Below are 57,549 nucleotides of genomic sequence, written 5' to 3'. Positions count from 1 at the left end.
AGACATTGAGCCGACAATATGAAGTTAAAGTCATGACAGTTGGTCAACACAACGATAACAAGGTGAGGTCAGACTGTGTGAATGGTATCGATGTGCTCCGTTTACCTTACAATAATCGATATTGGATTGGAGATACCGGTAGGCGTTCAACGGTAACGAGTAAAATCATGTGGCGCGTTCAGGACATTTTTAACATAAAACAGTATCAGCACATTAAAGAGCACCTAGTCAATGAAAGGCCCGATTTGGTTCACACACATAATCTGCCAGGACTCAGTTTTGCTGTGTGGAGGGCGGCCTATGAATTGAACATTCCGCTTGTACACACGCTTCACGATTTCTCTTTAGTTGATCCAATTAAAGTCTCGGTATATTCGAGAATGTACAGAATTATCTCGAGAAGGTTCAGTCGATTGGCAGCGTCTGTGATTGGCGTTTCTAATCACATTCTTGGGACGCATACCTCGTTTGGACTGTTTGAGAATTCGAGCAAACATGTCGTTCATAATATCGTGGACCAAGATGAACAGGCCATAGAACTGTTTACACAGAAGAAAGTGAATACCAGAGATCCGTTAAATATAGGTTATTTTGGACAGCTCACTGAGGTGAAAGGGGTCCATTATTTGGTGGATGCAATGAAGATGCTGGATTCCAGCATTGTGGGTAAGCTTTGCATTTACGGTGACGGTCCCTTGTTGCATTCTTTGAAAGAATTGGCTGCCTCTGATCATCGCATCGAATTCAAAGGAAAGGTTTCCAAATCGGACGTTATGAAACAAATGGCTGCGATGGACCTTGTGATCGTTCCTTCAACGTGGGATGAACCGTTTGGAATGGTTGTTATCGAATCCTGTCAGGTGGGAACGCCGGTGTATGCCTCGCGAGTCGGAGGAATGGCGGAGATTCTGTTGGATTCGGAAGAGTTTTCGTTCCCTCCTTATGACTCAGAGGCCATTGCTCGTTCGATTATGCAGTATTTTCATATGAGTGAAGCTGAAAAAAAAGAGTTAAAACAGCGTTGCCACCAACACAGTCAAAGTTTTAATGAAGTCTATTTGCTTCAGAAACACAATGACATCTACGGCAAACTGATCGGGTATGGGGGTTAAAATGCAAACGATTGCCATGCATGCAGGCAAACCTGTATACGTTGAGACTCAAGCTGAAACAAAGCATACTTTGTTTAAAGTTCTGTTCCACATGTTGATGGTTTATTTGGCATTTTACGGTCTGGTCTCTGTTTATGTGGATAATATCGTTATTCGTTCACTAAAGGATGCAGGCATGCTCTTGTTGGCTACGTTTGCTTTGATTAAAGCGTACCGCAGTCAACACCGCTTTATTATTCTGTTCTTGTTCTTGTTTGCTTCCATTATGGCAATAGGATCCTTGAATCTGTTGCTTGGTGGAAGCCTCGTAACATGGGTTTACGGGGTAAAGATTACGTTTCTACCAATGATGATGTTGCTTGCTGGTATATACATTGCAGAGCTTAAGATAGTGGACCTATTTGCAAGAACGAATCTGATCATCTTGTTTCTATTAATTATTGGTTGGTTGGTTCAATATTCACTTGGGATCGACAAGTTGCTCTCGCTGGGATTCGTATATGGCGTAAATATTAAACATTATATGGCAGGTGTACCTCGGCTTAGTTCCATTACAGTTTCACCGGACGCCTATGCGTATGCTTTATTGATCGCAGGTATAATAGCAGAAAGAACACGATTGGCTACGAAAGTTCGGTTGTTCCGGATATTCATTCAATTACTGACCATCAGTTTTTTGCTGCTTTCAACCATTCGATCTGCAATTGTGTTCTGGATTGTTTATCAAGTGGTGATGTTCATTTTGCGCGTGCGCAAATACGATTCCAATAATATGTTGTTACTGGCTAGTGTTTTTCTGCTGCTCCCTGCAGTTGTTGTGTTCGGGGTTCAATTGATGGAAACGTACAACCTGCTCTCCATTAATTCCATGCTGGTACGATTTGAGAGCTGGGGCTCCTATCTAACATCGCCATTCTCAATGGCTGGATTTATAGGAAATGGGTTGGGGTCAGTAGGCGCCGCCAGTCTCCGAACACAGATTCTTGGTTTGCAGTCAAGTGCTTATCCTGTAGATAATCAGTATTTTTCATTTTATGCGCAGACAGGATGGCTGGGCATTATTTATTTGCTCATTTTATCTCTATGGATCACAGTCAGCCTTTTTAAACGAATGAAACAGCTGCCTGTGACAGATACGACAGGACTGCCGCAGATGGCCATTGCAATAGGGGCGGGAGTTGTCGTATCAAGCTTTACGACAAATGTGCTTGAACTGTTCCCGAGCAATGTATTCATATGGATTGCCATTGGCATTGCCCTGTATCAACAACAGGAAGCGGATGAAATACCATTACAAAGCAGGTGAGCATATTTATGAAGGTTTTGCATATAGGGGAATACGTTGTTGGTGGAGTGGCAACCTATTTGAACGAACTTGTTGCATATCAACGTCGATTTTTTGATGTATATTTAATGATGAGCGACTACAATTCGGCATCTGACTTCGATTTGGAGCCGGATCGCATTTTGCGTTATGAGTATAAACGCCATCCAAAGTACTTTCTTCAAGCCATGAAACATATTCGCCAAGCCATCAAAAAGATTCAACCGGATATTATCCATATTCATAGCTCGTTTGCGGGTATGCTCGCAAGGGGCTTATTTTTTGTTTTCCCCCAAAAAGCGAGCGTATTCTATTGCTCGCACGGCTGGTCCTTTTTAATGGATACCAAGCCAAGACTCAAAAGGGCCTATTTCATGATTGAAAAGATGCTGGAATTCAAGACAGACTTCATCATTAACATTTCAAGATACGAATTGGAACAGTCCGTTCAATTGGGAATGTCCCCTTCCAAATCTAGGTTCGTGTATAGCGGCTTGAGGGAGAAAAAGTCAAATCCATCGTTCGATGCGAATGTTCCAGCTGTATGGAGTAGCAGCGACGAAGAAGGAGTTATCCGTCTATTGTTCGTTGGAAGATATGATCGGCAGAAAGGACTGGACGTACTCCTGGATGTGCTTGCCAAACATCCTGAGCTTCAAGAGCTGCTCCGACTGTACGTCATTGGAGATAGTGTATTGGAAAACAACGAATGGCATTTTCCCGATAATGTCGTTCGGCTAGGTTGGGTAGATAACGCGGCGATTGACCGATACTACCAGCAATGTGATGCCGTGATCATGCCGTCTCGTTGGGAAGGGCTTCCTTTGGTAGCTATCGAAGCGATGAAGAATCGTAAAGCGGTCATTGCAAGCAATCGTGCCTCTTTGCCCGAGCTGGTTTCCCACGAACTGAACGGGTACATTTTTGATCTGGATCAGCCCAAAGAATTATTGGACATTCTGATTAAATTGGACAAAAAAACGCTGGCTGCCATGGGCGAAGTCGGTCGCGGCATATATTTGGAAAGGTTTAGCGCGGATCGTATGAATGAAGAATTCGTTAGTCTTTATTATGAGGCACGGGATGCGAATGTAATTTTCCATCATGGTCAAGTGAACACCCGTCCTGAAAATTTCGAATAGAAATGGAGAATCGCATGACTAGAATATATATTAATGCCCGTTTCTTGACTCAGACTGTTACGGGTGTTCAACGATATGCCATAGAACTTGTAAAGGAGATCGACAAACTGATTGAATCCGGAGAAGTGGATGGAACCAAATACGAATTTTGTTTGCTTTCCCCATCCAACGTCGTAACCCGGCTTGAACTAAAACATATTCGCCATCAAGTCGTTGGCAAACTTAAGGGGCACGCATGGGAACAGTTTGAATTGCCGTTCTACTCCAGAGGAGGATTACTAATTAATTTGTGTAATACGGGACCGGCTTTCAAACGAAATCAAATTGTAACAATCCATGATGCATCGGTCTTCAGTTATCCGAAGGCGTTTTCGTTTGCTTTCCGTTCATGGTATCAGTTTTTGACGGTTCGTTTGGGGAAAATTTCAAAAAGAGTAATTACTGTATCCAACTTCTCCAAGGGTGAATTAATCCAACATTGCAAGATTGCAGCACAGAAAGTATCTGTCACTCATTTGGGGATCGATCATATTCATGACAGGCAGGCGGCTCAAGGTGTTCTCGAAAAGTACGGAATCGAATCTCCGTATGTTCTGGCCGTAAGCACCATGAACCCTTATAAAAATTTTAAGATGATTTTCGAAATTTTACCTGAGGTGAAAGCCCACAATTTAAACGTGGTCATTGTTGGTTCTAAGAACAGCAAGGTATTTAGCAACCATAATCAAAACGAATCGGATGCTGTTCAGTGGGTTGGTTATGTGTCGGACGAGGAGTTAAAAAGCTTGTATGAGAATGCTGCCGGATTCATTTTCCCATCCTTATACGAAGGTTTCGGATTACCGCCACTGGAGGCGATGGCGTTGGGCTGCCCGGTAATCGTCTCTTCCCGTGGTTCCATTCCTGAAGTATGTGGAGATGCTGGATTATATTTTGATCCCCAGTACCCGCAAGAAGCCGCCTCGCGTTTGGTAGAGGTTGCATCTAATCCAGATTTAGTACAACAACTGTCTGCGAAAGGTAAGGAGCACTCATCCTATTTTTCATGGAACAAGTGCGCCAAAGATACGGTCAACATTATCATGAATGCGGTATAGTGGTCTGTCTTTCAAATCCACATCTCAAGACGTGTACAGGGTCAGTATAATATGATCATTGTCTTAACCCGTCGGTATGTGGAAGAAAACTGCAAGTTTGAGGTGAGAGGATGAGGGCTTCTGTAGCCATTTGTACACATAACCGGGGCGATGATACGATGCAGGCGATCGAGAGTTTGTTGCAAGGAGATACGGCGTACACAGCATATGAAATTATTATTATCGATAACTGTTCCACAGATCATACCAAAGAACGGTTTGAATCAATGAATTTTCCTGCACACGTGCGTTATATCTTTGAGCCACAATTGGGATTGTCTTACGCAAGAAATAGAGCTATTCAAGAAGCTCGAGGAGAGTTTGTATTGTTTTTGGACGATGATGCCTTGGCTTCTGCTTCATGGATTAGAGAAGTTGTGAGAATATTTGATATGGATTCCGAAATCGGCTGTGTTGGAGGTAAGATTGTTCCCATTTGGGAGGGAGGAAAACCCGAGTGGATTCCAGATGACTTTATAAGTCTATACTCCATCCTGGATTTTTCAAATGAGATTGTTGAGATGAAAGAGCCGTATATTCCGTTTGGAGCCAATGTGTCTTTCAGGAAAAGCATTTTTCAGGATATTCAGCCTTTTAGAACCGACTTGGGACGTATAGGGAACAATCTTCTATCAGGCGAAGAAAGTGATCTCATTGGCCGTATTCGAGCAAAATATAAGATTTATTACAATCCATACGCAGCAGTCGAGCACAAGATTTCAAAAAGCAGACTGAATAAACGCTGGTTGTTACGCCGGGTCTACTGGCAAGGAATTAGTGATGCGACCCAGCACCAGTCAAGCTCAGTCGGCATTCTTAAACATTTGTTCATTATCTTTCTGGCATCCATCTATATTATTGTTTCAATGACTAATGTCAAAAAAGTGACCAGAGGAATGGCCAAAATATACTATCGTAACGGCAGTATTGTAGGGTCTTTTCGTAAAAGCAAAGGAATGAATGCCTGATGAACATGGCCGTAGTCTCTTCGAACAAACAGCATAGTTTGGTACAAACCATTCTTATGACAAGTTTTGCCAATGTGCTCATTATGGCTGTAACGACGCTTACCTCTATTCTTACAGCTCGCATGTTTGGAGCGGCGGGAAGGGGAGAACTCGCAGCGGTGCTGTTCTGGCCATCGTTCCTGTCCGGACTTGCAGCCTTTGGGTTGCCAACTTCGCTAATCTTTAATGTGAAACGAAACCAACATCAATTATCGACCTACATTGGAATGAGCTTTGCAGTGCAAGTGCCGATCAGTGTAATCGTTGGAATGATTAGCTGGTGGGGCATTTCATTTTGGCTCACTGGATATTCGGAGTCTACCATTGATGTGGCTCGTTGGTATACAGTCCTTATGGTGCCGCTACTTCTTCTTATGGGTCTGCTCGCAGCATCTGCACAAGGGACCGAAAGATTTATCACGTATAACTTATCACGGCTGCTTGTACCTCTTTTAAACTTGGTGGGTTTACTCACACTTTGGGCTTCCGGTACCCTTACAGTCGAAAGGGCTATTATGACTAGCTTGATCTCCACGTTTCTCGTCTTGAGCACATTCATGTGCATAATGCGCAAAGACATCTTCGTATCAATCACTCAATGGATACATCAGTTTAAGGCATGTGTTCACTTATTTAGTTATGGAATTCGGGTGTATGGTGTAGAACTGATGGGAACGCTTTATACACAGTTTGACAAAATTATTATCATTACGTTGCTTACACCGCGAGATTTCGGATTGTATTCAGTCGTTTTTGCTTTATCAAGATTGTTCGACGTGGTACAGAATGCAATTACAAACGTTATATTTCCAAAAGTCGCTGGTAAAGATCAGAATCAGGTACTGTCCCTGGTGGGCAGGGCTTTTCGTATAAGCATGGTTCTAATGACGATTATCGTCATTCCAAGCATGTTGATTGGCCGATATTTTATTGGTCTTTTGTATGGCGAAGAATTTTTACAAGCCAGCCCCGTTTTTTATCTGCTTTCGTTTGAGTGCATCGTCGGCGGAGGTTCGTGGATTCTAGCTTCGGCGTTTAATGCACTCGGACGTCCCGGCGTGATCCTGATAAGACAGGTTTGTGCGCTGGTCGTGACGGTTTCGTTATTTTTTGTGCTCACTCCCGTATTTGGTTTGACGGGAATTGGTATCGCATTGCTGGCTGGTTCGTTGGTCCGCATTTTGATGTCCCTCATTTCCATATCCATTCTGTTCAAAATCCCTCTGCGCAACATGCTATATGATCGGGAAGATATCGCGTTCCTGAAGCAGGCATTCAGCGAAAAAAAACTTTTCAAAGGAGCTCGGGATTATGCCGAATAAGCAACAGGTTCATCCCATGGATGAATTAAAGGAGCGATTGAAACAAATTTTAGAAGTAGTCCCTCCACATTCCAGAATCTTCTATTTTGATTACCCCGTTTATAGCAATTGCGGTGATTTGCTAATCATGAAAGGAACCGAGGCTTTCTTTAAAGAGAACCAGATTCAGGTCGTCAAGCGTTTCAGTGTATATGAGTTCAGTGAACGGATGCAGATTCCGAAAGACCACATCATTGTTTTACAAGGGGGCGGGAATTTCGGCGATTTGTATGACATGCATCAAAATTTGCGGGAGAACATCGTGAGAAATTACCCTCAAAACCGAATTGTGCTATTGCCACAAACTATTTTTTATAAAAACGAAAATGCGGTACAGCGGACGGCTTCTATATTTAATGAACATGCCGACCTCCATCTATTTCTTAGAGACGAAAAATCGCTTCAATTAGCATCGGAACATTTCCATAACTGTAAGTTGAAGTTGATGCCTGATATGGCACACCAACTATGGCCTATTCAATTCAAGGATGCACCGCGAAAAGAACGCTTGAATTTTCTCCGTGTGGATATTGAAGTGAATGCGGAGCAGTATGCAGTTACTTCCAAAATACAGGGTGATACTCTGGATTGGGATACATTGTACACCAGGTACGAAAGAAAGCTGGTGCAGTGGGCAGGTGGTGGTATGCGTAGAATCAAAGGAAACGCGTTGCTGCAGCTAGGATGGAGGATATACAGTGATTATTTGGTCAATAAGGCCATCCGACGTTTTGCCAATTATGAAGTGATATATACTTCGAGATTGCATGGACATATTTTGTCCTGCCTGATGGCAAAGCCAAATATCTTGATAGATAATTCGTATGGAAAGAATTCAGGCTACTACCAGCTATGGACACATGAGGTGAACACGGCGAATATGGTCGGCTCTGCCAAAGGCAATATGTCCTTGGATCATGGATACAAAGAAACCGTCACGGTTTAAAAAAAGGGATAAAATAAGGAGTGAAGTGACTACGTTATGAGAATCGTACTTCTTTCCGGCGGGTCCGGCAAACGGTTATGGCCGTTGTCCAATGACACACGCTCCAAACAATTTCTGAAAGTGCTGGAAGGCCCCAATGGGCAGGCCGAATCGATGGTTCAGCGTGTATGGAGACAGCTGCAGCATACCGGGTTAAGCGAATCGGCCACCATTGCAACAAGCAAACCTCAGGTTGAGATTTTGCGCAGCCAATTGGGAGAGGAAGTGGACCTCGTTGTAGAACCGGAGCGCAGAGACACCTTCCCGGCTATTGCATTGGCAGCCGTGTATCTGTATTCGGTCAAGGGTGTCAGCCTGAATGAGACTGTGGCTGTACTTCCGGTAGACCCCTATGTGGAAGAGACCTTTTTTCATAAAGTGACCGAACTTGAGTGCATACTAAACCAATCCGAAGCGGAACTGGCTTTGATCGGCGTCAAACCGACATATCCTTCCGAAAAGTACGGGTATATCATTCCCGGCACCAAAGAAGTGGAGAATGAGCATGCTCCATATACGAAAGTATTGCGTTTCCAGGAGAAACCCCGCGAAGCCGAAGCGGCAGAGATGATTCAACAATCTGCGCTTTGGAATTCCGGGGTTTTTGCATTCAACCTGAATTACCTGATCAATCTCCTGATTTCCCTTGAACTACCCATCCAGTACGAGGAGATGCTTAAGCAATATGACAGGCTGGAAAAAATCAGCTTTGATTACCAGGTTGTCGAGAAATCCGGTCACATTGTGGTCACGCCGTACGAGGGGTATTGGAAGGACCTCGGCACATGGAACACACTGACGGACGAAATGAGCACCAACATTGTTGGGCCGGGCGTCATGAGTGGAAATTCGATCAACACTCATCTCATCAATGAATTGAATATCCCCGTATGCGTGCTTGGCGTGTCCAATCTTATAGTGGCAACGAGCCCGGATGGCATTCTTGTCAGCGAGAAAGAGGCCAGCCCCCAGGTCAAAGAGGTATTGAAAGACCGCAATGACCGGCCCATGTACGAGGAGCGCCGCTGGGGATGTTACCGAGTGCTGGACTATACGCGAAATGCGGACGGCGATGAGGTGCTGACGAAACGCATCGTGATCGGTGCCGGCAAAAATTTGTCCTATCAGTATCATTTGAAACGGAATGAAGTGTGGACAGTTGTGTCGGGTCAGGGAGAATTCATACTTGACGGCGACCTGATGAAAATTTCCCAGGGGGACAATATCGTCATCCCGTTAGGGTGCATGCATAGCGTAAAAGCTGTAACCGAGCTTGAAATCATTGAAGTGCAGATGGGCAGCGAATTGGTGGAAGAAGACATTGTCCGCATCGAGACGGAATGGGCTGAAATTATCCAAAATTGCGTGAACTGGGGGAGAAGAAGATGAACATAGCGGTGATTGGAACGGGATATGTCGGTCTTGTGTCAGGAGTATGCTTTTCGGAAATCGGCAACAAGGTCATCTGCGTGGACAACAATCAAGCCAAGGTTGATATGCTCAATGACGGCGGCGTGCCGATCTACGAGCCAGGTCTTCAAGAACTGATGCAATCCAACATGAAAGCAGGCCGATTATCCTTTACGTCGGATATTGCCGAAGCCATGGACCAATCCGATATCATTTTTATTGCGGTAGGCACGCCTCCCCTGCCAAATGGAGAAGCCAATCTGAGTTTTGTTGAGCAGGTGGCGCTGGAAATCGGAACCCACATGAAAAATTATAAAATCGTGGTGACCAAAAGCACCGTCCCCGTCGGCACGAATGATCGCGTGAAAGACTTGATCAGCAGCATCAGCGGTCAACCTTTTGACGTGGCTTCGGTCCCTGAGTTTTTGCGGGAGGGGTCGGCCGTAAAGGATACGCTGCATCCGGATCGCATCGTGATCGGAACGGATAGCGATCGGGTCATCAAAACGCTCAAAAAGCTTCATCGTCCGTTAACGGACAATATCATCATCACGGACATCCGCTCTGCCGAAATGATCAAATACGCATCCAATGCTTTCCTGGCAACCAAAATTTCGTTCATTAATGAAATTTCGAATATTTGCGAAAAAGTAGGCGCTGACGTCACTCGCGTGGCCGAAGGCATGGGGTATGACAAACGGATCGGATCCGCCTTCCTGAAGGCGGGAATCGGCTATGGTGGTTCATGCTTTCCCAAAGATACCCAAGCCCTGATCCAGATTGCGGACATGGTTGATTACGATTTCCGCTTGTTGAAGTCCGTCGTGCAAGTTAACCAGGACCAACGCTTTCAAGTCATTCGCAAACTGGAAGAGGCTGCCGGGTCGCTCCAAGGTAAAACGATTGGCATTTGGGGACTTGCATTCAAACCGGACACGGACGATGTGCGGGAGGCGCCGGCAATCGATATCATCAACTATCTTCATGATGCCGGGGCAGTCATCAAAGTGTATGATCCGATCGCGATGCCTAACTTCCGCAAAGAAGTCGATATTGCTTCGATTCAGTGGTGCGAAGATGCTTTGCAGGCAGCGAGGGATACGGATGCGTTGTGCGTGTTGACCGAATGGAAGGAATTTTCCAAAGTTGATTTGCAGGACCTGGTCCATGTGATGAAAGAACCCATTATGATTGATGGACGCAATCTGTATGGCCCGGAACAAATTCTGGTATCAGACCTGCAATATTATTCGGTTGGCCGTCCGGGGCTGGTCCGCATTCAAGGAAAAACAGCGGCAATCATTTAACGAGTTCATCCACAATCGAGTATGAGCGAGGGCAAACTTATGAAAAAGTGGCTAAAAATCACCATATGGACGTTTTCCCTATTGATTCTGGGCACGGCGGGGTATGGCATCTACCTGTATCAATCCGTTAAGTCCACCGCTGAGCAAATCTATGAACCGCGCAATCCGGTCAAGCCGGTATCCATTACAGATCAAGGTGGAGGCCTTCCGGTAGATCTAAACAGCAAGGAGCCGTTCAACGCGCTGATTCTTGGGGTAGATGAGAGACCCAATGATTCGGGACGATCCGATACAATCATTGTATTAAGCGTCAACCCGGCCAAACACAAGGCGCTTTTGTTCAATATTCCGAGAGACACCAGAACGGAGATTGTCGGACATGGCACAGAGGACAAAATCAATCATGCGTATGCGTTCGGTGGAGTGGACATGTCGATTCGAACCATCGAACAATTTTTGGGCATTCCGATCCATTATTACATGAAAGTGGATATGGAAGGGTTTGCTCGGATTATCGACCTGGTGGGTGGGGTCGACGTGAATAATCCATTTGCTTTTGATTATGACGGGATGCGCTATGAGAAGGGGAATATCCATTTGGACGGTTCGGCTGCCCTCGGTTACTCAAGAATGCGTTATGATGATCCAAAAGGAGACCTTGGGCGCAATGAAAGGCAGCGCGAAGTGTTGAAAAGCGTGTTTCAAAATTCGCTGCAGGTTTCAAGCGTCATGAATTTGCATTCGGTGCTCGAAGAGTTGGGAACCCATGTCAGAACCGACCTGACATTTGATGAAATGAAAGAGCTTTTGTTCGAATATCGCAGTGATTTGGGAACGATCGACACGGTTGAAATTCAAGGCAAGGGCGAAAAAATAGACGGCATTTATTACTATATCGTGGACCAGGCCGAACGGGACCGGATTCGTGGAATTCTTGAGGAATACGCAGAAAAATAACGTGCAGAGGGCTAATGAAAGTGGTGATACCCATCATTGCAGAGGAGGGTGCTCGCAAAAAAAGAAGGCGAGTCAAAAGCAACGGTTACAAGCGCCGGAGAACGTTCGGTTATATTCTGTGGTTATTGTTTATCCTGGGCTGGATCATGCTGATCTGGTCCTTCTCCATGCAAACCTATCAACAGCAGAGCATTCAGCCTTGGTTGCACAGCTGGGCAGAACATTTGCGGTTGAAAATATCGTTTCCGGACATTGCCTTCCATTACGGTGATCGTTCTTACTCTTTAAGGCAGCAGCCCTACGAATTTGTCGAATTTATGTTCCGGAAGACTGCGCATCTGTTCGTGTATGCTGTCCTGGGGATATTGGTCTATGCGAGCTTGCGTTACAGGAACGTGCATTGGGCCAAATGTGCAATGATCTCATTGATCGTCGTTGCAGCCATTGCAGGCACGGATGAGTACATACAGCAGTTTTCCAAGGATCGAACTTCATCTGTTCGCGATGTTGGAGTGGATCTTCTTGGGGGCGCAGCCGGCATTTTGATCTGGGCGGGGGGCAGGTCCCTTTTTAGGAAAAAGCGGCAATAGGCTTCGATCGTTTGTCCTGAAGCAACGATGATTTCCCAGGAAATGCGCACAATGTTCCTTCTACTTGTCCTTCATTCATCATAAGTATGAATGAAGTAGATAAGGGGGAGCCTGCATGCTGCGAAAAAGAAACCGGATGATGCTGCTTCAGAAGATCGGTTTTATTGCCGTTGTAGTCGTGTTGATCTGGCTGATCGGCCGAACGCTTCCAGCTCTTTTCAAGGCAGCTGCACCGGAAGAGGCAGCAGCTCTCGTTCAACAATTTTATGAATATGAACAGGCTGGAGATTTCGGCAGCTCGTGGGAGCTGTTTCATCCATTGATGAAGGAGCGTTTCTCCAAAAGCGCTTACTTGCAATCCAGAGCGCACATCTTTATGCAGCATTTTGGAGTGGAAACCTTCGATTTGGAGGTGGGGAAGCCTGAACGCCAGTTTGACGTTGTTATTGTCGGCGGAGCCGAACCTTTCGATGAAGCTTATCGGGTGAAGGTTACTATGAAGTATGAAGGGACTTTTGGCCAGTTCAGCATTGACCAGAATTGTTACGCAGTGAAAGACGGAGATGAGTGGACGATGCTTTGGTATTATCCGCAAAAAGAGGCTGAACGTGAGGGGAACGGATAATCGCTTGTTGTAAGGATGGATCATCTTCAAAAAAAGCAATTGATATGCATCTATATATTGCATCATAATGTAACATTTTTCTCTCCTGAAAGCTCCATAAATGCGAGACTTTGGTCGCATTTATGGAGCTTTTTTTGTGTTTTATTTGCCTTTTATGCCTGCAAGCCCTTGACAATAGTTCGTATGTCCAGTAAATTACGACTTAGATACAAAATGTATCAAATTTCTGCGCCTAACGACAAAAAACTGGGACGTTCATAAGCTCATGCGAGGGGAAGGAATTTCATTGATCGAATCGAGCCGCTTTTACTGTGTCAGCTGTGGGATCATTGTGTCGGTTGCTGGAGGCTTCGTCGAAATGAAAGAAAAAGGCTGCAGGAGGGATCAGGTTTTTCGCACCGGCTTCTACCGAAGTGAAATGCCGCTTGGATGCTGCGAAACCTGCTTGAATCACGGGAAAAGTCAAGGGATCAACCAATTCTCAGGACAATATGACAAAAATTATGATACACTGGATTCATATGAAAAGCGGGCTTGAGAGACCAAGCCCGTGAAATAGGGAGGTATGACATGCAGCAGGAGCCGGTAGTGCGCATACAGGGCGTCAGCAAAATCATCTCTTCCCGAACGTTGGTGAGCGACCTGACCTTGGATATTCCTCCAGGCCAGGTTTTTGGCTTTTTGGGCCCCAATGGTGCGGGGAAGACAACGACCATTCGCATGATGGTTGGATTGATGTCCATTAGCAAGGGAGATATTTTCATCTCCGGGCATAGCGTTAAGGATGAATTCGAGAAGGCTGTGGCCAACGTGGGAGCCATTGTGGAAAATCCGGAAATGTACAAGTTTCTGAGCGGATATCAGAACTTGGTGCATTTTGCGCGAATGTCCCCGGGAGTTACGAAAGAAAGAATTGATGAAGCCGTTGCGCGTGTAGGGCTCACTGCCCGCATCCACGACCGCGTCAAAACGTACTCCTTGGGCATGCGTCAGCGTCTTGGGGTTGCACAGGCCATCCTGCATAGACCCAAGCTGCTCATTCTGGACGAGCCGACCAACGGACTGGATCCGCAGGGAATTCGCGAATTAAGGGATTATTTGCGGCAGCTCAGCCGTGAAGAGGGTACGACCGTCTTTGTTTCCAGCCATTTGCTGTCCGAAATGGAGCTGATGTGTGACACGGTAGCCATTATTCAGAATGGCAAATTGGTCGACGTAAGAAACCTCAGAACAGAAGCGGAAGCCGACGCCATGGCGGAGATTGCGTTCGAGGTCGATGATGTGCAGCGGGCCGTCATGCTGGTGGACGGAGCTGTCGTTCAAGGACAGGCGCTCGTTGTCCGTCTGACACGGGAGCAGATCCCGGCCCTGAATGCGAAATTGGTCGGGGAAGGCATTCACGTTTACGGCATTCGTCATGTGGCGGCAACGCTTGAGGATCAATTTTTGCAAGTAACCGGAGGTGGGGGCATTGGGTAACTTCGGGAATCTGGTGATGAACGAAAACATGAAAATCTATCGCCGTGCCCGCACATGGATCATGCTGTCCATTCTGGCGGTATTGGCATTGTTCATGCCCGTCCTGTTCAAGGAAGGCATCGGCGCAGAGAACATGTCTGCCTTGGAAGCGGCGTTGACGACCGTTCAGTTGTTGTTTTTCCTGAATACGATCTTCTCGGTTGTGATCGCCGCGGAGACGGTTGCCGGTGAATTTACGTGGGGCACGATCAAACTGCTGCTCATTCGTCCATGGTCGCGAAGCAAGATTCTGGCATCCAAATACGTTAGCGTGATCGCGTTCAGCGTGCTCAGCACATTGATCCTGATTTTGCTGACGCTGGGCATGTCGTTCATTCTCTTTGGCGGCGGAGGCAATGTGACAGCGGGGGATGCTTGGGCGATGTGGGGATATCAATATGTGGACCTGTTCATTACTCTGGCCATCGCTTTCATGGTTTCTTCGGTATTCCGTTCCGGCGCGCTTGCGATCGGGCTATCGCTATTCATTATGTTCACGCAGGGCATTTTCTCGCTGATCTTTAGCCCGGAGCGTTACGGCTGGGCCAAGTACATTCTGTTCAACAATATGGACCTTAGCAGATACATGACGGATTCCTCGGAACTGAGCTTGTTTGGCGGCGGATCTTCAGGCATGACGCTCGGATTTTCCGTAACGGTCCTGGCTGTATATTACATCGTATTCATGGTTATATCGTGGGTCGTATTCACAAGAAGAGATGTGGCAGGCACATAAGCCTGCCTCTTTTTTTTTGCCTTTTTTTGCGATTTTGCCGACGGAAGCGGAACGCCTGCTATGTGGCATGGCCCGGATTTTGGGGTACATAGGTAGTACGCGTACATAAAAAAAGCGGATGACCGCCGATGGCCTCTCGGCGGGCAGCATATGGAGGGAGTGAACCCGTTGATCAATCACAAATTTTATCGGATTTGCTCGGCAATCCTGCTGCTGCTGCTCATCGTATATTTGGGGGATAAAGTAAGCTTCATCTTTCGTCCCCTGACGTCACTGCTGCACATCGTGATCGTACCGCTGCTCGTAGCGGGTTTTTTCTATTATTTGCTCCGTCCGCTGGTGGATTTCATGGAAAATCACAATATCAAGCGTTCCATCGCGGTGCTGCTCATTTATACCGCCATCGCCCTCGTATTGGGTGGTTTCAGCGTGCTCGTTTGGCCTTCGCTGAGGGAGCAGCTTTGGAATTTCGTTGAAGATACGCCTTCGCTGGTAACCTCGCTAAGCAACCAATTGGGGGAACTGAAGAACAACCGTTTCTTGTCCGCATACCTTCCCGACGACGGCGAAATATTGGCTAAAATTTCGGATTACCTCAGCGAGGGAATCACGCAAGTGTCTGATTACGTCTCGGGGTTGTTTACGGTAGTATCCAACGTGGTCATCGTGCTCGCGACGTTTCCGATCATGCTGTATTACATGTTGAAGGAAGGCAGCAAATTCGGGACGAACCTGACGATGCTGCTGCCAAGGGCCTATCGCAAGGACGGGGAAGAGGCCATTCATGAAATTGACGAGGCGCTGAGCGGTTATATCGTGGGCCGCGTTATCGTCAACGTGGCGTTAGGCATTCTGATGTACATCGGGTTTGTCATCATCGGCCTGCCCTATGCGCTGCTGTTGACCGTAGTATCCGTTATCCTGAACTTCATCCCGTATGTTGGGGCGCTGCTTGCAGCGGTGCCCGTTGTGATCGTAGGGTTCATCGAATCGCCTTCGATGGCGATCTGGTCGCTCGTGATCATCGTGGTCGCCCAGCAAATCCAGGATAATCTTATCTCGCCTTATGTCTATGGGAAACAGTTGGATATTCACCCGCTTACAACGGTCATTCTGTTACTGGTAGGCGCCGATCTGTGGAACATTCTGGGCATGATCATCATTATCCCGCTCTACATGATCCTCAAGATCATACTCAGGAAGCTGCAGCAGCGGGTGGTGGAAGAACGGGCGGAGCATCCCAGCTGAGGAAAGAAAGGCACAGCAAAAGAGCAATCCCTCAAGGGACTGCTCTTTTGCTTGCCCTGCAAGGGCATGGCGCGGATTATGCTTCCGCGTGTTCATCGTTGGTATATCCGGGAAGCGTGATCGCTTCTTTCGGAACAACCGCAACTTTATAGAAGCGATTTTTATCCTTTTCCAGCAGGACAAAGGTCAAATTCTCGAATTCGTATTCTTCCTGCTCGTCCATTTCCGGGCGATGACTGTAAAGCCAGCCGCCGATCGTGTCCCATTCATCGGCATCCAGGTTCGACATGAACATGTCATTGACCTTGGACAAGGACACCTTGCCGTCCAGGATCACATAGTTCTCGTTAATGATCTGAATATCCTCGACTTCATCCGCATCGAATTCGTCACGGATCTCGCCGACGATCTGTTCAAGCACGTCCTCAATCGTTACGATCCCCGAGGTGCCGCCATATTCGTCGACCAGGACGGCGATGTGCACGCCGTCTTTTTGCATTTTTTTCAACAGGTCCTTGACCGGTGTTGTTTCATGCACGGCCGACACGGGCTGAATCAGGGAAGACAGATCAACGGGGGCATCGTTGCCATACAATTCCAGGAAAAATTGCTTCGTATTGATGATCCCGATGATATCGTCCTTGCTCTCGTTCACGACGGGAAAACGTGTATATTGTTCCTGGCGAATGATATCCAGGTTTTCTTCGTTTGTTTTATTCAAATAAAGGCAGACCATGTCTGTTCGGGGTACCATGATTTCTTTGGCCAGCATTTCATCAAAAGCGAAGATCCGGCTGACATAACCAAACTCGCTTTGATTGATTTTGCCGCTTTCGAAGCTTTCGTTAATAATAATCTGCAATTCTTCCTCCGAGTGTGCTTCTTCATGCTCGGAAGCGGGTTTGATGCCGAATAGCTTGACCAGTTGATTCGCGGAGCCGTTCAACAGCCAGATAAAAGGATACATAATTCGGTTGAACCAGATGATAGGTCCCGAAGTCAGCAGCGCAACGGTTTCGGCTTTGCGGATGGCAATCGTTTTAGGAGCAAGCTCGCCTACCACGACATGCAGGTAAGTGATCGTTACGAACGCAATCACGAACGACAGAAATCCTGCAATGGCTTCAGGGATGCGCATCGCTTCGAACAATGGATGAAGGAGGCTTTCTACCGTCGGCTCACCCAGCCAACCGAGTCCCAGCGACGTAATCGTAATGCCGAGCTGGCACGCGGACAAGTAACCGTCCAGGTTGGCAACAGCCTGTTTGACGGCCATGGCTCGTTTGTTTCCTTCCGCAATCATTTGGTCGATCCGGCTTGAGCGGACGCGAACCAATGCAAATTCCACTGCGACGAAAAATGCCGAAAACCCTATCAAAATCGCAACCAATACTAAATTTAACGCATACCTCTCACTGTCCATTCACTACTCTTCTCCTTTGAAGTAATAAGTTTTAACGAATATTATATCGAATTGCGAGGCAAAAGACCACTTTTTGGGTCACATTTATATGTATGGGACAACACAGTCATAACAGACATCACGGCGTTTCCATTCCAGGGTGATGGTGCTGCGGGCGGTTTGGACCGCGGTTTTCTTGTCCAAAATGCTGTTATGGGTAAAACCGTTATGGGGTAACCATGATTACCTCGGGGAAATGTTGTCAAAGCTAGGGGAATTGAACGTTGGGCAGGCAGGATGCTCGTCGCCGAGGGGGAGGTTATATGTTCTGGTTGGTCATTATTTTACTCATATTCATATTTCAAGCTGCAACGATCTTGCTGCTGGAGTTTCGTAATCCGGCCAAGGCGGTCGCCTGGTTGTTCATTTTGTTTTGCGTGCCCTTGATCGGATTCATCGTGTATTATTTCGTGGCCCAGGATTACAGAAAACGCAAAAAACTGCGCAGGGGCGGCTCGCGCATTTTTCGGGCAATCCGGGGAAGGTTATGGACCCAGGCTGCCATCGTTGAAAGGATCGGCCAGATGCCTGAGGGCCGGTTTCAGAACCAGCAGCGGTTGTTCAATTTGTTGACCCGGCTCTCGGAAAGTCCGATTACCGGCTGCAACCGGAGCCGGGTGTTGACCAATGGGCAAGAGACGTATGCTGCCATGCTCAGCGAGATGGAAAAAGCGCGGCATCACTTGCACGTGGAGTTTTATATTTTTCGGGATGACGTCATCGGGGCCCAATTCCAGAACGTCATGATCCGCAAGGCTCGCGAAGGCGTGAAGGTGCGGTTCATCTGCGACGGACTCGGAAGCCATGCCCTTAGGCGGGACTTTTCCGAAAAGCTGCGGCAAGCCGGGGTTGAATTTCACTTCTTCCTCCCGCCGATGATCGCCACAATCGATCGGAGCATCAACTATCGTAACCACAGGAAAATCGTCATCGTGGATGGCAAGGTGGGGTTCGTGGGCGGGATCAACGTGGGTGACGACTATTTAGGCCAGTATCCGAAAATGGGACATTGGCGGGACACGCACGTCCAGCTTGAAGGGGACGCCGTCTATTTTTTGCAGAATACGTTTTTGAATGACTGGAAGCTGGCCTCCGGCGAACAAATTGCCGAACCCGGGTTATCCGAGCTGTTCCCGCTGCATGATTGCCAAGGGACGGAGCGCGTTCAAATATTGAGCAGCGGCCCGGACCAGAATTGGGATGCCATTCAGGAGATGTGTTTTAGCGCCATGTCGGTGGCATGCGACCGCATTTACCTCACAACCCCCTATTTTATTCCTGACCCTGCGCTATTCGAGGCCCTTAAAACGGCCGCCGTCAGCGGGGTGGATGTGCGCATTCTCATTCCTTACCAATCGGATTCCTTGCTGGTTCACCTGGCCTCGCTTTCCTACGTGGAGGAACTGCTTCTTGCCGGGGTACGGTTTTTCCAATACCGCAAAGGATTCGTGCATGCCAAAGTAATGATCGTGGACGATTTGCTGGCTACCGTCGGCACGGCCAATATCGACATGCGCAGTTTTTTTTGCAACTTTGAACTGATGGCGGTGTTGTTCGATGCGGAGCCGATAAACCGGTTATTGGAGGATTTTAAGCAGGATCTAAGCGAAAGCAGTGAAATCGAGATCAAGGCCTTTGTACGGCGTTCGTGGCGACAAAAAGGGATGGAAATGCTGTCTCGGATGCTTTCTCCGCTGCTTTAGCCGTTTTAGACCTGATTTCACGAGATAAATTCACTTTTTGTGAATTTATCTCTTTTTTTCTAACTATTTTGCTCAAATTTGATCTTTTATGATATAATAGTGATAACAAATGATGTCTTGGCGAAGGAGGGGGAGTCTGAATGATAGCAGGCTCCCTTTTGCTCTTTTTTGGCAATTGCCATCGGAATTAAGACATTTTGAATCCATTTCATATAGCTTTTAGTTGCTCTTCAGGGTGCGTATAAAGTCCAACCCATTTGTTGTTTTATATGTAGACCCCCCGTGCAGTAGTTAAATGATTTATGAAATGGATTCACATACTGACCAAATGGGGGGGAAAGCATGTCCAATGTAACAGTTAAAGAAATTACATCCAAGCCGGACCGCAGCGTGAAAGGCTCTGTGTTCACATTGAAGCTTCTGCAGCGGATTGTCATGATTCTCATTGGTGCGGTGCTAATGGCCGTCGCACTGGAAGTGTTCCTGGTGCCCAATGGCGTTATTGATGGAGGGGTTACGGGCATTTCCATCATGGTGTCGGAACTGACCGGCTTGCCACTCGGGATTTTCTTGACACTGCTTAACTTGCCGTTCCTGTTACTCGGATACAGACAAATCGGCAAAACGTTTGCCTTGTCCACGCTGCTGGGGATCGTGGCCATGTCAATCAGTACCACGTTATTGCACCATGTTCCCGCATTGACTCCGGGCGAGCCTTTGCTTGGCGCCGTATTCGGCGGACTGATTCTTGGCGCCGGCGTCGGCCTGGTCATTCGTTCCGGCGGATCGCTGGACGGAACCGAGATCGTGGCCATTCTGCTCAGCGAGAAAACCCCGCTGTCCGTCGGACAGATCGTGCTGTTCATCAACATCTTTATTTTTGCGGCTGCAGGCTTCGTGTTTGGCTGGCCGAATGCGCTGTACTCCATGATCGCCTACTATATCGCAATGAAGCTGATCGATATCGTGAACGAAGGGTTGGAGCAATCCAAATCGGTTTGGATCATTAGTGAAAAATATCGCGAAATCGGTTCGGCCCTTACCGACCGCCTTGGTCGCGGAGTTACGTTCCTTGATGGAGAGGGCGGTTTTAGCGGCGATGAGAAGAAAATCATTTTTGTCGTCATCACCCGTCTGGAGGAAGCAAAGATGAAATCCATCGTTGAGGATTGGGATCCGCATGCGTTCGTAGCCATCGGCAACATTCATGACGTAAAGGGCGGACGCTTCAAGAAAAAGGGAATTCATTAGCGGTTATGTCCGCGTACATCGATAAAATAGCCGATATCTGCCCACATGCAGGTATCGGCTATTTGGATTGGAGGTGCTTCAGTATCAGTTCTACCGGCTGAGGATCGATTGCGGCGATCAGATCGCCGGTCTTCTGCAGGCGTTCCAGAATATTGAGCAAATGAAAAGCTTTGACGGACACGTTACTGCGAACCTCATCCCAGGTCAATGGCGTGGACACGGTCCCTTCGGGCTTGGAACGGGGCGTATATGGGGCTGCCAGCGTTTTTCCGCCATAATGCTGCAGGTAATCGAAATAAATCCGATCTCCGCGATCCTTTTTGAGTCGCTCCAGCGTGAATAGGTCGGGATGCTTCTGGGTGACGTATTTCCCGACGAAGTGGCCGATCATCCGAAGCTGATCAAACGTCACTCCTTTCCGAATGGGCACGATGATCTGTACCCCTGTGGCACCGGACGTTTTGGCCACAGATTGCAGTCCGAGAGAGGAGAGGGTTTCGCCAACGATCAAGGCAGCCTCCATGATGCGAGGTTCTTCCTCCAGCGAAGGGTCCAGGTCGATCATCCATTCGCACGGGAGCGTGCTGCCTACGGCATGTAATGAGGGGTGAAACTCCAATGCCGCGAGATTGCCAAGCCATAGCAGTTCGGGCAAACCGTTCATGACGACGTAACGGATGCCATCGTGCATTTCGGTATGCACAAACTCGGGCACCGGTTCGGGCACGTTTTTTTGATAAAAAAATTCACCGCCCGCACCGTGCGGATAACGAATGGTTGTAAGCAGGCGCTGTTTGGTATAGGGGAGCAGGAACGGGGCGAGGCCGGCCAGTTTTTGCAGGTACATCGCTTTGGTGATCCCCACTTCGGGCCACAAGGGTTTGTCGGGATTGGTAATGGTCAGTTCGACGCCTTCTACCGTAATTGTCCCTTTTATGGGTGAAGCCATATTCGTACCTCCTCAAAAGTCATGGGCGATTTGTCGATCCGTGCCATCTGCGGCCACTTACGTTTGGAGTTGATCCGCAGAGCATTCTTCCCGGGTGACCTCGGCGAATGCCTGGATGCTGGGATGTCTTAGCGTCCGATGGTGGGTCAGCTCCATATACTGCACCCTGACGCCAATCTGCGGCTGGATCCAGGTTGTTTCGGCGCTTCGTTCGGGTCTGTTGCTGAAGGGTCGTTCCTCCCTGACGAGCGGCGCCACTTGTCGGGTCAGATCGCGCCATGCTTCGGCATTCAACCTGCCGGTGCCGACATGACCGATATAGACGAAATGAGGGCCGTCATACACTCCGACGGCGACGGCATTGACGATGCCGTCCCTGTACGTAACCCCGCCGATCATGGCGTACAGGTCATGCATGATTTTTACTTTTTGCCAACGCGCGTCCTTGCCCTGTATGCCGTATGTGCTGCGCAGATCCTTACAAACGATGCCTTCCATCCGGTGTTTGCGCATGACGGCAAGCAGCGTGTCCGGATCGTCCGTATTCGCGACTTCCTGCACATGGGGGGAAGGGATCAGAACGTCGTGAAGCAATCGCTGCCGATCCGCGAGCGGCTGGTCGGTTACCCACCGTCCGTTGCAATACAAAATATCGAATACCATGTACGCGATCGGAAGCTGATGAACCATTTGGGAGATGACGTCCGGTTTGCTCATGCGATCGCGCCGCAATACGTGATAGAAGGAAGGAGTACCGTTTTCCGGATCAAGGGAAATCACTTCTCCGTCCAGAATATAGGTTTGTGCCGAACAAAGATTGCGCTTGACGGTCAATTCCGGATATTGCAGCGTTCGCTCATGCCTTCGACGGTTAAACAATTTCAAAGCTTCCCCATCCTCATAGGCCAGCATGCGGACGCCATCCCATTTGATCTGGGCGATCCAGTCGGGGCCGGTCGGGAGCTGCTCCTTCAATACGGGTTCAAATGGTATGATCGGGGGTAACATGGGGTGAGCCTCCTTTCGGCACGGGCTGCCTTGCAAAAGATGCTTGAGCATTCGTTGCAGATATCAGCTTTTTCGCAAGCGTCTCCTAAACTGGTGAATCAGAAGCAGCAGCACAGGCAAAACAATGCCGCAGGTGATATCCCAATCGATCCAATACGGGATAATGTCTTTAAGATAGAACTCTTCGTCGGGAGCAACCAGGATGGACATGGAGACTGTCATTAAGGCTCCCGGCAAAATGAGTGGGCGATGGCTGGATATTCGAAACAGGGAAGACAGCCCCATAAGAAATCCATATAGGAACAGTATGCCCTTGAAAAATACGGCGATCATCCAGACAGAGGCGATGAATGCCTCGATTCGTTGCAGGAAGTTGCCGATGTTTATTTTGCGCGACAGATTGTAGGCGGGAAACCATTGATGCTCCGTCATAAAGGAACCCAAGACAAGCAAGCACATGGTCAACGTAAGAGTGAGCCACAATCCGCCAAAGATGCCGGCCAGAAGAACATCCTTTTTCAAATTCGCTCCCTGGTTGGCATAGGGGAACACCATCATGAAAATGCATAGCTGGCAGTAGGGGTAGGTCAATACGGCAAAGATTCCTTTCAAAGGGTCAAGCAAGCCATGAGCTAGGATTGGCGTAATATTGTTCAGATGGGCTTGAGGCAGTATACATACCGTCAAAATAAGCAAAAACAGCAGGACCAGCGGCAAAAAAAGCTCTGCACCTCGTCCTATGCATTCAATGCCACAGATCAGACCCCATGCAAGCGCCCCGACAAAGAGCAGGTTTAAGGCAAAGAGCGGAGATTGGCGCATGATATTCGTAGTCATGAAATCGCCAAGTTCCCGCACAAAGGTGGAAGCGCCGATCAGGAAATAGAACAAATAAAAGCAGCTGACAACGGCGCCGAACCATGGACCAAGCTTTTGCAGCGCATGCTGTATCAGATTCAATTGCGGCTGCGTTGCATGGAGCAGCAGCATGATGGCGAGAATGCCGGTGCCACCTGCGACCCCGAGCAAGGCGGATAACCACGCATCTTCGTGCGCATACGACGTGATCATGGACGGAAACAAGAGAATTTGTTCTCCGATCGTGCACATGAATAGCAATGCAGCAAGCTGTCTTACCGTCAAACGCCCATTTTCAAGCATACGGCTTCTCCTTTGCGGGTATATCCGGTTATTCCTATATTCTTTGCCAAAGAGACCAATATTATGAGGCCAAGTTCATTTGACCGATGAAGAACGCTGCATGGCCGCGCTAAAAGGCCCGAACAGGATCTGCTCTTCAAATAGGAAGAGGCAATCCCGTTCGGGCCGTTATAGGTGTATGCGCTAGAGTCGAGGGCGGAGCCGAGTTGGCGGGCAATCATTTCAGTTTGCTGCTGTCAGGCGAATGCGAATGTTTTGCGGATCGACGGTCCACCAGATCGCCCCGTCCTGTTCCACAGAGGCCCCTTCCTGACGAAGATGCTGCACGGCCGCATCAAGCTCGGCCTTTCTGTCGTAAACGATCGTGAAGTAGTCGATGCCTGTTCCGTTTATCGGCGTGACGGGCGCTCCGACGCCCGCCCACGTGTTCAACCCAAGGTGATGATGGTATCCTCCTGCCGATACGAACAGTGCCGAGCCGCCGAAACCACTCGTAATATCGAACCCGAGCAATCCGATATAGAAAATGCCGGAATCCTGCAGGCTCCGCACGTGAAAATGCACGTGGCCGATCACTGTGCCCGCCGGAAGGCCCTTCCAAGGGAGATTTTCGGAAATGGCGAACAGGCCTTCCACGTCAACGGGGTCGGTTGCCATAATGTAGTTGTTTTTCTCATCCCGTTGCCACGTATCGCGAGGACGATCCGCGTAGATTTCAATCCCGTTGTTGTCCGGGTCGGAGATGTAAAGCGCTTCGCTGACCAGATGATCCCCTTGTCCGATCTCGATGCCATGGGCAGCAAGGTTGCGCAGAGCGAGACCGAGCGATTGACGGTCAGGCAGCAAAATGGCGAAATGATACAAGCCGGCAGAAGACCTCGGGCGGGTGATGCTTACGTCGGCAGGCTGCTCCAGCCGCAGCAGCGAGGTTTGGCCGTCAGCGGTCAATGTGGCGACACGGTCGTTCCGTTCCAGCAGCTTCAGCCCGACCACTTCGGTGTAAAACCGGATCGAACGGTCGAGATCGCTGATTCTGATGCTGACCTCGCCGAGTCGTGTCGATGCGGGAATTTGATAATCGGTTGTCATTGGGATACCTCCTCGGAATATAAATGATGCTTCATCAGCATTCATATGATTAGGGATCAAAGTACGGTTGTTGAAGGATGATGGATCGATGTTTATTCAGGGCGGATCTGCGAAGAAAGGCCTTGCGAATCCATTTTGCTGTAAATTGATAAATAAGTTACTTTTCATAAGTTAATATAAAATATAAATAAACTTTCGTCAATCCATATCTGATCCTAGCCATCCGGCAAATACGACGAACGAAAAAAAGCCGGCTCAATATGGCCGGATTGGCGAAAATGGACGAGATGCAAGTTAGGATATGGAAGGGCAGGGTGTGACGAGTCATGTTTTCGGTTTGGCTGCGCTTTTTTTGCGTTTGCCGGCAGCGGGCGTTGCCGCAGGTTCTTCGTTTCCGACGGCCGCTTGCGCAGCGGTTTTCTTTGGCGCCCGTTTCTTTGGTTTGGCTGTCGCGGTACCGGGATCGGCCGGGATCGGTTTGACGGCTTCGATGCTTGCCTGCAAAGCGGCCATCAAATCCATGACGTTGGCTTCCGGTTTGGCCGGAGCGATTTTGATTTCTTCGCCCGCAACCTTGTGATTGATCAGCTCCACCAGTTTATTGCGGTAGTCGTCCGTGTACTTTTCAGGCTCAAACGGGGTTGAAAGCTGTTCGATCAACAGTTTGGCCATCGTCAGTTCCTTCTCGTTGACATTCTGGTTCTCGGGCAGGCCCGGCACCTGGGAAACCGGGCGAATTTCATCCGGATAGAAGATGGTTTCCATGGAGAGGCAGTCCTCAAGCACGCGAATGGCCGCCAGGCTGCTCTTGGAGCGGATGGAAACCTTTGCAATGCCGATCTTGCCTGTGTCGTGCATGGCTTTCATCAAAAGCTGATAGGCATTGCCTCCAGCCTGATCGGGGGAAAGATAGTATGTTTTTTGAAAATAAATCGGATCGATTTCGGTGAGGTCTACGAAATCGATGATCGTGATCGTTCTGTTCGAGGCGTCATTCAAGGCCTCCAGCTCCTCTTTTTCGAACAGCACGAATTTTCCCTTTTCATATTCATAACCTTTGGTGATGTCCTCCCACTGGACTTCGACTTCACAGGATGGACATTTGCGGACATAAGCGAGCGGACTTCCGCAGACTTTATGAATGTAACGCATGGAGATGTCTTTGTCCTCGGTGGCCGAGAACATTTTGACAGGCACGTGCACGAGCCCGAAGCTGATGGCCCCTTTCCAGACGGTATGCATGGGACAGCCCCTTTCCGATAGAAACTTTTAATAGCAGTATGGGCATGTAAGGGCTTGATCATCCCTGCGGCGACGATTTTTGTATGCTTGGGCTGCATTCGGGGATGATAAGTGTGCATGCCGTAAGCTGTGCCTATGAAGACAAGGGAGGTGTCCTATGAATCAACGACGGGATGATGAACGTGCGCATAAATACGCCTTTACCCCGTACCCGCTAGTAACTACAGATAGCGTTGCAGGAACCCAAGTGAACTGGGAGGCAGTGACGTCCACGGACGAACCGCTTGATCGCGAGTCCTACATGCTGGACATAGACCGGATGGTGAACGAAGGACTGGGCGGCGGCCAAGTTACGGAAGACAACGGTTATATCGGAGATAGCACGACGGACAGCATGACACCCGAACCCCATGATGTGGAAGGAGAGTACGATCCATTATGATGGATGCCAAACGAGCAAAAGCCATCTTCGACTCCAAAGATACCATTGCCGTTAGTTTGGATGGCGAGCCGGTCTGGATCGAACATGTGGATGAAGCGAACGGCATGGCGACCGTGCAGGTCGGCAGCGATCCGCTGAATACGCACACCGTTTCGGTTGATCGGTTGAAAGAGTAGACATCGGGCGACACATAAGCATACAATGATTTCAAGGGCCGGTGCCGTCAAGCACCGGTTCTTTGGCTTGGTCGACCCTTCGGTGTTGCGGGGGAAGAAGGGGACCGATATAATAGTCTTCAAAGTGAACTCGGGCGGCTTGGACCGCCAAAGGTGGGGCGTATATTGAATCTGAAGCATGAGCAGTGGGTGTTCGAATCCCATGGCATTGCCGATACCGAAGCGCTCGCGTCCGCAATTGCAGGACAGGCAACCGCCGGAATGGTGATTGCGCTGGACGGCGACCTGGGCGCGGGCAAAACGGCGTTTTCGCAAAAATTCGCATGGCATCTCGGCGTGCAGGACGTGGTGAACAGTCCCACGTTTACGTTGATCAAGGAATACGAGGGCCGATTGCCCCTGTATCATATGGACGTGTACCGGATATCGCTGGAGGAAGCGGACGAGCTTGGACTGGGCGAGTATTTCTACGGAAATGGCGTAAGCCTGGTGGAGTGGGCGAGCATCATTCCCGAACTGCTGCCGGAAGCGCACTTGCATATCCAGATCGAGACGACAGGTCCGGAAGACCGCAAAATTACGCTCGATGGATACGGCGAAACCTACGCTGCCCTGTGCAGGCAGTTCAGAGAGAATGGAGTGTTCAGTTAATATGGAACAATTGCAGCAAAAAGGAGGGCGGCGGTTTCTGGCTCTCGATACGTCCACCGCAATGATGGCGGCTTCCGTCATGGAAGAGGAAGCGCTGCTGGAGGAGCGAAACGAACGGGCAGACCGCAACCATTCGGTGCATGTGGTGCCGGTGATGGAAGAGCTGCTGCAGGCCAGCGGCACCCGAACGGGCGAGCTGGACGGCATTGCCGTAGGCATCGGTCCAGGCTCGTACACGGGCATCCGCATTGCGGTGACCGCGGCCAAGACGCTTGCCTGGGCTTGGGACATCCCCGTTGCCGGGGTGTCCAGCCTTCAGGCGATCGCTTGGGGCGGCTGGCACGCAGGCCTCGCCGCCAAGGCGGAAGCTGCGGCCGAGGATGCCGCAGCGGCAGGGCTTGGCGGAACGCCATCCGCGGACCAGGACGGCACAGGTGCCGCCCCTGTCCACTGGATCGTTCCGCTCGTGGATGCGCGGCGCGGCCAGGCCTACACCGCGCTGTTCGCCGGCGCCGGAAGCGCTGCGCCCCGGCGGCTGGAGCAGGATGCCATCCGCAAGATGGACGGATGGCTGGAAACGCTCGCCGCCCGCATCGCGGAGGCGGCGCCCGAGGAGCGGCCCGTCGCCGTCTGGTTCGTCGGCGAGACGGGGCCGCATGCAGAGGCAGCGGCGGGGCTTCGCTGCCCGGCCGGGACGGCGATCCAGCTCGTGCCTTATGAGCTGGAGGGCCGTTGGATCGGGCGCCTCGGCGCTGCCGCGCTGCTTGCAGGCCAGCATGACGACGTGCATGCGCTGGTGCCGAACTACACCCAGCTGGCAGAGGCGGAAGCCAACCTGCTGCGCAAAGGTTGAAGGAGGGCTTGCGAATGGACAGGCTGGAGGGGCAGCAACCGGATGAAGGGCTGCAGTTCAGGCTGATGACCATGGACGACATTCCGGGCGTAATGGTCATCGAGCACGAAGCGTTCACCTTGCCGTGGACGGAAGAAGCATTCCGCAATGAATTGACGCATAACCAATTTGCCAAATATATGATCATGGAATATGAAGGCGCTCCGATCGGATACGCCGGCATGTGGACGATTATGGATGAGGCTCATATTACCAACATTGCCGTCCGCAAGGCATACCGGGGACGCGGGCTGGGAGAACGGCTGCTGGACGAACTGATGAGAACGGCCGCATATCTCGGCATGGAGCGAATCACGCTGGAAGTCAGGGTTTCGAACCATGTTGCCCAGAACCTGTATGCCAAAAAAGGATTTGAATCCGCAGGTCTTCGCAAAGGATATTATTCCGACAACCAGGAGGATGCGATGATCATGTGGGCCAATCTGCCGCCCGTGGACCGCGATGAAGAGGAAGGAAGCGTAACGGATTAATGAGCGAACACAATGAAAGTCAACTCTCGGCCCCGGCCTACATTCTTGCGGTCGAGACAAGCTGCGACGAAACGTCCGTAGCGGTGGTCAAGGATGGATGTGAAGTGTTGTCCAACCTGATCTCGAGCCAGATCGAAACCCATAAGGCATTTGGCGGCGTGGTGCCTGAGGTCGCTTCCCGCAAACATGTGGAAGTCATTACGCTGATGATGCAGGAAGCGATTGAGAAATCAGGCATCCGTCCACAGGATTTGAGCGCGATTGCGGTTACGCAGGGTCCGGGTCTCGTAGGCGCTTTGCTGGTGGGCATCATTGCGGCGAAAACGCTGGCGATGGCTCTGGGCAAACCGCTGATCGGCACGCATCACATCGCCGGGCACATCTACGCCAACCGGCTGACGCAGGAGCTGCAATACCCGGCCATGGCTTTGGTGGTATCCGGCGGTCATACCGAACTGGTGCATCTGGAATCCGAAGGCAGCTTCAAACTGATCGGGCGCACGCGTGACGACGCGGTAGGGGAGGCCTATGACAAAGTGGCCCGTGCACTGGGTTGTCCCTATCCCGGCGGACCGCATGTGGACCGGATGGCCCATGAGGCGCATGAAGCCGTGCCGCTGCCGCGGGTTTGGCTGGAAGCCGACTCGTACGACTTCAGCCTGAGCGGGCTGAAATCGGCCGTGCTTAATGCGCTCAACCAGGCCAAAATGCGAGGCGAGACGCTGGAGCCTGCCGCAGTGGCGCGAGGGTTCCAGGAGGCCGTCGTTGAGGTGCTGGTAGAAAAAGCGGTGCGGGCCGTGCGCCAGTACGGTTCCCGTCAATTGCTGCTGTGCGGCGGCGTGGCTGCCAACCGTGGTTTGCGTACTGCGCTGCAGGAGCGCTGTGCCAAGGAGGGCCTTCAGCTCCTTATTCCGCCGATGGAATATTGCACGGATAATGCGGCGATGATCGGAGCTGCAGCTTATCTGAAATTCAAACGCGGAGAGGACATGAACTACGATGCCAAGGCCGATCCGGGCCTTTCGTTGGAGGCATGGTCGGTCCGCGCCGTTTAAGCTTTTTTGGACTTTGCGGGTTGACACCTGCTTGCAAAGCATGTATATTAAAACCAAATTTAAACAGGGAAACGCAATGAACAGGATCAGTAGGGATATTCCGGGATCAAGAGAACTGCGGGTTGGTGCAACGCAGTCGATGGAAGCCTGAAGCTCGCCTGGAAGCGGAATGATGGAAGTCGGGAAGTGTGTGCAATGTGTGATGTTGCTCGCTTGTCCAGTACATCGTTACGGGTTGCCTCCGTGATGGGGCCGTTGTTGAAGGTTCATGCCGAATGCAATGATATTCTGGTACATGAACGCTTTAGCAGCACTGAGGTGGATTTTCGCAGTCTCGGCATAGTTATGGCGTGTGGACGCATACGCGGTAACGGGCTGATGGCACGGAAATCAACAAGAGTGGTACCGCGTATGGGTGAACAGCCTGTCGTCTCTTGAATGAGATGGCAGGCTTTTTTTGTTACTTATAACGATGCGAAAAATGCAATTCATGTGGAAACGAATAACGATAAAGGTAATGAACGGGAGCAGTAGGACGAGGGTGGTGTACAGAGAGCTGCGGGGTGGTGCAACGCAGTCGCCGAATCGTGCGAATCTCGCCCGGGAACAGAGCCGTGGAATCATGGAACAGGTTGCCTCCGAAACTGATCGGGCAGCAGAAACCATAGGGTACATGGCAACGGCTAACCCCCGTTACAGGGTGGTTTTCGGCCAGGCTAGCGCTTGGATTGGCAGCGGAGTTGCGCTGCTGCAAGGGCGGGCATGGCCGGGACGCGAGGTGGATGCTTCGGGGATTTCCTGAACATCAAACAAGAGTGGTACCGCGGAGGGAGAATAACCCGCCGTCTCTTCTAGAAGAGATGGCGGGTTATTTGTATTTGCTGCCGGCAGCAGGGGTGGGCGCAATTTAAGGAGTTGGAAGGTTAAGCCATGGCAGGATGGAAGGAATAATCGAAACGCAAGTCGACGTGCGTTTCGGCATAAAGGTAGTAGAGTGAATCGGCAATAAACGAACAGGCGCCGGGTCGCCGGGAACGGCACCGGTCAATTAACTATCGATGGAGGATGTGGACGATGACAACACCACAGCATAAACGGATGATCGAAATTTTTGATACAACGCTGCGCGACGGGGAACAGGCGCCGGGAGCGAGTCTCCAGCCTGAACAGAAGATTGAGCTGGCACACCAGCTGGCTGCACTCGGCATTGATGTCATTGAGCCTGGATTTCCGATTTCGAGTCCGGGCGAGTTCGCGGCGGTGCAGGCGATCTCCCGCCAATTGCAGCAGGTTGAAATTTGTGGATTTGCCCGCGCGGTGAAGCAGGACATTGATGCAGCCGTCAAAGCGACTGCAGATGCGGCTAAACGTCGGATTCACCTGTTCATTTCCTCTTCCGATATCCATATCGAGCATCAACTGTGCCGCCCGCGGAGCGAAGTGGTTGCAACGGCAAGGGAAATGGTCGCCTATGCCCGTCAATTCACGGACGTGGTAGAGTTCACGGCCATGGATGCCGCGCGCACCAAAATCGATGACCTGATCGAAATGGTCGAGGTTGCGATTGAAGCCGGGGCAAGCATTATTAACCTGCCAGATACTGTGGGATATGCGCTGCCACATGAGTACGGAGAGATGTTTCGCCGCGTGCGTGAAGGGGCCAGAGGCGGCGATCGGGTGCGATACAGTGCGCATTGTCACAACGATCTCGGACTGGCCGTAGCCAACAGCTTGGCAGCAATCGCCAACGGGGCCTCCCAGATCGAAGTGACGATTAACGGCGTGGGCGAGCGGACGGGCAATACGGCGCTTGAGGAACTGATTATGGCATTGGAAACGCGCGGCGACGCCATTGGGGCGACGACGAACATCAAACTGAACCAGCTTTATGAGACTTCGCGCCAGATCAGTCGTGCAATGCATTTTCCGATTGCTTACAACAAACCGGTCGTGGGACGGAACGCTTTTCAGCATGAGTCTGGCATTCATCAGGACGGCCTGCTGAAAAACCGCAATACGTATGAAATCATGGACCCGGAAGCGTTGGGCATTCCGCGCAGCATGATTATTCTTGGCAAGCACTCCGGGCGTCATGCCTTGAAGGATCGCGTCCGAAAATACGGTTTCGAACCGGATGAGCAGCAGATGGAACGTCTGTATGAAGTGTTTAAGGAAACGGCGGATCAACAAAAGGTCGTAAGCGATGATCAGCTGCTGCAAATGGTCAGCCAAACGATGAACATTCCGGCCCAGGATTACGAATTGCTGGAGCTTCAAGTAACGGCGGGCAGTATGACCGACCGGGTAGCAGCCGTGCGCATTCGCACCAGTGCCGGGGAACAGACGTATTCCGCCATCGGTGGCGGTCCCGTGGATGCGGCGATCAAGGCGATCAGTCAGAGTATTGCCGAGGATATCTGCTTTGTGGACATGGAGATCCAAGCTCTCAGCGGAGGCGCCGGTGCTACAGGAGAAGCTGTAATTACCGTGGAGCGCGCCGGACGCGAGTTCAAGGGAACGGCGACGCATCAGGATATCGTAATGGCGGCTGGCCTTGCGTATGTCGCGGCATGCAACGCAGCCGGTTTGAAGGCGGAATCCATGGAAAATGCACCAACCGTGCATGCATAGGTTCTAGGTTCTAGATTCACTGGGGAAGAAGCAATCCGAGGCAAAGCCGGCTTTATGGCTTTGCCTTTCTTTTTTTCGGGTACGTTCCTCGTACAGTAAATGCATGCGGAAAATAAGGCGTAATTTGGCATCGAAAAGAGTGAGGCGTTCTGCACAAATCATGCTTATCTCTGATATGTCGTTCTATTTAGCCTTTTTCAGCGGAAGGAAACGGATGTGAGCTGAAATGATAAATGTCAAGATGTGATTATAGTTATGCACATATTCAGTGAATTTTGTGGATAATCCTGTTGAAACCTTCCCTGTCTTGTTTTCGAAACTAAAAGGTTTTAGGGGATATTTAAGGAGTGAATTGTCCACAACGATGTGGATAACGTGGATAAGTCGGTGGATAAATATGGATTTCGTGCGATTAAGCTAAGTGTGCAGCCATTTTCCTGCAAAATGACGTATGGTTTGTAGACGGAGGGTTTGTGGATAAATCGTCGGTTATTCGCTGAAAAAAATATTCCAGGATTCGATGGTTTCGGACAACGGAATTCCTCAAATGTTTTGGCGGCTTCATATCGTAAATTCAAAAAGCTGACTCCGCAAAGGAATCAGCTTTTTTGGGTAATGCGTATCATGGAGATTCGCCGGATGCATTCCCGACCGGACCGGCAGGTTGGGTCGCCGATATCCTTAGGTTCTTCTGGGGACAATGCGCCTATTCCATTGCCAGAGCTTCCCACTCTTCATAGGCTTCGGCGAGTTGTGTTTTGAGATCATCGGTTTTGGCCTGAAGCTCCTGCAGCTTCATATAATCCTGATACACTTCTGGTAAAGCCATCTCAGCTTCGAGTCCGGCGATTTCCGTTTCCAGCTCGGTGATCCGTTTTTCCAGTGCTTCTTGTTTGCGCTGGCGGTTTCGCTCCTCGCGTTTCGCCTGTTTGCCGGCTTCAAAGGAAGCGGCGCCCGAATCTTCGGAAACGGCTGCGCGAGATTCTGGACGGGAGGCCTTTCTGGCGGACGCTTGCGCCGACTGCGCCTCCGCAGCTTCGCGGGCAATGTCCTCCAGTTCCTGTTTTTTCTCGACGTAATCGTCGTAATTGCCCAGATAATGCTCCGTTCCGTTTGGATGCAGCTCCACGATCCGTTCCGCCATTTTGTTCAGGAAGTAACGGTCATGGGAAATGAACAGCAGTGTTCCTTCGTAATCGATAAGGGCAGATTCCAGTACCTCTTTACTAAACAAGTCCAAATGGTTCGTCGGTTCGTCGAGAATGAGCATGTTGGCTTCCTTGAGCATGAGCTTGGACAGGGAAACGCGAGCCTTTTCCCCGCCGCTGAGCGAAGAAATCCGCTTAAGCACGTCGTCGCCGCTGAACAAAAAGTTGCCCAGCACCGTCCGGATTCGGGATTCCTCCATGTGCGGGTACGCACTCCATACTTCCTCCAGTACCGTATTGGTTGGAGTAAGGCCGGTCTGTTCCTGATCGTAATAGCCGATCTGAACCTTGGTCCCCCAGTTGATCTTGCCGCTAACCGGGCGCAAGCTGCCGGTGAGACACTTCAGCATCGTGGATTTCCCGATGCCGTTCGGCCCGATCAGGGCGACCGTTTCGCCGCGGCGAAGATCAAACGATACGTTGCGGAACAGCGGAGAGGCTTCGTCATACGCCGCCGAAAGTCCATCGACTTGCAGCACCTCCTTGCCGGACATGACCGCTGTCTCGAAAGAAAAGTGGGCTTTTTTCAACTCGCCCATCGGCTTGTCCAGCCTCTCCATCTTTTCGAGCGCCTTGCGGCGGCTTTGGGCGCGTTTGGTCGTGGAAGCACGCACGATGTTTTTCTGGACGAAATCCTCCAATTTGGCGATCTCGTCTTGTTGTTTCTCGTATTGTTTCATTTGGCTTTCATATTCGGCGGCCTTCAGCTCCATGTAGCGGCTGTAGTTGCCGGTATATTTTTTGGAGCGGTGGCGCTCGATTTCAACGATATTCGTGACGAGACGGTCCAGGAAGTAGCGGTCATGGGAAACAACGAGCAGAGCGCCCGAATAACCGCGCAAATAATCTTCCAGCCAGGTGAGCGTTGGAATATCGAGATAGTTGGTCGGCTCATCCAACATAAGCAGATCCGGGGCCTGCAGCAAAATGCGGGCCAGCGCCAGTCTCGTTTTTTGCCCGCCGCTCAGCGTCGAGATCGGGGTGTCCGGCGAAAATTCGCCGAATCCCATGCCGTGCAGAATGCTGCGGATGCGCGTTTCCATCGCGTAACCGCCCTGGTCTTTGAACCAGTCGGATTTGCGGGCGTAGCGCTCGAGCAGGTCGGCGTATTTTTTTTCGTCCTCCATTTGGGCCGGGTCTGCAATATCCAGCTCCATCTGTCTCAGTTCTGCCTCCGCCTGCGTCAGGTGGGCGAATACGTTGATCATTTCTTCCCAGATGGTGCGTTCGGATTGCAGGCCGCTATTTTGGGCGAGATAACCGAGCGTCGTTTCCTTGGACCGGAAAATTTGCCCTTCGTCATAGGATATTTCTCCGGCGATGATTTTGAGCAAAGTCGATTTGCCCGCACCGTTCACTCCGACGAGTCCGATGCGTTCGCGTTCCAATATTTGCAGGTTTACGCCGTCCAGAATCGGATCGACACCATAACGTTTAACAATTCCGGATACTTGAAGCAGCATAGGTTATAGTTCCTCCATTACGTTCCAGTTCTTGATTAGAGACTGCGACGAAATAAAGTACCTCTAATTTCTTCGCAGCTTCTTAGGCAACTGCTTTCCAGTTTACATGAAAAACAGAACAAATGCACTGATTGACAACGGCCGGGCGTGTAGTCTTTTTGGTCAATCAATGATAAACTGAAACAAGGCATGTTAAACGATGATGGTTTTGCAGAATTTTTGCAGAAAATAAATGAGTAACTTCAAAATATTCAACAAGATGACAGCATGTCATAACGCATATAGATGTTTTGCTTGGATTCAAGAGCCGCTTTCATGTGATCAAACAGGGGGGATTTCAGGGACATGCAGGATCAGACGCAGCAAAAGAACGAGCTTCGTTCAAGGCTCAGAAAGAGCCGAGACCTGTTGGACGATTCCATTCGGCGCCGGGCTATGGCCGGAATTGAAGAATGGACCCTGAGAGAACTCGAACGTCTTCGCCGGGAAAAGGACAAGCTGATCGTGTTCAGTTATTTGTCATATCGGAGCGAGGCGTCTACGGCATTCCTGTTTGAAGAGGGATGGAAGCGCGGCGATCTCATGCTTGCGCCGAAGGTGCAGGCGAACCCGCAGCGGATGGAACTGCGCAAGGTAGAGGGAATGCAGGACATCGAGCCCGGAGTATGGGGCATTCCCGAACCGAACGAGGAATGCGGGATTTATCCGCCCGAACAGTGGCCGGATATTGATTTTATCGTCGTGCCCGGACTGGGGTATGATCGTCAGGGAGGGCGCATCGGTTATGGCGGCGGTTACTATGACCGTTTCGCTGCCATGCTCTCGGCCCAAAGCGCGGCGGCCGGCAAACGGCCGCTTCTGGCCGGATTCGTGCTTCCCGGTCAATTGCAGGACGAAATTCCGATGGAGCCGCTTGACTTGCGGCTCGATCTGCTGATCATGGCAGAAGGGGTCGTACATATCGAATAAAAAGGTTGTGATCGCATTGAATTCAGATTCGGCTCGTGGAGGCGCCGAAGGGCAGCTGACCCATTTTAATGAACAGGGGCGTGCCCGAATGGTCGACGTTTCGGCGAAAGAAATTACGGTGCGGACGGCAGTTGCCGTCTCCAAGGTGACGATGAACCCCGCCACATTGGAAGCGATTCGCGCTGGACGCATCGGCAAAGGAGACGTTCTTGCGGTGGCTCAGATTGCCGGCATTCAGGGTGCAAAGAAAACGTCGGACTGGATACCGATGTGCCATCCGCTGGCCCTTACCGGGGTTGACATTCGTTTCCGGGACAACGGCGTGGATGAACTGCATATCGAAGCCGCCGTCAAGACCGAAGGCAAAACCGGCGTCGAGATGGAGGCACTTACTGCCGCCTCGGCTGCGGCATTGACGATCTATGACATGTGCAAAGCGTTGCAAAAAGATATGATTATCGGCCCGACAATGCTGAAGTCCAAGACCGGAGGCAAAAACGGGGATTTCAGCCGATAAGGAAAAATTATTTTCATAGAGGAGAAGGGGGATCTATATGGTGTGGAGAACAGCAATCCTGACAGCCAGCGACAAGGGAGCCCGCGGAGAGCGCGAAGATACTAGCGCTCAGGTTATCCGGGAGCTTGTGGAGGAGGAACTGGGCGGGGAAATCGTGGAATACCGCATCGTTCCTGATGAACCTGATGAGATTATCGCGGCGCTGATTGAGATGACGGATTATTTCCATGCTGATCTGGTGTTGACCACCGGCGGCACGGAGCTTGCTATTCGCGACATTACCCCCGAAGCGACAAGGCGTGTGATCGAACGCGAGGTGCCTGGCATGGCTGAAGCGATGCGATATTCGGTCATGAAAAAAAATCGGTCAGCCATGCTGTTTCGGGGCGTGTGCGGCATTCGCGGACGCACGTTAATTGTGAACCTTCCAGGAACGCCGAAGGGCGTGCATGAACATCTGGCAGCAATCATGGACCAGCTTCCCGAGGCGTTGTTGATGGTCACGGGACAATTCCGGCAATAATCGTGCATGAACTCCAAACGTGGATGTTAAAAAATGCTTTTTCGAGAACTCTTTCCTGCATTTAATGGGTTATGTAAGTGGTTACATTGTGATATGATGGGGGTAATTGGCAGCAATGCCATAGAACGTTCGCAATCTGGTCAACTGCTAAATGTAACAATCCGAACCTGAATGGAGGAGGAATGACCATGTTAAGTTCCATTGGACCGACGGGATTTATTTTGCTTGCTGTCATTGCGCTGCTGTTGTTTGGACCGAACAAGCTGCCGGAATTGGGACGCGCGGTAGGACGAACATTCCGCGAGTTCAAAGAGGGTGCGCGCGACATCATCTCCGACGATGAATCGAACAAGCATAAGGAGCCAGAGAAGGCGAAGCCGGTTGCTTCCGATAGCGCCGCTCCCGAGAAAACTGGTCAGCAGCGCCTGCCGGAGTAGTACCTGAGGACTTGAACGAGAAATCCCTTCCGGCAGGAAGGGTTTTGTACTTTAAGCTGGCTGCAAAGGGGGACGGACATGACGAGGCAGAAGCAAGAAATGACCATGGGTGAGCATTTGGGCGAGCTGCGAAGGCGGCTGATTTACGTGCTTGGCATATTTACGCTTGGTCTGGTGGCCGGATTTTTCGTTGCCGACCCGGCGTATCGTTATTTAACGAAGGCGGAGTCGGCTCAGGGCTTCGTGCTGCATGCCTTTTCGTTCTGGGACGGAATCGGCATTTACATGAAAATCGCCGGGCTGTTTTCGCTTGTGATTACGCTTCCTTTTACGGTGTACCAGATCTGGAAATTTGTCAGTCCAGGGCTTCGACCCGTTGAACGCAAGGCCACGCTGAAATACATCCCCTATGTGCTCATATTGTTTCTGGTGGGACTGGCCTTTGCGTATTACGTCGTATTCCCGATGGCGCTCGCATTTACTTCCTCGATCACGGAAAAAATGGGGTTAGTGGAAACCTACGGCATGAAACAGTATTTCAGCTTCCTGTTCGGCATCGTATTGCCGGTATCGTTGCTGTTCGAGCTGCCGCTGCTGATCATGTTCCTTACAGGACTGCGGATCCTGAATCCATATCGGCTGCGCAGGATGCGCAAAGTATCTTATTTCGTGCTCATTTTTATTGCGGTAGCCGTGACGCCGCCGGATTTCATTTCCGATCTGCTGGTCATGATTCCGCTTTTGTTGTTGTACGAATTCAGCGTATTTCTGTCTTCCATCGTTTACCGCAGGCAGCTTGCGGCCGACGAAGCGGCAGAGTCGCGTTACGTTCGCGCAGGGAATGCCGAGGGCGCAGGCCAATGAATGGCTTGTGCCTTTTGCGTGATTTGAACTCGGGGTGAAGTCTATTATAAAATGTGGTTACAGGACAAACTGGCATATTTTGTTTGGTGGATGGATACAATGGTGAAGTGCTTTTTACGCCATGTTCCTTTTGCGGACAAGTTGGTATACCAGCGCCCTACAGTATGCAGTGCGCAGATGCCGGTCTTTGTAAAAGTTCGATTGATTTCATGAAAAGGACTTGAAATCAGTCGGCAAGTTGAGTATCATAAAGTTGGTTGTTAGCACTAAACACTGTCGAGTGCTAATACATATGGCTACAACCTATGAAGAACCTTATATAATTTCAAAAGGAGGCTATTTTTCATGATCAGACCTTTAGGTGAACGCGTATTGGTAGAACCATTGGAGCAAGAGCAAACGACTTCTTTCGGGATCGTACTTCCGGACTCCGCGAAGGAAAAACCGCAAGAGGGTAAAGTAATCGCTGTTGGTTCCGGTGCGTTGAAAGACGGAGTGCGCGTAGCTCTGGAAGTAAAAGAAGGAGATCGCGTAATCTTCTCCAAATATGCCGGAACAGAGATCAAATACGAAGGTAAAGAATATTTGATTATGAAAGAGAGCGATATCCACGCGATTCTCGACTAATTCATAATGTAATCGGATCACCGATCAATATAGCATGACAAGATCAAAACATATACTAGGGAGGTTTTCTTAACATGGCTAAAGACATTAAATTCAGTGAAGACGCTCGTCGCTCCATGCTTCGTGGTGTGGATGCATTGGCTAACGCAGTGAAAGTAACCCTCGGTCCTAAAGGCCGTAACGTGGTTCTGGAGAAAAAATTCGGAAGCCCGCTCATCACCAATGACGGCGTAACGATCGCAAAAGAAATCGAACTGGAAGACGCATTCGAAAACATGGGTGCTCAACTGGTTAAAGAAGTAGCAACCAAAACAAACGACGTTGCCGGTGACGGTACGACGACTGCAACTGTATTGGCTCAAGCGCTGATCACAGAAGGTCTGAAAAACGTAACTGCTGGCGCCAGCCCGATCGGTATCCGCAAAGGGATCGACAAAGCGGTTAAAGCGGCTGTTGCCGAACTGCAATCCATCTCCAAACCGGTTGAAGGCAAACAATCCATTGCTCAAGTTGCTGCGATCTCCGCTGCTGACGAAGAAGTTGGCGAACTGATCGCTGAAGCGATGGAAAAAGTGGGTAAAGACGGCGTTATTACTGTTGAAGAGTCCCGTGGATTCGCGACAGAGCTGGAAGTGGTTGAAGGTATGCAATTCGACCGCGGTTACATCTCCCCTTACATGATCACGGATACGGACAAAATGGAAGCTGTTCTGGATAACCCGTACATCCTGATCACGGACAAAAAAATCTCCAGCACACAGGACATCCTGCCATTGCTCGAGAAAATCGTTCAACAAGGCAAACCGCTCGTTCTGATCGCTGAAGACATCGAAGGCGAAGCGTTGGCGATGCTGGTTGTGAACAAACTGCGTGGAACATTCAACGCGGTTGCCGTTAAAGCTCCTGGCTTTGGTGACCGTCGTAAAGCAATGCTGCAAGATATCGCAGCTCTGACTGGCGGTCAAGTGATCACGGAAGAATTGGGTCTGGACCTGAAAACCGCTTCGGTGGATCAACTGGGTACAGCTCGTCAAATCCGCGTAACGAAAGAAAACACAATCGTTGTTGATGGCGCTGGTAACAAAGCGGACATCGATGCACGCGTGAGCCAAATCCGTACGCAACTGGAAGAAACCACTTCCGAGTTCGACAAAGAGAAACTGCAAGAGCGTCTGGCTAAACTGTCCGGCGGCGTAGCAGTAATCAAAGTTGGTGCGGCTACTGAAACAGAATTGAAAGAACGCAAACTGCGCATCGAAGATGCCCTGAACGCAACTCGCGCTGCGGTTGAAGAAGGGATCGTATCCGGTGGTGGTACTGCGCTCCTGAACGTATACAATGCGGTTGCGGCAGTAAGCCTGTCCGGCGACGAGCAAACCGGCGTAAACATCGTGCTGAAAGCACTGGAAGCGCCAATCCGTACAATCGCTGCTAACGCTGGCGAAGAAGGTTCCGTCATCGTTGAGCGTCTGAAAAAAGAGCAAGTTGGCGTAGGTTACAACGCGGCAACTGGCGAGTGGGTGAACATGATCGAAGCAGGTATCGTTGACCCTGCGAAGGTTACTCGTTCCGCACTGCAAAACGCTGCATCCGTAGCGGCTATGTTCTTGACAACAGAAGCGGTGATCGCTGACAAGCCAGAACCAGCTGGCGCTGCCGGTGCTCCTGACATGGGCGGCATGGGCGGAATGGGCGGCATGATGTAAGAATAGCCAAAAACCCCTGCTGCAACAGGGGTTTAGGCTTCAAACTTGCTATCATGTTAACGGTTTGTTAACAATCAATCCGATTTTTTAGAGGCCTTCATTAGTTCACTGAACTTTTGAGCGGCCTCTTTTCTTTTTGGCTTAGTTATGTGAAGGTAAATCCTTCTTGTTATCTCATCGTTAGCATGTCCAAGTCTGTGCATAATCTGCTCTAAGGTGGCTCCTGCTTCTGCGAGTAGAGAGGCGTGTGTGTGTCTCAAGGAGTGGGGAGTAAGGCTGCTACTCAAGTTGGCTAATTTTATTATCCTGGCCATTCTTAGGCCGACCTTCTTCGGTATTTCAGGATAACCGGCATAGGCCCCAACTCTGGCAAAAACAAATCCTTCATCATGATATGAATTTGGTCGTTTGTTTTTTTCGATCTGATGGAGAGCTAGCAAATTTTTGAGCATATCCATTATTTCTTTATCGACGTCTATCTCGCGGAACGATGAAATTGTCTTAGGGGTGACTAAAGAATATTTCTTGTAGTTGTTTTCGGGATTATAGAGCGTTTTCGAAATTCTTATTTTATTCTCTTCGAAGTTAAGATCTGTTTCCTTAAGGGCACACAATTCCCCAACTCTCATTCCGGTATAAGCCAAAGTGCTAAATGTTTCATAATCGTTTTCTAAGCCGAATTCCTTAACAGTTTCGAGGAACAATACAAGCTCGTCCTTTTCAAGATACTCTGGTAGATCCGTTTGATTTTCAAGATCCTTTACTGTCTTCGCGTCTTTTGGTACATAAGAGTCAATAGTTGGGTCCTTTTTAACAGCTCCGATTTTAACTCCATGCCTAAATATCATACCTGCAGTAGCGTGAACACCTGACAAAGTATTATCAGCAAGCCCTTTTTTTATTACAGTACCATTTTTTTCTTTCTGTCCTTCTTTGAGCGAGATCAATGCATTCTGATATTCATTAGTCGTTATATCCATGGCATTTCTCATTTTAAAAAAAGGTAATAGTAAATTTCGTTCTTTTTCTCTTACTCGTATAGTTCCTTCTTTTTTCGGTTTGCCTAATTTCTTGTAGTTCTCTAACCAACTATCTGCTAGTTCTTCGAAAGTCATTTTCTTTTCGGAAATATACTCGCCTTTATTGATTTCAGATATTAAATCTGCTGCAGCTGCTTGGGCTTCTTTTTTTGTCTTAAATCCGCCTTTGCTTTTTTGTTTCCTTTTGCCAGTTAAGGGATCAATCCCAACGTCAATCATATAGCTCCAAGTATTTCCCCGTTTATAAAAACTGCCTTTCAAAACTAAACACTCCTTTTAAAATTCCTGTTTGAAATGACCTGCATAAACTCCACAAACAACTATTTCATTTGGTGTCACCTCCACGGACTGATAAGAATTGTTTTCTGGGGAAAGTGTGATCATTGGCGAGCCTTCGGACCAACTCATTCTTTTAAGGCTAGCGTCTTCATTGTTTACAATCACTGCAACTATTTGTCCGTTGTATTCAGCCCAATTCCTTTTACGGAGAAACACTATATCGTTAGGGTTAATTCCCGCGCCTGTCATTGATTCTCCTTTAACTCGGAGCGCGTAATCAGGTTGTTCTTTTCCAAGGAATGGATAGCTTATAAAATCTTCTATTTCTTCATTAGGGATTATTCCATTACCTGCGCAGATCGTGCCGATTAAAGGGATCGGCTTCATATTCTTTTGGTTAGCAAAGTAGTTGGCTAATTTAGGAGAAAATTTATTGATTAAATCAGATAATTTCTCTGCTACTTCTTTTTTCTCTTCTATAGAAAAATCACATTGATAATAAGCGTTTTTTATTTCATCGTTAGTTGGATTTACATAAAGTTCTGAAATATCGGAGTTTACAAACAAAGAAGTAACAGTATGAACAACATTATCATCAGCTTGCTTGTACATTAGAACACTGTCGATAAGCTCTGTTATTTTGTTATCCATTTCACTATTTTCATTAAATTGTTCTGTCAAAAATTGCTCATGTTCCGGGGATAACCCATATAGGTATCCGGCTGCTTTCATCAATTCGCCGTATGTAATGTTGTTCAAATGACGGGATATTTTCATAAGCGTTTCAGGTGTAGGATCTTGTGTGTTTTTCTCAATACGACTTAAAGCAGCTGGAGAGACTCCAGTCACTATTGAGAAATCCTTCATAGTTTTGTATCCGCTTTTTATTCTTGATTCTTTTATAAGATCACCAATTTTAATTTCGCTCATAATGTTTCGAAAATTCTCCCTTCATCTAATGCTTGGATTTATCATATCACACCTATTGCGTGTACGCAATTATTTTGTTAAATCCTGTTGCGTGGTCGAAATTACTGTACTATAATCAAATTGCGAGGACGAAATCAACGCAAAAATAAATTGCGTATGCGCAACGAGAGGAGGGCAGAGGATGAAAAAATTCGTTGTTCGCTTGCGAGTGAAGGAATTAATGAAAGCTCAGATTGACAGGGACATCACTTCTGACCGTGAACTCGCAGAACTTCTTAATGTTAATCCTACTCAAGTTTGGCGTACTAAATTGCCTGTGGATGACAAAAGAAACAATGCTCCCGGAAACCAATTTATCGCTGGTGTGATGGAAGTATTTGGGGGTAAGTTCGATGATTATTTCTATATCGAAGAAGTTGATGATCCAAAGAAAAGCAAGGAGAAAGCGGTTGTGTGAGGAGGTGCACCGTGGCTGAAAAGAAGATCTACAAGTGGGATGACATGCCCGACATCATGACTGCTCAACACATCGCAAATATCTTGGGGATTTCACGCAAGACGGTTTACGAGTTGTTTGCAATCAAGCCTGAGCATGGAGGTATACCCAATTATACTATCGGGGTTTCAAAACGAGCTGACAAAGTTGATGTTATTGAATGGAAAAATAAGTTAAAGGGGGAATCACCTTGAACAAGTCGCCAAGTTTAGCCCCGGCGGAAATTATGGACTTCTGCGCCCGCCAAGAATGCGGCGCCGAAATCGTAGATGGCCAGATCGCAGTAAGGCACGGCAAGGACCTGTATTGCAGCATGAGCTGTATGGCCAAGTCGATCGGCGCCGCAACGATCACAGCGGGAGAGGAGGTATTCAAGTGAGTTTAATCGCGAGTATTAAACTGCTGTGTGCTCAGAAGAAAACGTCCATACCGAGAGTTGAGCAGGAGTTGGGTTTGGGTAAAGGGACGATCTACACCTGGGGTAAGAGCTCGCCGTCTATCGATAATCTTAAGAAAGTCGCAGCTCACTTTAATGTATCTGTGTCGTCTTTACTGGAAGAGGAGCCTGTTAAAGCTAAATCTCTTGAACATCGAAAGCCGATCTCACGACTCGATTCTGTTGATTCTCGGATGCTCAAAAAGGAATTTCTCAGACTTGTTCGTACTCGTTCAACCCTTATCCGAACACTCTGTAAATCAGATCAGGACGCCATTGAGCTGGCACAGGCGGGAGCCATGCCAAAGGGTGAAGGTGTTGAAGCTGAGATTGAAGCACTCTTATGGAGATATGTCGGTTATTCGCTCGAATTAAGTTTGAAAGAGGAATCCGGAGAGGAGGCGCGTTGAATTGGAGCTGATCGAATCCATCCATGATGGCGGCCCAAGTGGGAAAGTTGATTGTGACTTCTGCAATGAGCAACCAGAAAATGGTGTGCTTGTGGAAAAGCCCAACTCCATGATCTTTAACGGCCAGGTGCAAGTTTCGCTCAGAGCTAAGCCATTGTTCGTTTGCCTGACTTGCTTGCAGTTTGAAGTTGAGAACCTGTAATCCGATTGAGCCTGAGAGGAGGTGAACAACTTGCTATTAATGACCGAACAGCATTTCAGCGCAGCATGTGCCTTTTACCTGGCGCTTGCAAGCCAGATGCGCCGCAGTGGCCGAATTAAAGTGGCCGTGCATGCGGACAAGCAGTATCGCATGTATCGGATTTTGCTGCAAAACAAAATGCAGCTGACCGGCTCCTACCCCGAATCAGCTGCTCAATAACCAAACAATATTCTACCGCCAGTCTACACTGGCAGAAAGGAAAATGCAAATGAAAGCTACTGGTATTGTTCGTAACTTGGATAACGTCGGCAGGGTCGTGATCCCTGCGGAGCTTCGCGAGACAATGGGGATTGGGAGTCAGGAACCACTGGAAATATTCGTCGATGGCGAAATGATCATCCTTCGGAAGTATCAACCTGGCTGCGTTCTCTGTGGCAATGATGAAGGTCTACATTCGTTCCATGGCAAGCTGATCTGTTCCAGCTGCATTACCAAAGCAGCTGAGCTGATCGATTCAGGAGGAGGGTCCAAACTTGGCTAATCAATACGCCATTAAAGCTTGGGTGACTGGCGGCTCCTATGGTGCTGGGATCTACGAGATCCATAAAAATGGCTCATACGCCGGCTATGTTAATGTTGGCAAGTTGAAGGATCTTAAATTGGTCCGTCGGATTGATCACACAAAAAAGGCTGAGGCCTTTCTGAATACACCTGATGGTGAGGCTTGGTTCCTTGCCAACAGAAGAATTAACTAAATCGTAATTATCCCATTTCCCTTTAGGAGGACTTATACATGCAAAATCTTGTACCGATCCAAATCACTCTTCAAGCCGCTAACGCTTCCGACATTAAAAGCCTGGTCCATGACCTGGCTGGCACCCTGGGCGGCATGCCCAATGCTTCTGTGCCGGCAGACACTACCGTTTCCACGGTACAACCGCCAGCACAGCCTACTACATTCAATCCGTCTGCAGTACCAACACAACAGGCGCCAACGCAGCCAGATCCACAACAGCAATATGGCCAGCAACAATACGGCCAGCAGCCACAGCAAGGATACGGTCAACAGCCGCCGCAGTATGGACAAGCTCCAACGCAGCCGGATCCACAACAGCAACAGTACGGCCAACCGCCGCAAACAGGACAGCAACCAGGTACGGTGCCGACGACAGCTCCAACGTACACCATTGATCAGTTGGGTGTAGCTGCTCAACCCGTTATGGATGCAGGTCGGGGGCAGGAGCTGATCGCATGGATGCAGCAGCATGGTGCTCAGTCTCTTACGGGGCTTGATCCTAAATTCTATGGTGAGTTCGCCACATTCCTGCGGAGCCTTGGAGGCCGGATCTAATGGCAGGGATTGCACACGCAGAGCGGGCCCACGCCCTGCTGTCGGCCAGCGGGGCTCACCGCTGGCTGCACTGCACGCCTAGTGCCCGGCTGGAGGCAACGCTTCCGGATTCAGAGAGCGAGGCGGCGAAGCGTGGGACTCTGGCCCACGAGATTGCGGAGCTCAAGCTTCAAAAGGTATTCTCTGGACTTCCGACACGGAAGTACAATACAGCTTTGAAGAAGTTCAAAGCTCATGAGTTGTATGAGCCGATCATGGACGACCATACCGACGCATACCTGGATTACATCCAATCTATCGTACATCAATTCCCTTCGCCGCCATTCGTGGCCATCGAACGCCGAGTGGATCTGACCGACTTTGTACCAGAGAGCTTTGGAACATCTGACTGTATCATCATCGGCAGCGGCAAGCTGTACGTCATCGACTATAAGAATGGCCAAGGAGTACCAGTACCGGCGGAGGATAATCCGCAGATGAAGCTGTATGCGCTGGGAGCTTTCAAAGCGTTCAGCCTGTTATTTCCTATACACGAGGTCCACGTGGCCATTGTGCAGCCGAAGGTTTGGGACCAGCCTTCTGAATGGTCGTTGACTGCAGCGGATCTGCTGTCCTGGGGTGAATCCATTAAACCGATTGCTCAGGCAGCCTTTGACGGCCAGGGCGAATATAACCCCGGCGATCATTGCAAATTTTGCCGTGCTAGTGCAACATGCCGAGCCCGTGTTGAGCAGATCATGGAGGCTGGGGCCAAAGCACCAATAAAGCCGCCATTACTGAGCTGGGAAGAGGCTGCCGAGGTCCTGCGAAAGGCTGAGGGCATTGTGAGCTGGTATTCCGATCTCAAGAAGCTTGCCCTGGCGGAAACCCTGAAAGGTGGATCAGTGCCAGGCTGGAAGGCCGTAGCTGGTCGAGGTGGCCGAGATTATGCCGACTTGGATACGGCATTCGACTTCCTGAAACGAAATGGCATCGGCGAGGCCGTGCTTTATGAGCGGAAACCATTAACACCGCCACAGCTTGAAAAGACTTTAGGTAAACAGCAATACCGTGAATTGTTGGAGGAGCCCGGCCATGTCGTCAGCCGATCGGGTGCACCTACATTGGTTCCGGATGGAGATAAGCGTCCAGCAATCACAGATCAGGTTAAACCGGAAGACGTGTTTGGTAAGGAGGAATGATCCATGGGTGAAGCTCTGGATGATTACCTCGGCGATATGGAAAGAGCCGAGTTTTATAACTACAACCAATACAATCAAAGGGGATATGACAATATGACAACAGATACAGCAGTAACTACAGGTGAAGTAAGACTTAGCTTTGTTAACTTGTTCACGCCGCGTGCCAATCAACCTGGCCAAGAGCCGAAATACAGCACGACGATTCTAATTCCAAAATCCGATGTGGCCACTATGCAGCGTATCAATGCAGCTCTTGAAGCAGCCGCGCAAAAGGGTGTATCCGGTGTATGGGCTGGGGCTCGTCCAGCACAACCACGTAACCCTATTCACGATGGGGACGGAGTAAGACCAAACGGTGAAGCGTTTGGGCCTGAGTGCAAAGGGCATTGGGTTTTGACGGCAAGCAGCAAGCAGCAACAGGCCGTAGTGGGCCCAGACATGGGGCCGATCATCGATCAAACCAAAGTCTACTCCGGCGTATATGGCCGTGTGAACATTAATTTCTTCCCGTATAGCAACAGTGGTAATAAAGGGATCGGCGCCGGTCTTGGTCCAGTGCAAATCCTCCGTGACGGTGAGCCTTTAGGTGGCCGTATCTCAGCTGAACAAGCTTTTGGAGGCAACGGCGGTGGTGTGGGGTACGCTCCTGCGCCAGCACCGCAAGGATGGGACCAGATTCCGCCACAGCAGCCGCAATATGGGCAGCAACCGCCAATGCAAGGTGGATATGGCCAAGCACCTCAGCAACCACAGTATGGCCAGCAGCCACAACAAGGGTACGGTCAGCAACAACCGCAACAGCAAATCGATCCGATCACTGGTAAGCCCCTGGGTGGCGGCGTATGGGGGATCTAAGTTGGCACCTCTCCATTGACATCGAGACATTCAGCTCCATCGACATCAAGAAAGCGGGACTGTACAGATATGTGCAGTCCCCCGACTTTCAAATCCTCTTATTCGCTTATTCCTGGAATGGCGGCGCTGTTCAAATTGTTGATCTAGCACAGGGTGAATTGATCCCGGAGGAAGTTATCCGGGCACTTAACGATAGAAATGTCATTAAACACGCATATAACGCGCCTTTTGAATGGTATTGCCTGAGCAAGTTCTGGCCAACATCGATCGAACAATGGCGCTGTACACAGATCCACGGATTGTATTGTGGGTTCCCAGCAGGGCTCGGAAAAGTTGGCGAGGCTTTAGGGCTGCCCCAGGACAAGAAGAAAATGGGCGTCGGTGGTGCTCTGATCCGGACATTCTGCGTGCCATGTAAACCGACGAAGGCAAACGGTGGCCGGACCAGGACCCTTCCGCACCATGAGCCCGAGAAGTGGGAGCTGTTCAAACAATACTGCATCGGTGACGTTGTGGCCGAAACGGAGATCCTTCGCCGGTTATCGGTATTCCCGGTACCGGATCAGGAATGGTATCTCTGGTTCCTGGATCAGAGGATTAACGTACGGGGTATCGCCTGCGATCTGCAGCTCGTTGAGGGCGCGCTGGCCGTGGATGAACAAATCACGTCAGAGCTGATGCAGGAAGCAATACAGCTTAGCGGCCTGGACAATCCAAAGTCAGTTTCGCAGCTCAAGAAGTGGCTTTCCAAAGAGATTGGCGAGGAAGTCGAGGACCTGAGGAAGGATACGGTTTCCGGGCTGATCGAGAATGTGGAGGAAGGCCGTGCAAAGCGCGTGCTGCAGATCCGCAAGGAGCTGTCCAAAACGTCGGTCAAGAAGTACCAAGCCATGCAGAAGGTAGCCTGTGAAGACGGACGGGTGCGGGGTCTCCTGCAGTTTTACGGAGCGAACAGGACTGGCCGCTGGGCTGGACGCCTGGTGCAGGTACACAACCTGACCAAGAACAAGATGGATCTTGAACTGCTGCAGTACGCACGGCAGCTCGTGCAGAACAAGCGTGTGGGCATGCTCAAATTTGTTTTTGGGAACGTGCCTGACACACTCTCGCAGCTCATCCGGACAGCCTTTGTGGCTCCGGATGGTAAGAAGCTACACATTGCGGATTTCAGCGCGATCGAGGCGAGAGTAATCGCCTGGTTGGCTGGGGAGCAATGGCGCCTTGATGTGTTCGCTACTCACGGCAAGATATACGAAGCCTCAGCTTCTGCCATGTTCGGCGTGCCGCTGGAGGAAGTCAGCAAGGATCTACGGCAAAAGGGAAAGGTGGCCGAGCTCGCTTTGGGATACCAAGGCGCAGCCGGCGCACTGATCGCGATGGGTGCCTTGGATATGGGGCTTTCAGAGGAGGAGCTGCCGGAGATCGTGACTCGGTGGCGTAACGCCAATAGGCGCATTGTGGATCTGTGGTTCAGCTTTGAAAAAGCCGCGATCGAGGTCATGGAGTCAGGGAATCCGGTGGGTGTTCGTGGCATCATCTTTGCCAGGGAGAGCCATCACGAAAACGGATTGGACTTCTTCACGGTTCAGCTGCCATCCGGACGTAAGCTCTATTATGTATCCCCACGGTTGAAGCAGAATGATTTTGGGAAGCAGGCTCTGCATTACATGGGACCAGACCAGAAGACAGGAAAGTGGACCTTAATTAACACATATGGCGGGAAACTGGTCGAGAATATCGTCCAGGCGATCGCTCGGGACTGTCTGGCCACTTCCCTAATGCGGGTGGAGCAAGCAGGATTTGACACCGTGCTGCATGTACATGACGAGATCGGAATTGAGTCGGAGTGCGAGGCGGATTTGGACAAGGTGCTCGACTTAATGGGTGAAGAGGTTCCGTGGGCTCCAGGATTGCCGCTCAAGGCTGCTGGGTTCACAACGGAATTTTACATGAAAGATTAAACACGAAAAACCTCCGATTAACGGAGGTTCAGCGCAACTGCGACAATCGGAATAATTGTCAGCATCACTTTGTCGCTCAGAGTGATTTCGATCAACCAGATCTTAATACTCATGAACTAGTCCTCCTTTAAGCCAGACATATTACCCAATCGGGCGCCTGTCTCATGTGTACGCCATATTAGAATGGTAATTTCAAGAGCTCCTGGCGTGTCTGCTAGAGGAAAAGACTGGATTCAATATACATCGAAAATTCTTATTTTGTCAAATTCATCTAATATCGGAGGTTGATTGATCGTGGAATATAAATTCGCAGTAGTAAAAATTTCGGACATTGACACGCTGCTTGATGAGAAGAACATTCAGAAGTTTTATGGGCTGCTGAATTTGATTTCCAAAGAACGTGCTGCTATTGGCAAGAGTGATAATCATTATATCGTGGTCAATCTGGATGAGCCTTATTCTGGCGATGTCATTGAGATATTGAAGCGGAACGGCCATTGGGGGTCGTCGGTAACAGGGCGATCCACTAAATCAATCTCTGAGCTGGTCGAAGCTGCTCATGAGAACGCAAAAAGTAAGGGGTGGTGGGATGAACCTTGCAGCTTTGGCGAGTCTATCGCCTTGATTCATTCGGAAGCATCCGAGGCCCTGGAGGACTTCCGCAACGGTCGCGAGGTCACAGAAGTTTGGTACGAGAATACGGAATTGAGAACCAGATTTAATGATCCAATTACCCCAAACTGCAAACCTTGTGGCATCCCTTCTGAATTGGCCGATATCGTGATCCGAGTCCTGGATGTCTGCGGCCACTATGGTATCGATCTAGAAAAAGCTATTCAGGAAAAGATGGCCTACAACGCAACACGGCCGCAACGGCATGGCGGCAAGGTGCTTTAACTGATGTTCACAGATCTTTATCAATCAGATATCCCATGGATTATTGTTACAGACGATAGCGGCAAGGTGATCGGCGAGGTGTACAAGCCCTTGCCGGATCCGCCGCCAAGGAGACGACAAAGCAAATGGGGCGTTATTTCTACAACTTTATTAGGGAAGGGTGGCCAACCTTGAGGGCTCTATCTGCGGATGAGAAGAAGTGCATTTCAAAGGCAAAGAAACTTGCAAATTCAGCAATTACCAGAAAGAGAGCTACGCTTAGTGCACAAATCCGCGCATGTACTGCGCCAATACAAACTCAACAGAAACAGGATTTACGTCGGCAGTTAGATTCTCTTTCTCCGATCAAGGGTTATCCGGCGATCATCGAAGATAGAGACCGTAACATGGTCATCGACTATGAACTGCTTCGCAGACTGACCCGATCGCTGAAACATCGTCGTGTTGATATCCGGATTGAACCGGGCGGGCTATTGGCGATAGATCACGAGGACCCCTTTAATAGCCACAATCATGGTGAGATTGAATTGTACGAGATACCCAGCTACCAACAGATGTTACTCACAGATTTACCTGTAATAACGATTGATTAAATCCAGGAGGCAGGCGTCATGCAATTTGACAGACAACTAATGATATCAAGCGCCGGGACCAGGCATAGCACCATCTGGCAGACACAAACGGCCTATTGGTCCGAGATCGTGGAGCGCCTGCGGACGGCCGTCCGAGGGACGGAGACGCTGGCCGAATACCTCGCGATGCCAAAGAGCAAACAGGATGAGCTGAAGGACGTAGGCGGCTTTGTCGGCGGCAGTCTGTCAGGCGGTCGCCGGAAAGCCAACTCGGTTATCGGCCGGGACCTGGTAACGCTTGATTTGGATAATATCCCTGCAGGACAGACGGCGGATGTGCTTCGCCGCCTGGACGGCTTGGGCTGCGGTTATGCCGTGTACAGCACGCGTAAGCATTCAGAGGACAAGCCTAGGCTGCGCGTAGTGGCTCCGCTGGACCGGACGGCCACGGCGGATGAATACGAGCCGATCGCTCGGAAGCTCGGGGAGATCATCGGGATCGGGCTTTGTGACCCGACCACTTTCCAAGGCTCACGGCTCATGTACTGGCCAAGCTGCAGCGCAGACAGTCAGTATGTGTTCACTTATGGGGACAAGCCGTTCCTCTCCGTGGACGGGCTGCTGGGCATGTATGCGGATTGGCGCGATATTTCATCTTGGTCACAGGTGCCAGGAGCTAGCCAGACGCATGTCCGGATGGCTGCGAAGCAAGGAGATCCTACAGAGAAGCAGGGCCTGGTCGGGGCCTTCTGTAAGGTATACGACGTGCCTGCAGCCATCGAGGCGTTTCTACCTGGCATCTACCTTCCAACGGATGACGGATCCGGCAGACTGACCTATGTCGGCGGCTCCACAACGGGCGGGGCGATCATTTATGACGATGGCCAATTCCTGTTCTCGCATCACGCTACGGATCCGACAGGCGGACGTTTGGTGAACGCCTTTGACTTGGTTCGGCTGCACAAGTTCGGCGATCAGGACGACGAGGCGAAGCCAGGCACACCAACGAACAAGCTCCCATCTTATACGGCCATGACGGACTTCGCCATGCGCCAGGAGGCGGTCGGCGCGCTGCTCATGCAAGAGAGGCACCAAAAGGCAACAGCAGCGTTCGGGGATTCACCGTTAGCACCTGCTGAGCCGGAGGACCTGGACTGGATGAAGCGGCTGGAGTTCAACAGTAACGGCGTATACCTCAAGACGGTGGATAACGTGCTGATCGTGCTGGAGCATGACCCAGCTTTAAAGGATAAGATCGCGTTTGACGAGTTTGCGAATCGCGGCTTGGTGCTCGGGCCGCTGCCGTGGGATTCTAGGGAAGAACGGCGGCCATGGGCCAGCCCAGATGATGCAGGGATCTACCATTATATCGAAAAGGTGTACGGGATCGCGGTCGAGGCTAAGATCAACAATGCGTTGACGCTGATCAGCCATAAGAAGCGGTTCAACGATGTGCGTCGGTATTTGGAGGGATTAACGTGGGACGGAGTGCCTAGGCTGGATACGCTGTTCACGGACTATTTGGGAGCAGAGGACAGCCCGTATACACGAGCAGTGTCCCGGAAGTCCTTCACGGCAGCCGTGGCCAGGGCCATGGAGCCTGGCGTCAAATGGGACTATATGCCGATTCTGGCGGGGCTGCAGGGGCTCGGGAAATCGACTTTTCTGAGACTGATGGGCAAGGACTGGTATTCGGATAGTTTGACAACTTTTGAAGGCAAGGACGCCATGGAGCTGATTCAGGGCATATGGCTGAATGAGGTCGGGGAGCTGACGGGCATGAGCAAGTCGGAAAGTAATGCCGTTAAGCAGTTTCTAAGCCGGACGGAAGACATTTACCGGGAGGCCTATGGCAAACGGACGATGCCTTATCCGCGGCGCTGCGTATTCTTCGGTACGACGAATGACAGCGAGTTCCTTCGGGATCGGACAGGGAATCGGCGGTTCTGGCCGATCGACGTCGGCGTACTGAAACCCACAAAGAGTGTTTTCAAGGATCTGGCCGGAGAAGTTGATCAGATTTATGCCGAGGCGTTTGTACGGTGGCAGCTGAATGAGCCCTTATATCTGTCAGGTGAGATAGAGGAAATGGCCAAGGAGCGCCAGGAGGCCCACAGGGAAAGCAGCGCAAAGGAAGGGATCATTCAGGCATTCGTTGAGCGGGAAGTTCCTGCAGATTGGCAAAAACGTGATCTGCCAACAAGACGGATGTACTGGTCTGGCGAGTTCGGGAAGCCCCAGGAAGGCGAGGGAGGCCCCCGGGACCGGATCTGCGCCGCTGAGATTTGGTGCGAATGCTTCAACTCGGACATTAAGTATATGAAGCAATCGGATACAAGGGAGATTAATGGCATTTTGTCCTGTATCCCTGGTTGGGAGGAGTACCGCGGACGGTTCGGCCCATACGAAACCCAAAGAGGTTTTCGCCGGAAAGTATGATGTCACTGTTGACACTTGGATTGATGACACTTCATTAACTGTCAACAAAAGCGGTGTGACAGATTTTCAAGTGTCAACATGAGTGTCATCACAAGTGTCAACGTCCCAAACCCTTGCTATATCTATATTTATTATACTTTGTTGACACTGTTGACACTTTAATAGTTAAAGATAAAAAACAAAGAGAATATAGAGATTATAGAAAATATATAACGCCTAATACGCCTGATTACTAGAAAGTTCCGCGCACGTAGGGCGCGCACGCGTAACACAGCATGAGGAGGTGTGTCAAGTGCTAGAAAGCAAAATCGAAGCATATTTGCAGAAGCAGGTAAAAGCCCTTGGCGGCATTGCTTATAAATTCGTTTCGCCTGGTAATTCAGGTGTGCCTGACCGGCTGGTACTTCTCCCAGGAGGCAGATCCGTTTTCGTGGAGCTGAAAGCCCCTGGGAAGAAACCAACCAAACTGCAGCTGGCACAGCATCGACGGATCGAAGGTCTGGATCACGAGGTGCGAGTCCTGGACAGCAAGGAGAGTGTGGATGCATGGCTGCAGGAGCTGTAAGAAATCGATTCGTACCACATGACTATCAGCGGTATTGTATTAACCGGCTGCTGACGGATGAGGCCATTGGTCTTCTGCTGGATCTGGGTTTAGGGAAAACGGTCATTACGCTAACAGCTGTAAACGACTTGAAGTATAACCGGTTCGCCGTGCGGCGATGCCTGGTTGTTGCCCCGAAGAAGGTGGCAGAGGCAACGTGGGGGAACGAGGCCGCCAAATGGGAACACCTGAAACACTTGCGGATCATAACGGTGCTTGGCACGGCCCAGCAGCGAATCAAGGCGCTGAACACGCCTGGCGATGTGTGGGTGATCAACCGAGAGAATGTTGCTTGGCTTGTGGAGCATTATCGGAATGCCTGGCCATTCGACATGGTGGTATTGGACGAACTCTCAAGCTTCAAAAATCACAAGGCACAGCGGTTCAAGGTGCTGTCATGGGTAAGACCGCATATTAAACGGATTGTTGGCCTGACAGGAACCCCGGCCCCGAATGGACTGCTTGATCTGTGGGCACAGATCTTCTTGCTGGATCAAGGGCAACGCCTGGAACGTCGAATCACCCATTACCGGGAAAAATACTTTGATCGAAACTATAACGGCCACGGCTACATGGCCAAGCCTGGCGCCGACGATGTGATTCAACGGAAGATCGCGGATCTCTGTGTGAGCATGAAGGCCGAGGATTATCTGGAGCTGCCTGATTGCGTGACGAACGTCATCCCGGTTGTCCTAGACAGCAAAGCCCAAAAGCAATATGACCAGATGGAAAAGGAACTACTGCTGGAAATCGAGGGTACCGAAATCACGGCAGCCAGTGCAGCGGCGCTATCGAACAAGTTGCTGCAGATGTGCAACGGGGCGATGTACGACGAGGATCGCCAAGTGTTCGAGATCCACGACAACAAGATTGAGGCGTTCATGGAGCTGATTGAGCAGCTGAAAGGGAAGCCGGCTTTGGTGTTCTACAGCTTCCAGCACGACCTTACTCGGATCAAGAAAGCTTTGGCCAAGACATCATTACGGATCCGTGAGCTGAAGACCCCCCAGGATCAGCTTGACTGGAACGCCGGCAAGGTGGATATCCTGCTTGCCCATCCGGCCAGTGCGGCGTATGGCCTTAACTTGCAAGATGGGGGTAACCACGTTGTATGGTTCGGCCTCAACTGGAGTTTGGAGCTTTATCAACAGGCAAATGGCCGTTTGCATCGGCAAGGCCAGAAACAGAAGGTCATTCTGCATCACCTGGTTGTCCAAGGTGGCGCTGACGAAGACGTCATGAAAGCTTTGGAGGGTAAGGCGGCGACGCAAGACAAGCTGCTGGAAGCCCTGAAAGCACGCATAGAGCGGATCAAATAGAGAGGGTGAGCCTTTTGAGTAATTGGCATTATGGCATTCCCCGAAAGGAGAATGAGTTGATAGGATCTCCACCGTCACCAGTCATAACTAGCCAGCTGACACCCGAAGAACTGGAAGAGATCCGGAGGAAATACCCGGCTACGAAGCGGGACAAGGCAGTCAAGAAGCCTGTTGAGATAAAACCAAAACCAAAGCCAAGGGAAAAGGAGAATACCGATATGGCTAAACCAGCATTAACCCGTGAATACATCGAAGAGCAGTTCAAGCTTGGACTAACGGCCCGAGCGATTGAGGAAAAGCTGGGCATGAAGCAAAACACCTTAGCGTATCACCTAAAAAAGTGGGGGATATCCAATCCGAATCCACGGAAAAAGAACCAGCCACCTACTGTCCTACAGGAAGCGAAAGAGCAGCTGAGAGATGTGCAGCCACCGGATCCAGTCAACAATCCGCAGCACTATACCTTTGGTGGGATCGAGACAATTGATTATATCCAAGCCAAACTTGGTCCAGAGGGATTTCAAGCATTCTGCCTGGGCAACGTGTTGAAATACTGCAGCCGACATAATCATAAAGGCGGCATGGAGGACTTGCGTAAAGCCCGTTGGTACCTGGACCGGATCATTCAAGCAGAGAAGGTGAACTAGCCTATGGCCAACACGAAAGAGCAGAAGGTCATTGAGCAATTGACTGAATACAAGGCCAAAAAGGCACGCCTGCAGGCGCTTGGAACTTATAAAGTCGGCGGCGGGATCACAATCAGCCGATTATCTGAGGAGGACGAGCTGCAGCAGCTTCACCGCCGATTGCGAGGTCAGCCAAGCTATATGTACCTGTCTAGTAAAGAGCAAGCATTGGAGACCGTGGCGCATACGTATTTGGAGCGGTACCCAGCTGGGACACGGGCACAGCTTGCGGCCGTTCCAGACATCGGGCTGTATGAAGAGGATGACCCTTTGCTGCAGCAGCTGAGGGATAAGATCAGCAAGATCATCGACGCCCGAAGCGGCTGTAAGAGCGATCTGGACGAAGTGCTGGAACGTCTGGCGGAGCTGCAGGATCTACAAGCTGAGATCGAGAGAGTGGATCAGGTCATGCAGCTGCTGGATAATTACAGCCCTGGATACGCCAACATTCTGCGCCTGGCGTTCTTCGAGAAACAAAGTTGGCAAGAGATCGCAGGCAAACTACGCATTTCCAAGGCGGAGTATTACCGAAGACGGGAGAAGGCAATGCGGATGTACATGAAACTGGCAAAATAATCCGGGACTAAATGGAGACTAACTCGGGACTCACGACCGGATTATCCGTGCTAAAATGCTACTGTGGACAATTGTAAAGAGTCGCGTTGATGTACGGCGTCGCCTGCATGTGACGCGACTTTTCATCGCCGATAATGGCTCAATGGCTAGAGCGCTGCGGGGCCCCTGTCAAACAGAGAGCAGAGTTTCCCGGTTCGAATCCGGGTGTCGGCATTATCATAACCTAGCATCACGCTTACCGTCTCCTTGGAGGCGGTCATTTTATTATGGCTTTAGCCAGTTGAGTGCGTGAAACGCGCGAAACAAAAAACCACCTGCTATGCGGGTGGAGGGATTGAAG

61 protein-coding genes, 1 tRNA gene and 1 other annotated feature (1 of these 63 only partly in view) are annotated in these 57,549 nt (G+C 50.1%); of the genes, 53 read left to right on the top strand and 9 right to left on the bottom strand.

From position 1 onward, the window contains the following. The 16 genes from RSX24_RS27270 to RSX24_RS27195 all read left to right on the top strand — a co-directional run. Nucleotides 1-1,112, top strand: partial view of a glycosyltransferase family 4 protein gene (locus RSX24_RS27270; RefSeq protein ID WP_343262334.1) — the 3' portion only. Its footprint begins 82 nt before the window's first position; only the last 1,112 of its 1,194 coding nucleotides appear in the window; the start codon falls outside the window, past its left edge; it ends in the stop codon at nt 1,110-1,112. 1 nt (nt 1,113) lies between these two features. Beyond that, nucleotides 1,114-2,418, top strand: coding sequence for an O-antigen ligase family protein (locus tag RSX24_RS27265; RefSeq protein ID WP_343262333.1), 1,305 nt, complete (start codon nt 1,114-1,116; stop codon nt 2,416-2,418). Between the two features lie 8 nt (nt 2,419-2,426). Further along, nucleotides 2,427-3,578, top strand: coding sequence for a glycosyltransferase (locus tag RSX24_RS27260; RefSeq protein ID WP_343262332.1), 1,152 nt, complete (start codon nt 2,427-2,429; stop codon nt 3,576-3,578). A 14-nt stretch (nt 3,579-3,592) separates the two neighbouring features. Continuing rightward, nucleotides 3,593-4,675 (top strand): glycosyltransferase family 4 protein, encoded by a 1,083-nt coding sequence (locus RSX24_RS27255; RefSeq protein WP_343262331.1) that lies wholly within the window; start codon nt 3,593-3,595, stop codon nt 4,673-4,675. A 110-nt stretch (nt 4,676-4,785) separates the two neighbouring features. Beyond that, on the top strand, nt 4,786-5,682 hold the full coding sequence (locus tag RSX24_RS27250; RefSeq protein WP_343262330.1) for a glycosyltransferase: 897 nt from the start codon (nt 4,786-4,788) through the stop codon (nt 5,680-5,682). Then, entirely contained in the window at nt 5,682-7,043 is a 1,362-nt protein-coding gene (locus RSX24_RS27245; protein WP_343262329.1) for a lipopolysaccharide biosynthesis protein, read from the top strand. The genes RSX24_RS27250 and RSX24_RS27245 overlap by 1 nt, the downstream gene beginning before the upstream one ends. Then, a complete protein-coding gene (locus RSX24_RS27240; protein ID WP_343262328.1) occupies nt 7,033-8,028 on the top strand; it encodes a polysaccharide pyruvyl transferase family protein in 996 nt (331 codons plus the stop codon). The genes RSX24_RS27245 and RSX24_RS27240 overlap by 11 nt, the downstream gene beginning before the upstream one ends. Before the next feature lie 36 nt (nt 8,029-8,064). Continuing rightward, the gene (locus tag RSX24_RS27235) at nt 8,065-9,456 is read left to right on the top strand and encodes a sugar phosphate nucleotidyltransferase (RefSeq protein WP_343262327.1); all 1,392 of its coding nucleotides are present in this window, start codon (nt 8,065-8,067) and stop codon (nt 9,454-9,456) included. Next, a complete protein-coding gene (locus RSX24_RS27230; protein ID WP_343262326.1) occupies nt 9,453-10,784 on the top strand; it encodes a UDP-glucose dehydrogenase family protein in 1,332 nt (443 codons plus the stop codon). The genes RSX24_RS27235 and RSX24_RS27230 overlap by 4 nt, the downstream gene beginning before the upstream one ends. A 39-nt stretch (nt 10,785-10,823) precedes the next feature. Continuing rightward, nucleotides 10,824-11,741 (top strand): LCP family glycopolymer transferase, encoded by a 918-nt coding sequence (locus RSX24_RS27225; RefSeq protein ID WP_343262325.1) that lies wholly within the window; start codon nt 10,824-10,826, stop codon nt 11,739-11,741. A gap of 14 nt (nt 11,742-11,755) precedes the next feature. Further along, nucleotides 11,756-12,331, top strand: coding sequence for a VanZ family protein (locus tag RSX24_RS27220; RefSeq protein WP_343262324.1), 576 nt, complete (start codon nt 11,756-11,758; stop codon nt 12,329-12,331). A 115-nt stretch (nt 12,332-12,446) separates the two neighbouring features. Then, nucleotides 12,447-12,956: a hypothetical protein gene (locus tag RSX24_RS27215; RefSeq protein ID WP_343262323.1), complete on the top strand. Its 510-nt coding sequence runs from the start codon at nt 12,447-12,449 to the stop codon at nt 12,954-12,956. A 358-nt stretch (nt 12,957-13,314) separates the two neighbouring features. After that, on the top strand, nt 13,315-13,494 hold the full coding sequence (locus tag RSX24_RS27210; protein ID WP_236415212.1) for a hypothetical protein: 180 nt from the start codon (nt 13,315-13,317) through the stop codon (nt 13,492-13,494). Nucleotides 13,495-13,526: 32 nt separating this feature from the next. Further along, nucleotides 13,527-14,435 carry an ABC transporter ATP-binding protein gene (locus RSX24_RS27205; RefSeq protein WP_236415210.1) on the top strand — a complete coding sequence of 303 codons (909 nt, stop codon included), beginning with the start codon at nt 13,527-13,529 and terminating at the stop codon, nt 14,433-14,435. After that, nucleotides 14,428-15,210 carry an ABC transporter permease gene (locus tag RSX24_RS27200; RefSeq protein WP_236415208.1) on the top strand — a complete coding sequence of 261 codons (783 nt, stop codon included), beginning with the start codon at nt 14,428-14,430 and terminating at the stop codon, nt 15,208-15,210. Before RSX24_RS27205 ends, RSX24_RS27200 begins: the two co-directional genes overlap by 8 nt. A gap of 168 nt (nt 15,211-15,378) precedes the next feature. After that, complete coding sequence (locus RSX24_RS27195) at nt 15,379-16,458, top strand: AI-2E family transporter (RefSeq protein ID WP_339276598.1); 1,080 nt, start codon at nt 15,379-15,381, stop codon at nt 16,456-16,458. 76 nt (nt 16,459-16,534) lie between these two features. On the opposite strand, the gene RSX24_RS27190 is transcribed toward RSX24_RS27195, so the two are convergent. Continuing rightward, complete coding sequence (locus tag RSX24_RS27190) at nt 16,535-17,881, bottom strand: hemolysin family protein (RefSeq protein ID WP_339276599.1); 1,347 nt, start codon at nt 17,879-17,881, stop codon at nt 16,535-16,537. A gap of 302 nt (nt 17,882-18,183) precedes the next feature. Between RSX24_RS27190 and cls the strand changes: the two genes are divergently transcribed. Together cls and RSX24_RS27180 are read left to right on the top strand one after the other, a co-directional pair. After that, the gene (gene cls, locus RSX24_RS27185) at nt 18,184-19,623 is read left to right on the top strand and encodes a cardiolipin synthase (protein WP_343262322.1); all 1,440 of its coding nucleotides are present in this window, start codon (nt 18,184-18,186) and stop codon (nt 19,621-19,623) included. 342 nt (nt 19,624-19,965) lie between these two features. Beyond that, nucleotides 19,966-20,874, top strand: coding sequence for a YitT family protein (locus RSX24_RS27180; protein ID WP_236415201.1), 909 nt, complete (start codon nt 19,966-19,968; stop codon nt 20,872-20,874). Nucleotides 20,875-20,932: 58 nt separating this feature from the next. Here RSX24_RS27180 and ligD read toward each other — a convergent pair whose 3' ends face one another. The 5 genes from ligD to ku form a co-directional block, all read right to left on the bottom strand. After that, nucleotides 20,933-21,823, bottom strand: coding sequence for a non-homologous end-joining DNA ligase (gene ligD, locus RSX24_RS27175; protein ID WP_236415200.1), 891 nt, complete (start codon nt 21,821-21,823; stop codon nt 20,933-20,935). 57 nt (nt 21,824-21,880) lie between these two features. Then, complete coding sequence (locus RSX24_RS27170) at nt 21,881-22,831, bottom strand: ATP-dependent DNA ligase (RefSeq protein ID WP_343262321.1); 951 nt, start codon at nt 22,829-22,831, stop codon at nt 21,881-21,883. A gap of 63 nt (nt 22,832-22,894) precedes the next feature. Next, nucleotides 22,895-23,992, bottom strand: a complete 1,098-nt coding sequence (locus tag RSX24_RS27165; protein WP_236415198.1) for a GerAB/ArcD/ProY family transporter — start codon at nt 23,990-23,992, stop codon at nt 22,895-22,897. Nucleotides 23,993-24,214: 222 nt separating this feature from the next. Then, nucleotides 24,215-25,081 carry a VOC family protein gene (locus tag RSX24_RS27160; protein WP_343262320.1) on the bottom strand — a complete coding sequence of 289 codons (867 nt, stop codon included), beginning with the start codon at nt 25,079-25,081 and terminating at the stop codon, nt 24,215-24,217. Nucleotides 25,082-25,405: 324 nt separating this feature from the next. Then, entirely contained in the window at nt 25,406-26,323 is a 918-nt protein-coding gene (ku, locus tag RSX24_RS27155) for a non-homologous end joining protein Ku (RefSeq protein WP_236415196.1), read from the bottom strand. A gap of 157 nt (nt 26,324-26,480) precedes the next feature. Here ku and RSX24_RS27150 point away from each other — a divergent pair, with 157 nt between their 5' ends. The 8 genes from RSX24_RS27150 to RSX24_RS27115 all read left to right on the top strand — a co-directional run bounded on the left by RSX24_RS27150 (nt 26,481) and on the right by RSX24_RS27115 (nt 32,661). Further along, nucleotides 26,481-26,765 (top strand): hypothetical protein, encoded by a 285-nt coding sequence (locus RSX24_RS27150; RefSeq protein ID WP_236415195.1) that lies wholly within the window; start codon nt 26,481-26,483, stop codon nt 26,763-26,765. Next, a complete protein-coding gene (locus tag RSX24_RS27145; RefSeq protein WP_236415401.1) occupies nt 26,765-26,941 on the top strand; it encodes an H-type small acid-soluble spore protein in 177 nt (58 codons plus the stop codon). The genes RSX24_RS27150 and RSX24_RS27145 overlap by 1 nt, the downstream gene beginning before the upstream one ends. A 165-nt stretch (nt 26,942-27,106) precedes the next feature. After that, nucleotides 27,107-27,592, top strand: coding sequence for a tRNA (adenosine(37)-N6)-threonylcarbamoyltransferase complex ATPase subunit type 1 TsaE (tsaE, locus tag RSX24_RS27140; protein WP_343262319.1), 486 nt, complete (start codon nt 27,107-27,109; stop codon nt 27,590-27,592). Nucleotide 27,593: 1 nt separating this feature from the next. Next, the gene (gene tsaB, locus RSX24_RS27135) at nt 27,594-28,445 is read left to right on the top strand and encodes a tRNA (adenosine(37)-N6)-threonylcarbamoyltransferase complex dimerization subunit type 1 TsaB (RefSeq protein ID WP_339276604.1); all 852 of its coding nucleotides are present in this window, start codon (nt 27,594-27,596) and stop codon (nt 28,443-28,445) included. A gap of 14 nt (nt 28,446-28,459) precedes the next feature. Continuing rightward, entirely contained in the window at nt 28,460-28,975 is a 516-nt protein-coding gene (gene rimI, locus RSX24_RS27130) for a ribosomal protein S18-alanine N-acetyltransferase (protein ID WP_236415191.1), read from the top strand. Then, the gene (gene tsaD / locus RSX24_RS27125; RefSeq protein ID WP_343262318.1) at nt 28,975-30,030 is read left to right on the top strand and encodes a tRNA (adenosine(37)-N6)-threonylcarbamoyltransferase complex transferase subunit TsaD; all 1,056 of its coding nucleotides are present in this window, start codon (nt 28,975-28,977) and stop codon (nt 30,028-30,030) included. Before rimI ends, tsaD begins: the two co-directional genes overlap by 1 nt. A 195-nt stretch (nt 30,031-30,225) precedes the next feature. Beyond that, the gene (locus RSX24_RS27120) at nt 30,226-30,468 is read left to right on the top strand and encodes a hypothetical protein (protein ID WP_236415187.1); all 243 of its coding nucleotides are present in this window, start codon (nt 30,226-30,228) and stop codon (nt 30,466-30,468) included. Nucleotides 30,469-30,538: 70 nt separating this feature from the next. After that, nucleotides 30,539-30,883 (top strand) — a binding site (T-box leader). Nucleotides 30,884-31,104: 221 nt separating this feature from the next. Next, nucleotides 31,105-32,661, top strand: coding sequence for a 2-isopropylmalate synthase (locus RSX24_RS27115; RefSeq protein WP_343262317.1), 1,557 nt, complete (start codon nt 31,105-31,107; stop codon nt 32,659-32,661). 706 nt (nt 32,662-33,367) lie between these two features. On the opposite strand, the gene RSX24_RS27110 is transcribed toward RSX24_RS27115, so the two are convergent. Further along, on the bottom strand, nt 33,368-35,332 hold the full coding sequence (locus tag RSX24_RS27110) for an ABC-F family ATP-binding cassette domain-containing protein (RefSeq protein WP_343262316.1): 1,965 nt from the start codon (nt 35,330-35,332) through the stop codon (nt 33,368-33,370). Between the two features lie 345 nt (nt 35,333-35,677). Between RSX24_RS27110 and RSX24_RS27105 the strand changes: the two genes are divergently transcribed. The 7 genes from RSX24_RS27105 (at nt 35,678) to groL (ending at nt 40,975) form a co-directional block, all read left to right on the top strand. After that, a complete protein-coding gene (locus tag RSX24_RS27105) occupies nt 35,678-36,301 on the top strand; it encodes a 5-formyltetrahydrofolate cyclo-ligase (protein WP_236415182.1) in 624 nt (207 codons plus the stop codon). 16 nt (nt 36,302-36,317) lie between these two features. After that, a complete protein-coding gene (gene moaC, locus RSX24_RS27100) occupies nt 36,318-36,818 on the top strand; it encodes a cyclic pyranopterin monophosphate synthase MoaC (protein WP_343262315.1) in 501 nt (166 codons plus the stop codon). A 37-nt stretch (nt 36,819-36,855) separates the two neighbouring features. Then, nucleotides 36,856-37,341: a MogA/MoaB family molybdenum cofactor biosynthesis protein gene (locus tag RSX24_RS27095; protein ID WP_236415180.1), complete on the top strand. Its 486-nt coding sequence runs from the start codon at nt 36,856-36,858 to the stop codon at nt 37,339-37,341. A 188-nt stretch (nt 37,342-37,529) separates the two neighbouring features. Next, nucleotides 37,530-37,778, top strand: a complete 249-nt coding sequence (locus tag RSX24_RS27090; protein WP_236415178.1) for a twin-arginine translocase TatA/TatE family subunit — start codon at nt 37,530-37,532, stop codon at nt 37,776-37,778. A gap of 78 nt (nt 37,779-37,856) precedes the next feature. Further along, complete coding sequence (tatC, locus tag RSX24_RS27085) at nt 37,857-38,642, top strand: twin-arginine translocase subunit TatC (protein WP_343262314.1); 786 nt, start codon at nt 37,857-37,859, stop codon at nt 38,640-38,642. A 345-nt stretch (nt 38,643-38,987) separates the two neighbouring features. Beyond that, on the top strand, nt 38,988-39,269 hold the full coding sequence (gene groES / locus RSX24_RS27080) for a co-chaperone GroES (protein ID WP_236415176.1): 282 nt from the start codon (nt 38,988-38,990) through the stop codon (nt 39,267-39,269). A gap of 74 nt (nt 39,270-39,343) precedes the next feature. Further along, nucleotides 39,344-40,975 carry a chaperonin GroEL gene (gene groL, locus RSX24_RS27075; RefSeq protein WP_236415175.1) on the top strand — a complete coding sequence of 544 codons (1,632 nt, stop codon included), beginning with the start codon at nt 39,344-39,346 and terminating at the stop codon, nt 40,973-40,975. A gap of 74 nt (nt 40,976-41,049) precedes the next feature. Here groL and RSX24_RS27070 read toward each other — a convergent pair whose 3' ends face one another. After that, a complete protein-coding gene (locus tag RSX24_RS27070; protein WP_343262313.1) occupies nt 41,050-42,276 on the bottom strand; it encodes a site-specific integrase in 1,227 nt (408 codons plus the stop codon). Between the two features lie 15 nt (nt 42,277-42,291). After that, a complete protein-coding gene (locus tag RSX24_RS27065) occupies nt 42,292-43,224 on the bottom strand; it encodes a helix-turn-helix domain-containing protein (protein WP_343262312.1) in 933 nt (310 codons plus the stop codon). Between the two features lie 181 nt (nt 43,225-43,405). Between RSX24_RS27065 and RSX24_RS27060 the strand changes: the two genes are divergently transcribed. The 20 genes from RSX24_RS27060 (at nt 43,406) to RSX24_RS26965 (ending at nt 57,422) form a co-directional block, all read left to right on the top strand. Then, the gene (locus RSX24_RS27060) at nt 43,406-43,681 is read left to right on the top strand and encodes a hypothetical protein (protein ID WP_343262311.1); all 276 of its coding nucleotides are present in this window, start codon (nt 43,406-43,408) and stop codon (nt 43,679-43,681) included. 11 nt (nt 43,682-43,692) lie between these two features. Next, nucleotides 43,693-43,914, top strand: coding sequence for a helix-turn-helix domain-containing protein (locus RSX24_RS27055; protein ID WP_343262310.1), 222 nt, complete (start codon nt 43,693-43,695; stop codon nt 43,912-43,914). Beyond that, the gene (locus RSX24_RS27050) at nt 43,911-44,099 is read left to right on the top strand and encodes a hypothetical protein (protein ID WP_343262309.1); all 189 of its coding nucleotides are present in this window, start codon (nt 43,911-43,913) and stop codon (nt 44,097-44,099) included. The genes RSX24_RS27055 and RSX24_RS27050 overlap by 4 nt, the downstream gene beginning before the upstream one ends. After that, a complete protein-coding gene (locus RSX24_RS27045) occupies nt 44,096-44,566 on the top strand; it encodes a helix-turn-helix transcriptional regulator (RefSeq protein ID WP_343262308.1) in 471 nt (156 codons plus the stop codon). Before RSX24_RS27050 ends, RSX24_RS27045 begins: the two co-directional genes overlap by 4 nt. Before the next feature lies 1 nt (nt 44,567). Continuing rightward, on the top strand, nt 44,568-44,768 hold the full coding sequence (locus tag RSX24_RS27040; RefSeq protein WP_343262307.1) for a hypothetical protein: 201 nt from the start codon (nt 44,568-44,570) through the stop codon (nt 44,766-44,768). A 30-nt stretch (nt 44,769-44,798) separates the two neighbouring features. Then, a complete protein-coding gene (locus RSX24_RS27035; RefSeq protein ID WP_343262306.1) occupies nt 44,799-44,987 on the top strand; it encodes a hypothetical protein in 189 nt (62 codons plus the stop codon). A 49-nt stretch (nt 44,988-45,036) separates the two neighbouring features. Next, entirely contained in the window at nt 45,037-45,309 is a 273-nt protein-coding gene (locus RSX24_RS27030) for an AbrB/MazE/SpoVT family DNA-binding domain-containing protein (RefSeq protein WP_343262305.1), read from the top strand. Then, a complete protein-coding gene (locus tag RSX24_RS27025) occupies nt 45,302-45,523 on the top strand; it encodes a hypothetical protein (RefSeq protein ID WP_343262304.1) in 222 nt (73 codons plus the stop codon). Before RSX24_RS27030 ends, RSX24_RS27025 begins: the two co-directional genes overlap by 8 nt. 38 nt (nt 45,524-45,561) lie before the next feature. Beyond that, nucleotides 45,562-46,119, top strand: coding sequence for a hypothetical protein (locus tag RSX24_RS27020; protein ID WP_343262303.1), 558 nt, complete (start codon nt 45,562-45,564; stop codon nt 46,117-46,119). Beyond that, nucleotides 46,119-47,300: a DUF2800 domain-containing protein gene (locus RSX24_RS27015; RefSeq protein ID WP_343262302.1), complete on the top strand. Its 1,182-nt coding sequence runs from the start codon at nt 46,119-46,121 to the stop codon at nt 47,298-47,300. The genes RSX24_RS27020 and RSX24_RS27015 overlap by 1 nt, the downstream gene beginning before the upstream one ends. Nucleotides 47,301-47,303: 3 nt before the next feature. Continuing rightward, nucleotides 47,304-48,155 (top strand): DUF2815 family protein, encoded by an 852-nt coding sequence (locus RSX24_RS27010; protein WP_343262301.1) that lies wholly within the window; start codon nt 47,304-47,306, stop codon nt 48,153-48,155. Next, complete coding sequence (locus RSX24_RS27005; protein WP_343262300.1) at nt 48,143-50,116, top strand: DNA polymerase; 1,974 nt, start codon at nt 48,143-48,145, stop codon at nt 50,114-50,116. The genes RSX24_RS27010 and RSX24_RS27005 overlap by 13 nt, the downstream gene beginning before the upstream one ends. 294 nt (nt 50,117-50,410) lie before the next feature. After that, on the top strand, nt 50,411-51,013 hold the full coding sequence (locus RSX24_RS27000; RefSeq protein WP_343262299.1) for a nucleoside triphosphate pyrophosphohydrolase family protein: 603 nt from the start codon (nt 50,411-50,413) through the stop codon (nt 51,011-51,013). Between the two features lie 125 nt (nt 51,014-51,138). Next, nucleotides 51,139-51,606, top strand: coding sequence for a hypothetical protein (locus RSX24_RS26995; protein WP_343262298.1), 468 nt, complete (start codon nt 51,139-51,141; stop codon nt 51,604-51,606). Nucleotides 51,607-51,624: 18 nt separating this feature from the next. Continuing rightward, nucleotides 51,625-54,024 carry a virulence-associated E family protein gene (locus RSX24_RS26990; RefSeq protein WP_343262297.1) on the top strand — a complete coding sequence of 800 codons (2,400 nt, stop codon included), beginning with the start codon at nt 51,625-51,627 and terminating at the stop codon, nt 54,022-54,024. A 292-nt stretch (nt 54,025-54,316) separates the two neighbouring features. Next, complete coding sequence (locus tag RSX24_RS26985) at nt 54,317-54,589, top strand: PDDEXK family nuclease (RefSeq protein ID WP_343262296.1); 273 nt, start codon at nt 54,317-54,319, stop codon at nt 54,587-54,589. Next, nucleotides 54,571-55,947: an SNF2-related protein gene (locus tag RSX24_RS26980; RefSeq protein ID WP_343262295.1), complete on the top strand. Its 1,377-nt coding sequence runs from the start codon at nt 54,571-54,573 to the stop codon at nt 55,945-55,947. Before RSX24_RS26985 ends, RSX24_RS26980 begins: the two co-directional genes overlap by 19 nt. Before the next feature lie 218 nt (nt 55,948-56,165). Continuing rightward, a complete protein-coding gene (locus RSX24_RS26975) occupies nt 56,166-56,594 on the top strand; it encodes a DUF3310 domain-containing protein (protein WP_343262294.1) in 429 nt (142 codons plus the stop codon). Nucleotides 56,595-56,597: 3 nt separating this feature from the next. Beyond that, on the top strand, nt 56,598-57,209 hold the full coding sequence (locus RSX24_RS26970) for an RNA polymerase subunit sigma-24 (protein WP_343262293.1): 612 nt from the start codon (nt 56,598-56,600) through the stop codon (nt 57,207-57,209). 127 nt (nt 57,210-57,336) lie between these two features. Continuing rightward, nucleotides 57,337-57,422, top strand: a tRNA-OTHER gene (locus RSX24_RS26965). Nucleotides 57,423-57,549 lie beyond the last annotated feature (127 nt).

This window comes from Paenibacillus hubeiensis (assembly GCF_032334105.1).
GTDB classification, from domain to species: domain Bacteria; phylum Bacillota; class Bacilli; order Paenibacillales; family Paenibacillaceae; genus Paenibacillus; species Paenibacillus hubeiensis.
The sequence above is the reverse complement of the archived record's forward strand: the minus strand, read 5'-3'. Positions and strand labels throughout refer to the sequence as shown.

Coding starts and splice junctions, on each gene's coding strand:
- RSX24_RS27265 (WP_343262333.1), top strand. CDS start 1,114: ATGCAAACGATTGCCATGCATGCAGGCAAACCTGTATACGTTGAGACT.
- RSX24_RS27260 (WP_343262332.1), top strand. CDS start 2,427: ATGAAGGTTTTGCATATAGGGGAATACGTTGTTGGTGGAGTGGCAACC.
- RSX24_RS27255 (WP_343262331.1), top strand. CDS start 3,593: ATGACTAGAATATATATTAATGCCCGTTTCTTGACTCAGACTGTTACG.
- RSX24_RS27250 (WP_343262330.1), top strand. CDS start 4,786: ATGAGGGCTTCTGTAGCCATTTGTACACATAACCGGGGCGATGATACG.
- RSX24_RS27245 (WP_343262329.1), top strand. CDS start 5,682: ATGAACATGGCCGTAGTCTCTTCGAACAAACAGCATAGTTTGGTACAA.
- RSX24_RS27240 (WP_343262328.1), top strand. CDS start 7,033: ATGCCGAATAAGCAACAGGTTCATCCCATGGATGAATTAAAGGAGCGA.
- RSX24_RS27235 (WP_343262327.1), top strand. CDS start 8,065: ATGAGAATCGTACTTCTTTCCGGCGGGTCCGGCAAACGGTTATGGCCG.
- RSX24_RS27230 (WP_343262326.1), top strand. CDS start 9,453: ATGAACATAGCGGTGATTGGAACGGGATATGTCGGTCTTGTGTCAGGA.
- RSX24_RS27225 (WP_343262325.1), top strand. CDS start 10,824: ATGAAAAAGTGGCTAAAAATCACCATATGGACGTTTTCCCTATTGATT.
- RSX24_RS27220 (WP_343262324.1), top strand. CDS start 11,756: ATGAAAGTGGTGATACCCATCATTGCAGAGGAGGGTGCTCGCAAAAAA.
- RSX24_RS27215 (WP_343262323.1), top strand. CDS start 12,447: ATGCTGCGAAAAAGAAACCGGATGATGCTGCTTCAGAAGATCGGTTTT.
- RSX24_RS27210 (WP_236415212.1), top strand. CDS start 13,315: ATGAAAGAAAAAGGCTGCAGGAGGGATCAGGTTTTTCGCACCGGCTTC.
- RSX24_RS27205 (WP_236415210.1), top strand. CDS start 13,527: ATGCAGCAGGAGCCGGTAGTGCGCATACAGGGCGTCAGCAAAATCATC.
- RSX24_RS27190 (WP_339276599.1), bottom strand. CDS start 17,881: ATGGACAGTGAGAGGTATGCGTTAAATTTAGTATTGGTTGCGATTTTG.
- cls (WP_343262322.1), top strand. CDS start 18,184: ATGTTCTGGTTGGTCATTATTTTACTCATATTCATATTTCAAGCTGCA.
- RSX24_RS27180 (WP_236415201.1), top strand. CDS start 19,966: ATGTCCAATGTAACAGTTAAAGAAATTACATCCAAGCCGGACCGCAGC.
- ligD (WP_236415200.1), bottom strand. CDS start 21,823: ATGGCTTCACCCATAAAAGGGACAATTACGGTAGAAGGCGTCGAACTG.
- RSX24_RS27170 (WP_343262321.1), bottom strand. CDS start 22,831: ATGTTACCCCCGATCATACCATTTGAACCCGTATTGAAGGAGCAGCTC.
- RSX24_RS27165 (WP_236415198.1), bottom strand. CDS start 23,992: ATGCTTGAAAATGGGCGTTTGACGGTAAGACAGCTTGCTGCATTGCTA.
- RSX24_RS27160 (WP_343262320.1), bottom strand. CDS start 25,081: ATGACAACCGATTATCAAATTCCCGCATCGACACGACTCGGCGAGGTC.
- ku (WP_236415196.1), bottom strand. CDS start 26,323: ATGCATACCGTCTGGAAAGGGGCCATCAGCTTCGGGCTCGTGCACGTG.
- RSX24_RS27150 (WP_236415195.1), top strand. CDS start 26,481: ATGAATCAACGACGGGATGATGAACGTGCGCATAAATACGCCTTTACC.
- RSX24_RS27145 (WP_236415401.1), top strand. CDS start 26,765: ATGGATGCCAAACGAGCAAAAGCCATCTTCGACTCCAAAGATACCATT.
- tsaB (WP_339276604.1), top strand. CDS start 27,594: ATGGAACAATTGCAGCAAAAAGGAGGGCGGCGGTTTCTGGCTCTCGAT.
- rimI (WP_236415191.1), top strand. CDS start 28,460: ATGGACAGGCTGGAGGGGCAGCAACCGGATGAAGGGCTGCAGTTCAGG.
- tsaD (WP_343262318.1), top strand. CDS start 28,975: ATGAGCGAACACAATGAAAGTCAACTCTCGGCCCCGGCCTACATTCTT.
- RSX24_RS27120 (WP_236415187.1), top strand. CDS start 30,226: ATGTGTGATGTTGCTCGCTTGTCCAGTACATCGTTACGGGTTGCCTCC.
- RSX24_RS27115 (WP_343262317.1), top strand. CDS start 31,105: ATGACAACACCACAGCATAAACGGATGATCGAAATTTTTGATACAACG.
- RSX24_RS27110 (WP_343262316.1), bottom strand. CDS start 35,332: ATGCTGCTTCAAGTATCCGGAATTGTTAAACGTTATGGTGTCGATCCG.
- RSX24_RS27105 (WP_236415182.1), top strand. CDS start 35,678: ATGCAGGATCAGACGCAGCAAAAGAACGAGCTTCGTTCAAGGCTCAGA.
- RSX24_RS27095 (WP_236415180.1), top strand. CDS start 36,856: ATGGTGTGGAGAACAGCAATCCTGACAGCCAGCGACAAGGGAGCCCGC.
- RSX24_RS27090 (WP_236415178.1), top strand. CDS start 37,530: ATGTTAAGTTCCATTGGACCGACGGGATTTATTTTGCTTGCTGTCATT.
- tatC (WP_343262314.1), top strand. CDS start 37,857: ATGACGAGGCAGAAGCAAGAAATGACCATGGGTGAGCATTTGGGCGAG.
- groES (WP_236415176.1), top strand. CDS start 38,988: ATGATCAGACCTTTAGGTGAACGCGTATTGGTAGAACCATTGGAGCAA.
- groL (WP_236415175.1), top strand. CDS start 39,344: ATGGCTAAAGACATTAAATTCAGTGAAGACGCTCGTCGCTCCATGCTT.
- RSX24_RS27065 (WP_343262312.1), bottom strand. CDS start 43,224: ATGAGCGAAATTAAAATTGGTGATCTTATAAAAGAATCAAGAATAAAA.
- RSX24_RS27060 (WP_343262311.1), top strand. CDS start 43,406: ATGAAAAAATTCGTTGTTCGCTTGCGAGTGAAGGAATTAATGAAAGCT.
- RSX24_RS27030 (WP_343262305.1), top strand. CDS start 45,037: ATGAAAGCTACTGGTATTGTTCGTAACTTGGATAACGTCGGCAGGGTC.
- RSX24_RS27020 (WP_343262303.1), top strand. CDS start 45,562: ATGCAAAATCTTGTACCGATCCAAATCACTCTTCAAGCCGCTAACGCT.
- RSX24_RS27015 (WP_343262302.1), top strand. CDS start 46,119: ATGGCAGGGATTGCACACGCAGAGCGGGCCCACGCCCTGCTGTCGGCC.
- RSX24_RS27010 (WP_343262301.1), top strand. CDS start 47,304: ATGGGTGAAGCTCTGGATGATTACCTCGGCGATATGGAAAGAGCCGAG.
- RSX24_RS27005 (WP_343262300.1), top strand. CDS start 48,143: ATGGGGGATCTAAGTTGGCACCTCTCCATTGACATCGAGACATTCAGC.
- RSX24_RS26995 (WP_343262298.1), top strand. CDS start 51,139: ATGGGGCGTTATTTCTACAACTTTATTAGGGAAGGGTGGCCAACCTTG.
- RSX24_RS26990 (WP_343262297.1), top strand. CDS start 51,625: ATGCAATTTGACAGACAACTAATGATATCAAGCGCCGGGACCAGGCAT.
- RSX24_RS26980 (WP_343262295.1), top strand. CDS start 54,571: ATGGCTGCAGGAGCTGTAAGAAATCGATTCGTACCACATGACTATCAG.
- RSX24_RS26975 (WP_343262294.1), top strand. CDS start 56,166: ATGGCTAAACCAGCATTAACCCGTGAATACATCGAAGAGCAGTTCAAG.
- RSX24_RS26970 (WP_343262293.1), top strand. CDS start 56,598: ATGGCCAACACGAAAGAGCAGAAGGTCATTGAGCAATTGACTGAATAC.